The 56642-nt window shown below is 68.1% G+C and carries 50 protein-coding genes (1 of these 50 running past the window's edge); 19 read left to right on the forward strand and 31 right to left on the reverse strand.

The window, feature by feature from the left end; all coding sequences use genetic code 11:
- From ABGB08_RS28085 to ABGB08_RS28105, 5 genes are all read right to left on the reverse strand, one after another.
- Positions 1 to 857, reverse strand: an 857-nt coding sequence (locus tag ABGB08_RS28085) for a glycoside hydrolase family 15 protein (RefSeq protein WP_347595645.1), incomplete at its 3' end; no start/stop codon positions are given.
- Positions 858 to 937: 80 nt separating this feature from the next.
- The gene (locus ABGB08_RS28090; RefSeq protein WP_347595648.1) at positions 938 to 2209 is read right to left on the reverse strand and encodes a sugar ABC transporter substrate-binding protein; all 1272 of its coding nucleotides are present in this window, start codon (positions 2207 to 2209) and stop codon (positions 938 to 940) included.
- 22 nt (positions 2210 to 2231) lie between these two features.
- Entirely contained in the window at positions 2232 to 3038 is an 807-nt protein-coding gene (locus ABGB08_RS28095; protein ID WP_347595651.1) for a carbohydrate ABC transporter permease, read from the reverse strand.
- On the reverse strand, positions 3031 to 4002 hold the full coding sequence (locus ABGB08_RS28100; protein ID WP_218041256.1) for a sugar ABC transporter permease: 972 nt from the start codon (positions 4000 to 4002) through the stop codon (positions 3031 to 3033). The genes ABGB08_RS28095 and ABGB08_RS28100 overlap by 8 nt, the downstream gene beginning before the upstream one ends.
- Complete coding sequence (locus ABGB08_RS28105) at positions 3999 to 5210, reverse strand: ROK family transcriptional regulator (RefSeq protein ID WP_347595655.1); 1212 nt, start codon at positions 5208 to 5210, stop codon at positions 3999 to 4001. Before ABGB08_RS28105 ends, ABGB08_RS28100 begins: the two co-directional genes overlap by 4 nt.
- Positions 5211 to 5372: 162 nt before the next feature.
- Between ABGB08_RS28105 and ppgK the strand changes: the two genes are divergently transcribed.
- Positions 5373 to 6095, forward strand: coding sequence for a polyphosphate--glucose phosphotransferase (ppgK, locus tag ABGB08_RS28110; RefSeq protein WP_347595658.1), 723 nt, complete (start codon positions 5373 to 5375; stop codon positions 6093 to 6095).
- Between the two features lie 162 nt (positions 6096 to 6257).
- On the opposite strand, the gene ABGB08_RS28115 is transcribed toward ppgK, so the two are convergent.
- From ABGB08_RS28115 to ABGB08_RS28125, 3 genes are all read right to left on the reverse strand, one after another.
- A complete protein-coding gene (locus ABGB08_RS28115; RefSeq protein ID WP_347595661.1) occupies positions 6258 to 6872 on the reverse strand; it encodes a hypothetical protein in 615 nt (204 codons plus the stop codon).
- Positions 6869 to 7612, reverse strand: coding sequence for a MerR family transcriptional regulator (locus ABGB08_RS28120; protein ID WP_347595664.1), 744 nt, complete (start codon positions 7610 to 7612; stop codon positions 6869 to 6871). Before ABGB08_RS28120 ends, ABGB08_RS28115 begins: the two co-directional genes overlap by 4 nt.
- Before the next feature lie 331 nt (positions 7613 to 7943).
- Positions 7944 to 9269 carry a helix-turn-helix transcriptional regulator gene (locus ABGB08_RS28125; protein WP_347595667.1) on the reverse strand — a complete coding sequence of 442 codons (1326 nt, stop codon included), beginning with the start codon at positions 9267 to 9269 and terminating at the stop codon, positions 7944 to 7946.
- Between the two features lie 251 nt (positions 9270 to 9520).
- Here ABGB08_RS28125 and ABGB08_RS28130 point away from each other — a divergent pair, with 251 nt between their 5' ends.
- The 8 genes from ABGB08_RS28130 (at position 9521) to ABGB08_RS28165 (ending at position 14943) form a co-directional block, all read left to right on the forward strand.
- Positions 9521 to 9820: a hypothetical protein gene (locus tag ABGB08_RS28130; protein ID WP_347595670.1), complete on the forward strand. Its 300-nt coding sequence runs from the start codon at positions 9521 to 9523 to the stop codon at positions 9818 to 9820.
- Positions 9821 to 9825: 5 nt separating this feature from the next.
- Entirely contained in the window at positions 9826 to 10254 is a 429-nt protein-coding gene (locus ABGB08_RS28135; protein ID WP_347595903.1) for an ATP-binding protein, read from the forward strand.
- A complete protein-coding gene (locus ABGB08_RS28140) occupies positions 10251 to 10748 on the forward strand; it encodes a hypothetical protein (protein ID WP_347595673.1) in 498 nt (165 codons plus the stop codon). The genes ABGB08_RS28135 and ABGB08_RS28140 overlap by 4 nt, the downstream gene beginning before the upstream one ends.
- A complete protein-coding gene (locus tag ABGB08_RS28145) occupies positions 10745 to 11398 on the forward strand; it encodes a GntR family transcriptional regulator (RefSeq protein WP_347595676.1) in 654 nt (217 codons plus the stop codon). Before ABGB08_RS28140 ends, ABGB08_RS28145 begins: the two co-directional genes overlap by 4 nt.
- Positions 11399 to 11480: 82 nt before the next feature.
- Complete coding sequence (locus ABGB08_RS28150; protein ID WP_347595679.1) at positions 11481 to 11789, forward strand: PAS domain-containing protein; 309 nt, start codon at positions 11481 to 11483, stop codon at positions 11787 to 11789.
- 122 nt (positions 11790 to 11911) lie between these two features.
- On the forward strand, positions 11912 to 13126 hold the full coding sequence (locus ABGB08_RS28155; RefSeq protein WP_347595682.1) for an AAA family ATPase: 1215 nt from the start codon (positions 11912 to 11914) through the stop codon (positions 13124 to 13126).
- Positions 13127 to 13155: 29 nt separating this feature from the next.
- Complete coding sequence (locus tag ABGB08_RS28160; protein ID WP_347595685.1) at positions 13156 to 13458, forward strand: hypothetical protein; 303 nt, start codon at positions 13156 to 13158, stop codon at positions 13456 to 13458.
- 711 nt (positions 13459 to 14169) lie between these two features.
- A complete protein-coding gene (locus ABGB08_RS28165) occupies positions 14170 to 14943 on the forward strand; it encodes a serine hydrolase (protein ID WP_347595688.1) in 774 nt (257 codons plus the stop codon).
- A gap of 54 nt (positions 14944 to 14997) precedes the next feature.
- On the opposite strand, the gene ABGB08_RS28170 is transcribed toward ABGB08_RS28165, so the two are convergent.
- Both ABGB08_RS28170 and ABGB08_RS28175 read right to left on the reverse strand, forming a co-directional pair.
- Complete coding sequence (locus tag ABGB08_RS28170; RefSeq protein ID WP_347595691.1) at positions 14998 to 15174, reverse strand: hypothetical protein; 177 nt, start codon at positions 15172 to 15174, stop codon at positions 14998 to 15000.
- An 82-nt stretch (positions 15175 to 15256) separates the two neighbouring features.
- Positions 15257 to 15496, reverse strand: coding sequence for a hypothetical protein (locus ABGB08_RS28175; protein ID WP_347595694.1), 240 nt, complete (start codon positions 15494 to 15496; stop codon positions 15257 to 15259).
- Between the two features lie 335 nt (positions 15497 to 15831).
- Here ABGB08_RS28175 and ABGB08_RS28180 point away from each other — a divergent pair, with 335 nt between their 5' ends.
- The 3 genes from ABGB08_RS28180 (at position 15832) to ABGB08_RS28190 (ending at position 21481) form a co-directional block, all read left to right on the forward strand.
- Positions 15832 to 16302, forward strand: a complete 471-nt coding sequence (locus ABGB08_RS28180; protein WP_347595697.1) for a winged helix-turn-helix domain-containing protein — start codon at positions 15832 to 15834, stop codon at positions 16300 to 16302.
- A 60-nt stretch (positions 16303 to 16362) separates the two neighbouring features.
- Positions 16363 to 20199: an ATP-dependent RNA helicase HrpA gene (hrpA, locus tag ABGB08_RS28185; protein WP_347595700.1), complete on the forward strand. Its 3837-nt coding sequence runs from the start codon at positions 16363 to 16365 to the stop codon at positions 20197 to 20199.
- 628 nt (positions 20200 to 20827) lie between these two features.
- A complete protein-coding gene (locus ABGB08_RS28190; protein ID WP_347595702.1) occupies positions 20828 to 21481 on the forward strand; it encodes an HAD family hydrolase in 654 nt (217 codons plus the stop codon).
- A gap of 102 nt (positions 21482 to 21583) precedes the next feature.
- On the opposite strand, the gene ABGB08_RS28195 is transcribed toward ABGB08_RS28190, so the two are convergent.
- The 3 genes from ABGB08_RS28195 to ABGB08_RS28205 form a co-directional block, all read right to left on the reverse strand.
- The gene (locus tag ABGB08_RS28195; protein WP_347595704.1) at positions 21584 to 23194 is read right to left on the reverse strand and encodes a serine/threonine-protein kinase; all 1611 of its coding nucleotides are present in this window, start codon (positions 23192 to 23194) and stop codon (positions 21584 to 21586) included.
- Between the two features lie 80 nt (positions 23195 to 23274).
- Positions 23275 to 24804 carry a choice-of-anchor I family protein gene (locus ABGB08_RS28200; RefSeq protein ID WP_347595706.1) on the reverse strand — a complete coding sequence of 510 codons (1530 nt, stop codon included), beginning with the start codon at positions 24802 to 24804 and terminating at the stop codon, positions 23275 to 23277.
- 64 nt (positions 24805 to 24868) lie between these two features.
- Positions 24869 to 26029, reverse strand: coding sequence for an SGNH/GDSL hydrolase family protein (locus ABGB08_RS28205; protein ID WP_347595708.1), 1161 nt, complete (start codon positions 26027 to 26029; stop codon positions 24869 to 24871).
- 160 nt (positions 26030 to 26189) lie between these two features.
- On the opposite strand from ABGB08_RS28205, the gene ABGB08_RS28210 reads away from it, so the two are divergent.
- Positions 26190 to 28760: a tetratricopeptide repeat protein gene (locus ABGB08_RS28210; protein WP_347595710.1), complete on the forward strand. Its 2571-nt coding sequence runs from the start codon at positions 26190 to 26192 to the stop codon at positions 28758 to 28760.
- Here the strand turns inward: ABGB08_RS28210 and ABGB08_RS28215 are convergent.
- Positions 28741 to 29610, reverse strand: a complete 870-nt coding sequence (locus tag ABGB08_RS28215; RefSeq protein ID WP_347595712.1) for a hypothetical protein — start codon at positions 29608 to 29610, stop codon at positions 28741 to 28743. The genes ABGB08_RS28210 and ABGB08_RS28215 overlap by 20 nt on opposite strands.
- A 141-nt stretch (positions 29611 to 29751) precedes the next feature.
- Here ABGB08_RS28215 and ABGB08_RS28220 point away from each other — a divergent pair, with 141 nt between their 5' ends.
- Positions 29752 to 30543: a tyrosine-protein phosphatase gene (locus tag ABGB08_RS28220; RefSeq protein WP_347595715.1), complete on the forward strand. Its 792-nt coding sequence runs from the start codon at positions 29752 to 29754 to the stop codon at positions 30541 to 30543.
- Here the strand turns inward: ABGB08_RS28220 and ABGB08_RS28225 are convergent.
- From ABGB08_RS28225 to ABGB08_RS28235, 3 genes are all read right to left on the reverse strand, one after another.
- Positions 30520 to 31563, reverse strand: a complete 1044-nt coding sequence (locus tag ABGB08_RS28225) for a Gfo/Idh/MocA family oxidoreductase (RefSeq protein WP_347595718.1) — start codon at positions 31561 to 31563, stop codon at positions 30520 to 30522. The two genes, ABGB08_RS28220 and ABGB08_RS28225, sit on opposite strands and share 24 nt — an antisense overlap.
- A 12-nt stretch (positions 31564 to 31575) precedes the next feature.
- A complete protein-coding gene (locus ABGB08_RS28230; protein WP_347595721.1) occupies positions 31576 to 32481 on the reverse strand; it encodes a PAC2 family protein in 906 nt (301 codons plus the stop codon).
- 355 nt (positions 32482 to 32836) lie between these two features.
- A complete protein-coding gene (locus ABGB08_RS28235) occupies positions 32837 to 34945 on the reverse strand; it encodes an ATPase (protein ID WP_347595724.1) in 2109 nt (702 codons plus the stop codon).
- Positions 34946 to 35127: 182 nt separating this feature from the next.
- On the opposite strand from ABGB08_RS28235, the gene ABGB08_RS28240 reads away from it, so the two are divergent.
- Positions 35128 to 35301: a hypothetical protein gene (locus tag ABGB08_RS28240; RefSeq protein WP_347595727.1), complete on the forward strand. Its 174-nt coding sequence runs from the start codon at positions 35128 to 35130 to the stop codon at positions 35299 to 35301.
- 78 nt (positions 35302 to 35379) lie between these two features.
- On the opposite strand, the gene ABGB08_RS28245 is transcribed toward ABGB08_RS28240, so the two are convergent.
- The 5 genes from ABGB08_RS28245 to ABGB08_RS28265 form a co-directional block, all read right to left on the reverse strand.
- Positions 35380 to 36525: a hypothetical protein gene (locus ABGB08_RS28245; RefSeq protein WP_347595730.1), complete on the reverse strand. Its 1146-nt coding sequence runs from the start codon at positions 36523 to 36525 to the stop codon at positions 35380 to 35382.
- Positions 36526 to 36645: 120 nt separating this feature from the next.
- Entirely contained in the window at positions 36646 to 37974 is a 1329-nt protein-coding gene (locus ABGB08_RS28250) for a cytochrome P450 (RefSeq protein WP_170322624.1), read from the reverse strand.
- A 325-nt stretch (positions 37975 to 38299) separates the two neighbouring features.
- Positions 38300 to 39148 (reverse strand): ABC transporter permease subunit, encoded by an 849-nt coding sequence (locus ABGB08_RS28255; protein ID WP_347595733.1) that lies wholly within the window; start codon positions 39146 to 39148, stop codon positions 38300 to 38302.
- Entirely contained in the window at positions 39145 to 42084 is a 2940-nt protein-coding gene (locus ABGB08_RS28260; RefSeq protein WP_347595736.1) for an alpha/beta fold hydrolase, read from the reverse strand. The genes ABGB08_RS28255 and ABGB08_RS28260 overlap by 4 nt, the downstream gene beginning before the upstream one ends.
- A 209-nt stretch (positions 42085 to 42293) precedes the next feature.
- Positions 42294 to 44726, reverse strand: a complete 2433-nt coding sequence (locus tag ABGB08_RS28265; protein WP_347595739.1) for a glycoside hydrolase family 3 C-terminal domain-containing protein — start codon at positions 44724 to 44726, stop codon at positions 42294 to 42296.
- A 163-nt stretch (positions 44727 to 44889) separates the two neighbouring features.
- On the opposite strand from ABGB08_RS28265, the gene ABGB08_RS28270 reads away from it, so the two are divergent.
- From ABGB08_RS28270 to ABGB08_RS28285, 4 genes are all read left to right on the forward strand, one after another.
- Positions 44890 to 46032 carry a hypothetical protein gene (locus ABGB08_RS28270; RefSeq protein WP_347595742.1) on the forward strand — a complete coding sequence of 381 codons (1143 nt, stop codon included), beginning with the start codon at positions 44890 to 44892 and terminating at the stop codon, positions 46030 to 46032.
- A gap of 188 nt (positions 46033 to 46220) precedes the next feature.
- Entirely contained in the window at positions 46221 to 46628 is a 408-nt protein-coding gene (locus ABGB08_RS28275; protein ID WP_347595745.1) for an HIT domain-containing protein, read from the forward strand.
- A gap of 172 nt (positions 46629 to 46800) precedes the next feature.
- The gene (locus ABGB08_RS28280) at positions 46801 to 47289 is read left to right on the forward strand and encodes a nucleoside 2-deoxyribosyltransferase domain-containing protein (protein WP_155356763.1); all 489 of its coding nucleotides are present in this window, start codon (positions 46801 to 46803) and stop codon (positions 47287 to 47289) included.
- A 202-nt stretch (positions 47290 to 47491) separates the two neighbouring features.
- Positions 47492 to 48556 (forward strand): GNAT family N-acetyltransferase, encoded by a 1065-nt coding sequence (locus tag ABGB08_RS28285; RefSeq protein ID WP_347595747.1) that lies wholly within the window; start codon positions 47492 to 47494, stop codon positions 48554 to 48556.
- A 382-nt stretch (positions 48557 to 48938) separates the two neighbouring features.
- On the opposite strand, the gene ABGB08_RS28290 is transcribed toward ABGB08_RS28285, so the two are convergent.
- From ABGB08_RS28290 to ABGB08_RS28330, 9 genes are all read right to left on the reverse strand, one after another.
- The gene (locus tag ABGB08_RS28290; protein WP_347595750.1) at positions 48939 to 49958 is read right to left on the reverse strand and encodes an ABC transporter permease; all 1020 of its coding nucleotides are present in this window, start codon (positions 49956 to 49958) and stop codon (positions 48939 to 48941) included.
- The gene (locus ABGB08_RS28295) at positions 49945 to 51471 is read right to left on the reverse strand and encodes a sugar ABC transporter ATP-binding protein (RefSeq protein WP_347595753.1); all 1527 of its coding nucleotides are present in this window, start codon (positions 51469 to 51471) and stop codon (positions 49945 to 49947) included. Before ABGB08_RS28295 ends, ABGB08_RS28290 begins: the two co-directional genes overlap by 14 nt.
- Positions 51472 to 51476: 5 nt before the next feature.
- Positions 51477 to 52553: a sugar ABC transporter substrate-binding protein gene (locus tag ABGB08_RS28300; RefSeq protein WP_347595756.1), complete on the reverse strand. Its 1077-nt coding sequence runs from the start codon at positions 52551 to 52553 to the stop codon at positions 51477 to 51479.
- A 145-nt stretch (positions 52554 to 52698) separates the two neighbouring features.
- On the reverse strand, positions 52699 to 53007 hold the full coding sequence (locus tag ABGB08_RS28305; protein ID WP_347595759.1) for a hypothetical protein: 309 nt from the start codon (positions 53005 to 53007) through the stop codon (positions 52699 to 52701).
- Positions 53007 to 53453, reverse strand: a complete 447-nt coding sequence (locus ABGB08_RS28310) for a cupin domain-containing protein (protein ID WP_347595762.1) — start codon at positions 53451 to 53453, stop codon at positions 53007 to 53009. The genes ABGB08_RS28305 and ABGB08_RS28310 overlap by 1 nt, the downstream gene beginning before the upstream one ends.
- Positions 53454 to 53505: 52 nt before the next feature.
- Positions 53506 to 54429, reverse strand: coding sequence for a VOC family protein (locus ABGB08_RS28315; protein ID WP_347595765.1), 924 nt, complete (start codon positions 54427 to 54429; stop codon positions 53506 to 53508).
- Between the two features lie 12 nt (positions 54430 to 54441).
- Positions 54442 to 55230 (reverse strand): SDR family oxidoreductase, encoded by a 789-nt coding sequence (locus tag ABGB08_RS28320; RefSeq protein WP_347595768.1) that lies wholly within the window; start codon positions 55228 to 55230, stop codon positions 54442 to 54444.
- 175 nt (positions 55231 to 55405) lie between these two features.
- The gene (locus ABGB08_RS28325) at positions 55406 to 56344 is read right to left on the reverse strand and encodes a fumarylacetoacetate hydrolase family protein (RefSeq protein WP_347595771.1); all 939 of its coding nucleotides are present in this window, start codon (positions 56342 to 56344) and stop codon (positions 55406 to 55408) included.
- A gap of 56 nt (positions 56345 to 56400) precedes the next feature.
- Positions 56401 to 56642, reverse strand: the 3' portion of a protein-coding gene (locus ABGB08_RS28330; protein WP_347595774.1) for a Dabb family protein. Its footprint extends 58 nt past the window's final position; the window shows 242 of its 300 coding nt (coding positions 59-300); its start codon lies off the right edge, out of view; the stop codon is at positions 56401 to 56403.

Raw genomic sequence — 56642 nt, forward strand, 5'->3', positions numbered from 1 at the left:
CCACCCACCCACCCTTCTTTCTCTGTGGCGTGACCGGCCACGCCCTCTGGTGTCGTGGTCTGATCGGTCACGCTCTGCGGAGCTGTGGCCTGGCCGGTCACGCTCTGCGGAGCTGTGGTCTGATCGGTTCCGCCCTCCGGAGTCGTGGTCTGACCAGCCACGCTTCCTGGAGCCGTGGTCGACCCCACTACTCCCTCTTTCGCGACCAAGGTGGAGATGCCCTGGATGGCCTCTTCGGCGGCTTCGGTGAGGGGGCGGGTCAGGGCACCGAGGGCGATGGCCGCGCGGAGGCCCGCATGGATCGCGCCCAGTGTGGACACGTGGCGTTGGTCGACGTGTTCTTCCCACCAGTCGTAGCAGGGGTGGTGCCAGAAGGTGGTGAGGTAGTGAGTGGCGATGCGGATGGCCTCGCGGGTGCCGGGGATGTCGGTGGAGTGGCGGTTTAGGTGGAGATAGAGGGACCAGAGCCAGGTGCCGTAGCCGTCGAGTTGGTGGTCCCACCAGGCGTCGGTGCCGTTGGAGCCGTCGAGGGTGAAGCGGGTGGGGAGCATGTCGGCGGGGGTGACGGGGAGGCCGCGGGAGGCGCGGTTGGTGAGGTCGGTGACCTGGGCGGCCCGGGCGCCGACCACGCGGGCGCACCACGCGTGGAAGGCGCTCGGGCCCGCGGGGTCGGCGACGCGGCTCATGCCTTCGGCGATGAAGGCGCCATCGCGGAGCCAGGCGTAGCCCTGGTAGGCGGAGAAGGTGGGACTGGCTGGGTAGGCCCCCGAGGGCGACTGATGCCGGTCGATCAGGTCGACGCTGTGCTGTGCCAGACGGGCCAGATCTGCGTGCGTCAGCTCGCTTCCTACGTTCACGGTCGGATCCTCAGCGGGGCGGGCCGTCGATGGTGGCGGCGTCAGTCAACGGGTGGCTTCCTGCGTTCACGGTCGGATCCTCAGCCGAGCAGGCCGTCGATGGTGGCGGCGGCGTCGGTCAGCGCCTGCTGGACCGACTTGCGACCGGCGGCGGCGTTGCTCAACTCTTCGGTCATCGCGTCCTGCATCTCTTGCTGGCGGGCGATAACGGGCGGCAACGCTATCGATTTAAGCGAGTCGAAGACCGCCTGGCGGTTGGCGGGCTTCGCCGTGTTGTCCAGGTAGCCCGCGAGGGTCGCCTGGTCGGAGATAGGCGGAAGCTCCCAGGAGGCCTTGATCCGGGTGGTGGCCGCGGTCTGGGAGGACGTCAGGAAGCGCGACCACGCCCAGGCCTCGGCCGGATGCTTGGTGGTGGCGGACGCGGCGATGGCATTGTGGAAGACCGCGCTGGCCTTGGTCTGGTCGCCGGGCTCGACCACGACATCCCACTCGAACGGCGCGTCGGCCATCCCGGCGAACTGCCAGATGCCGTTGTGCCACATCGCGAGCTTGCCTGACTTGAACAGGTTGGTGTCGTAGTCAGCCGTGCCACCGATCTCGGCCTCGGTGGGCATGGTGTTACCCACCTTGTCCACCAGCCAGGTCGCGGCCTTCACCCCTTCAGGGCTGTTGAACGCGGTCTTCTTCCCGTCGGCGGTCAGGAACTCGCCGCCCGCCTGCTTGAGGGTCTTGTAGAACTCGAAGAACTGCACCGGCTGGAAATCTCCGTACACACCCTTCTTCTTGTCGGTCAGTTTGGCGGCGGCGGCCTTCTCCTCCGCCCAGGTCCAGTCGGCGGTGGGCGCGGGCAGCCCGGCCGCGTCGAACAGCGACTTGTTGTAGAAGAGCACGACCGTCGAGAACGAGGCGGGCAGGGCGAACTGCTTGCCACCGTGGGTGAACGCCTTCAGCGACTCAGCCGCGTACACCGAGGGCTGGTAGTCGTCGCCGGCGGCGGCGGTGCCCAGGTCGAGCAGGGAGCCCGCGCTGGCGTAAGTGACGAAGTTCTCGTAGTTGAGCTCGAAGGTGTCGGGGGCGGTGTTCCCGGCGATGCTGGTCTGGAGCTTGGTGAAGTAGTCCGCGAACGGCGCCGTCTCCACGACGACGTCGATGCGCGGGTTCTCCTTCTCGAACGCGGCCACGATCGTGTCGAGGTCGGCGACGTGGTCGGGGGCGGCGGAGAAGGTGAAGTAGCGCAACGTCACCTTGCCGTCCGGCGCGGTGCCGGTGTCCCGGGTGGCCGAGCCCTGGGCGCAGGCGGTGGCCAGCACCGCGGTGAGCAACGCCGCCGCGGCCTTCGTGGTTCTTTTCATGGGTGGTACCTCCGTGGGGGGATTACTTGAGGCCGGACTGCGCGACGCTGGCGATGACGTGTTTCTGGGCGAAGAGATAAAGGATGAGGATCGGTACGACACTGACCACCGAACCCGCCATCACCACGTTCCACTCGGTGGTGAACTGGCCGTGCAGGGAGGCCAGCCCGAGCGGGATGGTCATGAACTCCGGCGACCTGATGATCACCAGCGGCCACAGGTAGGCGTTCCAGCTGGCGATGAAGCCGAAGATGGCGAAGGTGGCGAGCGCGGGCCGGATCAGCGGCAGGATCACGAAGGCGAACACCCGCGGATGCCCCGCGCCGTCCAGCACCGCCGCCTCGTCGAACTCGCGCGGCACCTGCGCGATCGCCTGCCGCAGCAGGAAGACGCCGAACGCGGAGGCGACCGTCGGGGCGAGCACCGCGAAGTAGGTGTCCACCAGGTTGAACGCCCGCATCTCCAGGAACAGCGGCACGACCAGGACCTGCATCGGTACCATCAACGTGGCCAGGTAGACGGCGAACAGCGCGTTCCGGCCGGGAAACGGCAACCGGGCGAAGGCGTACGCGGCCATGGAGCTGGTCACCAGCTGGAGCACGGTGGAGGCGACGGCGAGCCAGGCGCTGTTGAACACGATCCGCCAGAACGGCATCGCCTCCAGCAGCCGCCGGTAGGCGTCCAGGCCCGCGCCATCCGGCGTGAAGTCGGGCGGCGAGACCAGCAGCGCGCCGTCCGGGGTGAGCGAGGTGACCACCGTCCACGCGAACGGGAACAGCATCACCAGCGCGCCGAGCAGCACCGGGATCGCGCGCAGGACCTTACCCATAGTTCACCCACCGGCGCTGGGCCCGGATCTGGATCAACGTCACGATCAGGATGACCGCGAACAGCAGCCAGGAGAGGGCGGAGGCGGCGCCCGCCCTGCCGTACCTGAAGGTGAGGTCGTAGATCTGCTCGACCACCACCGTGGTGGCGCCGGCCGGGCCGCCGCCGGTCATCACGTGCACCTGGTCGAAGACCTGGAAGCCGTTGATGAGCGAGATCACCACGACGAAGAAGGTCGAGGGGGAGAGCAGCGGGAGCGTGATGTAACGGAAGCTCTTGAAGCCGGTCGCGCCGTCGACTCGTGCGGCGTCGCGGTACTCCTGCGGGATCGCCTGCAGGCCCGCCAGCAGGATGATCATGACGAAGCCGAGGTCCTTCCAGGCCGAGGCCAGGATGATCGACGGCATCGCCCAGTTCGGATCCGTCCACCAGCCGGGCCCTTCCAGACCGACCAGGCCGATCAGCCAGTTCACCACCCCGCTGGCCGGGTTGAGCAGCCACTTCCACATCAGCGCCACCACCACCCAGCTGGTCACCACCGGCAGGAAGTAGATGGCGCGCAGCACGTTCCGGCCGCGCATCGCCCGGTTGAGCAGCAACGCCAGGCCGAACCCACCGGCGTACACGAGCGGCAGGTAACCGGCGATGAAGTAGAGCGTGTGCCCGAACGCGGCCAGGGTCCGGTCCTCGCCGAGCAGTTCGACGTAGTTGTCCAGGCCCACCCAGCGCATCGGGGTGATCAGGTTCCACTCGTGCAGGCTGGTCCACAGCGACCCCGCCATCGGGATCAGCGTGAACAGCGTCAGCGGGATGGCGCTGGGCAGCAGGAAGAGGGCCACCGTGCCCGCGTACCTCAACCGGGAACGGCGCGGACCCACGGCACGCGGCCGGGCGTGCGCCGGGGCGCTGCTCGCGGCCTTCCCCGTGGGGTTCGCGCTGACTTCTGCTGTTTTCGCGCCGGTCATGGTGTCGAGCCGATCAGCCGGGCCCGGACCAGCCGGCCCTGCTCGCCCGCCGCCCCCGCCGCGTCGAACGGCGTCGCCAGCACCAGCGCCGCCGCCCCCTGCGCCCAGCTGGTGTCATCCCAGCTCTCGACCTCGACCGAGATGTCCCGCCGCCCCGGATACAGATGCGCGCGAATCGCCGGGTCGAACCCCACCTGCCAGTACGCCCAGTCCGCGGTCCCCTCCCCGAGCACCACGACCACCTCAGGATCCACCACGTTGATCAGCCCGGCCGCGGCCCGCCCCAGCACGGCTCCCGCCTCGGCGAACACCGCCCGCGCCACCGCGTCCCCACCCGCCGCCGCCCGCCCGATGTCCGCGACGCCCGCGTCTTCGGGCAACTCCATCCGGGTACGAGCTGCGCCCACGAGCCCAGCCGCCCCCACCAGGGACTCCAGGCACCCTTGGTTCCCGCACCCGCAAACCGGCCCCGCCGCGAGCATCGGCACGTGCCCGAACTCCCCGGCGCCACCCCTGGCCCCCCGGTAGACCCGCCCGTCGGTGACGATCGCCGCGCCCACCCCGCGCCCGATGGTCAGCACCAGGAAGTCACGGTGGGTACGGCCCCTGCCGTACAGGCGTTCGGCGGCGGCCAGCGCGTTGACGTCGTTCTCGACCAGCACCGGGAGGTCCAGCCGGCGGCGTAGCCGGTCTCCCACCGGGGTCGCCTGCCAGCCCAGCGTCGGCGCGTTCACCGTGCCGATCGCCTGGTCCTCGACGCTGCCGGGCACCCCGACCCCGATGCCGAGCAGCGGGGGATCGGCCGCGATTTGCGACACCGCGTCGGCGACCGCGTCCACCAGGTCGTCCAGCGCGCGCGGCGACGTGGTGTCCACCGGGCGCTCCCAGGCGCCGAGCACCTCGCCGTCCAGCCGTACGTCGACGATCACCAGGTGGTCGGTGGTCACCTTGACCCCCAGCGCCCGCCCCGCGCTCCCGATCAGCCCCAGCTTCTGCGCCGGGCGACCGCCCCGGGACGGCTCCAGCTCCAGCTCCTCCAGCATCCCGTGCCCCATCAGCTCGCGGGTGAGCTGGGTGACGGTGGCCGGGCTGAGGTCGAGCTGGCGGGCGATCTCGGTCCGGCTCAGCGGTCCCACCGTGCCCAGCAGGGCCAGGATCGCCGTCCGGGTGAGATCGCCTCGGTCTGTGCTGTACCGCTGTACGGCCATGGGGAGGTAGACTTTCTTTGGTAGTAAATTCGGATGTGAAGATATTCCCGACCGGGAAACCCCGTCAAGAGGGTGCACAACGACATTTCCGGAAATGTGACCATCTGAGCCGTGGCGGTCCAGGGGGAGTGACCAGGCCTTCCGCGGGTAACGGTGAAGAGCATGAACGTACTCGGCATCGACATCGGCGGGTCGGGCATCAAGGGCGCCCCGGTGGACACCAAGACGGGCGAACTGGTCGAAGACCGCTACCGCATCCCGACCCCCGAGCCGTCCACGCCGGACGCGGTGGCCGACGTGGTCCAGAAGATCATCAAACATTTCTCCTGGAAGGGCCCGATCGGCATCACCTTCCCCGGAGTGATCATCAACGGAGAGATCCGTACCGCCGCCAACGTCGACCGCTCCTGGGTCGGCGTCGACGGCCGCGCCCTCTTCGGCAAGAACACCCACGTGCTCAACGACGCCGACGCCGCCGGCATCGCCGAAATGACCTTCGGCGCCGGTCAGGGCCACCAGGGCGTGGTCCTGGTCCTCACCTTCGGCACCGGCATCGGCAGCGCCCTGTTCACCGGCGGCAAACTGGTCCCCAACACCGAGTTCGGCCACATCGAGATCCGCGGCAAGGACGCCGAAGCCCGCGCCTCCGACCAGGCCCGCGCAGAGAAGGAACTCAGCTGGGGCATCTGGGCCGGCCGCGTCGAGGAGTACCTCCTCCAGATGGAACGCCTGCTCTCCCCGAATCTGATCATCATCGGCGGGGGAGTCAGCAAGAAGGCCAAGAAGTTCCTCCCGGACGTCACCATCAACACCCCGATCCTCCCGGCCATGCTCCTCAACGAGGCCGGCATCGTCGGCGCCGCCCTAGCCGCCACCGAGAAGTGACCCGCCTCCATCCAGATCGGCGTTGGCGACGAGCGGCTATGAGGCGGGTCGCTCATGGCGTCCTATCCTCTAATCAGGGCTACGAGTTTGCCTTCGGGCAGACTTGGTGCCGGTAGCCGCCGCTGGGTGAGCACTCCCCAGCCTTGGGCCTTTTGTGAGCGTTCATTTGGCCGGGGCGTCCGAATTTCTGGGGCTTAACTCGGTGAGGGCCAGGGTGGGGTTGTCGGCGAAGAAGCGGATGGTGGTGACCTGGGCCTTGCGGCCGAGGGGGCGGGTGATGGTGATCGGGTCGGTCAGGTTGACGATCACATTGGTTTGGGAGGAGACGGCCAGGCTGAGGCGGGTTCCGGTGACGGTGACCATGCTGGTCTCGTTGTAGTTGCGGGACAGGCGGATGGTGGCGAACTGCTCGCGGGGGATGCGCACGTCGAAGAAGGCGCCGTAGCGGAGCCGTAGTTCGGTGGCGGTTACCACGTGGGGGCGGGTGACGCAGGCGGCCATGACCGCAAGGCCGATGAGGATGCCGTAGAGGTCGAGAAAAAGGATGGGGAGACGCAGCGCCTCGGGGGCTTCGATGGCGCGGAGGATCACGTCGATGACGACCGTTTCCACGGCCATCAGGATCAGCAGGATGACGAATGTGGTGGTCTGCTCTTTTGCGTACGCGATCTCGACCGAGCCGGGCGGAACGCCGTTGCGGCGGCGGAGCGCCCAGAGGACCAGGCTGACCATGCCCTTCGCGTCGAATCCAGCGATTCTGCGGATGATTGCGATCATTGAGTGCGCTCCGTCAGGGTGATCACGGCCAGGCGGAAGACCTCGGCTTGGGCGGGGGTGGCCTCGTCGAACATCCAGCCCTGCCAGCCGGCGTCGGAATGGGCGATCATCGCGGCGGCCATGTCGGCGGGAATGAGGGCGATCAGGTCGGCGGCGAGGGCAGCGACACGGGGGTCGGCCGGGTCGGCGTCGGCCAGGTCGTCGAGGCAGGCGTAGAGATCGTGGCTGCGGGCGAGGGCATCGGGCTCGATGAGGGGACGGACCAGGTCCAGGACCTGGTCGCGGTCGGCGGGTGTCGCGACCGTGTCCATGAGAGCCAGGAGTTTCCGGTCGAGAGTGGCGAAACTCGACCCGCTGGCGGTCAGGTCGCGGAGCACCGCCGCCAGTTCGGGGGAGACCGCCGATTCGGGGGTGAGATCAGGCTCGGTCAGCAGCGCGGCCAGGCGAGCCCGGCGCGCGGCGATCATGTCCTGCTGTCGGGCCAGGTCGGCGTCGAGCCCGACGAGGACTTCGCGCAGTTCCTTACCCTGGTCGTCGGCCAAGACATCGTGGATCTCGTCAAGGGAGAGACCGAGCTCGGCCAGCCGCCGAATCCTGGCCAGGGTGACCGCGTCACGGAGACCGTAGTCACGGTAACCGTTGGCCAGCCGTACCGGCTCGGGGAGAAGCCCCAGGTGGTGGTAGTGGCGCACAGCGCGGGTGGAGATCCCGACCAGTGCGGCGAGCTCGCCGATCCGCATGCCCCCATTAGAAACGTTGACGCTACGACAAGGTCAAACGCTTCTCGCACGCTTCAAACGGCGTCCCCGATCTCCTCGAAGGCTGGTCGACGTCTGTGCTACCAAGGCACACGAACGAAACTTCCACCACGGCACGAGGCATAGCCGACATGAATTTCCCGGGACTGATCTCGGTACCCAGGGGCATCCGGAGACCTCAAAGTACACAGAAAGTGGTCTTGACCTGCTATATAGAGGTTATTGATCTTCATTGGACACATCGGAGAAGCACCTAGATACGTGCGCGCGAGTCTCACGCGAAGTATCACGATCAGAATCATGCGACCTGTGCTTAGGCGCTGACGGCTAGCACCTCGCGGAACTCCTCTACTACCGGGCGTCCCCGTTGCGGAAGGGGTACGGCGTCGAGGACTCGCCGCGCTGTCTCCATGATCATGATGTTGCGGTAGGCGTCCGGCAATGGGTCGATCACTGTCGCGGCCTGTTGGATTCCCTCATCGACGCCGCCGTTGACCACGGTGCACCAGGCGGTGTGCAGGCGCAGGTTGATCGGGGTGTGGTAGCCGTGAGGGTTGCTCGCGAGCGTGTGTTCCTGCGCCTGGCTGGCCTCGGTTTCGTTGCCCGCAGCCGAGAAGACCTGACTTGCCGTGAAATGGACGGGGTTAAACGAGGAGTCCCAGAATCCGAGGACGACAGGTAGCTGACTTGTCTCGACCAGATCGATAAGGGCTTGTAGGGTGCGGCGGGCTTCGTCGTGGCGGCCCAGCAGGGCCAATATTTTGGCCTGTGCGCGGAGCAGGGTTGCCTGGCCGACCGAGGGATGGGCGGGCGTGCCGTTGATCTGCTGGGCGCTGTGGATCAGGCGCAGGGCGGTGGTCGGATCGTGCAAGCCGAACTCGCTATGTCCCGCTTCGTGGGCGCGGATTCTCAAGCGCAGGTCGAGGTCGTTGGTCGCGTCGGCGGCGGTGCGGGCGGTGCGGTACCAGCGCAGCGCGGAGCCTGGTTCCCCGAGGCGGACCAGGACGCTGGCGTGGAAGGCGGCGAGCACGGCGGTGACGCGGTTCAGTTCGATACGGTCGTTGTCGCCGGCGGTGTGCAGCTGTCGCTGTATTTCCGACAGGTCGGCGAGGAGATCGTTGTGAACTTGGTCGGCGGGCCGGGTGTTGATCGCGTGCAGGTGGTCGGCACAGGCGAGTTCCCAGTCTTCGACGCTGCGATGCTGATCGCCGAAAGACAAGTCGAGTAGCTGGCGTACCGGCTCGCCTGCCGCGCCGAGCACTCCGATCCCAGCGCTTGCGGCGGCAAGCTGCAAAAGGCGTCGGCGTTCCATGTCCTCATCCTTGCTGTGAGCGGGGGAGGCTGTATTGAGGGTATTGCGCCGCAGGCGATCCAGCTCTTCTGCAGCGGTGTGCAGAGCCACTAGGTAACCATCCGCGCCGAGCCTGGCATCCAGGGTTTTGACCGCGTCGGCGTGTGGTTGTTGTTCCCCGCGTTCCCATTTGGCCAGGAGGGAGTAGCTCCAGTGGATTTCCTCGGCGAGGGGGCGCAGGTGGATGCCGCGTACCTGTTCGCGCCAGTGGCGGAGGGCGAAGCCGAACAGATGCCAGGGCGACTGATTCGGGTCGATCGGGTTGGACTTCGGGCTGGATGTGGTCATCCCTGTCATCCCTTTGTGATCGTGTCACGGCGTGTCATTGGCCCATGACACGCTATTTGTCTTTCCCGTTCTTTGTGGCAGGCCAATTATGGCATTGCAATAGGCGAATTCCCGGAGAACGTAAGCGGCTCGGCTGTCGCTGGCACGATCAGCCGAGCCCTGATCGCAAGCGAGGTGCGATCGTGAGGAAGTTTAGAGCTGCGGTCGATCGCAAATACCGTCGAGCAGTCCGCCAGGAGGAGCGGCGCCCGGTGACGGATGCGGTGCGGCTGCGGGAGGAACCACGGCGTGAGCGGTTCGCCCATCTGGCGCGGCCGGCGTTCGCGCTTAATGGGCAGGGGGTGTCCTGCATGCTGCGGCTGCCGGGACGGCGCGGGGAGTACGCGGTCCTGGAGATGCCGGGCGGTGCCAGCGGAGTCGTACGGGTGGCGATACGCAAGGAGACCGCTGGCTGGCGATACACCGTGGGTGCTCGCACTGTGGATGCCCACACCGTATGGGCAGCAGATGCCGACCCGGTGAATCGCACCCTGCGGGCGGTGTCGCGGTGACGGTCATGCGGGTGATGGGGTCGTTTGTCCTGCCGGGTGAGGCGTTCTCGGTCACGTTCGGGCGTGCACTCGTGCGGGCGCTGCTGAAGCGGGAGGGCGTCGGCGAGCCGGCGGATGCGCTGCTGCTGGTATCGGAGCTGCTGGGAAACGCGCTCAAGCACTCCAGGTCCGGAATGCCGGGCGGCCGGGTGGAGGTCGCGGTGATCGACTGCGGTGACGGGGCCGTGCGGCTGGAGGTGACCGACGAGGGGTCGGAGGCGAGCACGCCGCAGGTCCGGGACGTGCCCCGAGTCCACGGAATAGGTGACGGGCTCGACGGCGGAGTGCCGGCCGCCGATGGGCATGGTCTGCGGCTGGTGGAGCAGATCGCTCGCCGGTGGGGCTGGCAGGACGACGGGTCCGGCCGGATGGTGTGGTGTGAGGTGGCCCGGTGACCGCGTGGGCGTGGATTTTGGTCCAGCGGGTCACCGATGAGCTGGCCGGGCGGATCACCAGTGGTGAGCTTGCGCCGGGTGCGCCGGTGCCCACGGAGGCCGAACTACGGGACACGCACAGCATTCAGCCCGCGCAGGCGTCCTGGATCTGGCGTCAGCTCCAGAAGCGGCGGCTGGCCCACATGACCCGCCGCCGGGTCCTGGTCGTCGGGCCGCCGGATGCGCAGTGGCCGTCGAAGTGGACACCGCCCATTGAGCGGCGGATCGCGGAGGTCGTCGGCGTGCTGGTCAGGCGGATCCGGGCCGGTGAGATCGCCGTGCATGAGCGGGTGGCCACCCAGGAACAGCTGCGGAGCGGGTTCGGGATCTCCCGCGAGGTGGCAACCGAGGTCAGGTACCGCCTGGAGGATCTGGGCTGGGCCTACAGCATTCCCCACTACGGCATCTTCGCGGCTCCGGCCGATGAGTGGCCCGCCCAGGGTGGCGGCGAATGACGGAGGTCCACGGCGCGGGGACGCCACAGCTGGACAGAGACGGTCCGGTTCCGCTGTATGTGCAGATCGCCGATCTGGTGGCGGACCAGATCGAACGCGGGGAGCTGGGGTTGGGGGAGTTGGTTCCCACCGAGACCGAGTTGCTGCGGGCCTATCGGATTTGCCGGGGGACCGCGCGGCGTGTGCATCGGGAGCTGCGCGAGCGCGGTCTGGTGTACACGGTGCCGGGGACGGGAACCTTCGTCGGGCACTGGGGCGTCCCACCCTTGCCGTATTCGATGCCCGCGTACGTGCTGATCGCCCGCGACCTGGTCACGCAGATCCAAAACAGCGTGTACCCGCCCAATCGGGCGATCCCCACTCATGGCGCGCTGAGCAAGCAGCATGAGGTCTGTATGGGTACGGCCCGGCGCGCGGTGAAGATGCTGCGGGAAGCGGGCTGGGCGTTCTCCTGTGGGCCGCGCGGGACCTTCGTGGCACCGCCTGATCAGTGGCCCGATCCCGGATTGTGGCACAAGATGATCACGGTCGCTTGCGGTGCGGACCGGGCTGAGGACGTGCCCGGGGAAGAACCGCCGGATCTACGCCGGTGGGATGAAGTGTCCGCGCCGGTCGGCGGGGAGCTGGTCGTAGGCGGGTGGATTTGCTAGCCCGTGGTAAGGCTGCTCTCGGGCGGTGCCTGTGCTTCCCCGTGTTGGGCTTCTCCCGGGGGAAGATCCGTAGGAGGGCGACATGAACTCTCCCACCGAGCTGGCTAGCACGGTCCAGGAGATCAGCGCAGGCGTCGAGGAGACCTACGGCTACGACTCGGTCGAGCTGACCTGCAAGTCGATCTTCGACTACCTGCACCCGGAGGACGTGACCGGCATCCAGGCCCAGCTTCGCCGCATGATCGAGGACGAGAGCACGACCGATGCGATCGAAGCGTCTGGGAAGCAGACCTGGTCACGGACCCGTCGGTGCCGCACAGGATTGCCAGCTGATCGAACGCCCATGAGGGCCCGATCGTCAGCGACGTTCCCTGGCGTGGAGCGGGCATGACCCACAGTAACGACTACGCTTTGGTCATCCCCGCGCCTGTGGGGATGAGCCCCTTGCCATATCGCTTCGAGCCTGGGAACTCCGGCAGGATGATCGTGTGACTCGCGGAGAGGTGGGACGTTGTGGACGATCGGTTGCTGGAATTGCGGGTGCGGAACTTCCGAAGCCTGCGAGATATCACGCTGCCGCTCGGGCCCGTGAACGTGATGGTCGGGCCGAACGGCGCCGGAAAAACGAATGTGCTCGAAGTCTTCCGATTCCTCGCCGACATCGTGAGAACGGACTTGGAGCCAGCACTCGAACGTCGGGGCGGTCTCGAGTCGCTTCTGTTCCGTGGCGACCGGACTGATGACTTTCTTCAGATAGACCTTAGCGGCACCTGGGACGCACAGGCTGTGGCAGGCCATTACACGCTCAAACTTACTGGACCCACCCTGGCCCGTGAAGAGCGGTTCGTTTTCGATTTTGCGGACGGAACCCGAAGATTGACTCGGGTGGAAGGGGCGAGTGCATCGATGGAGACGCTCGCACCGGATGGTTCGGTGCGCGAAATACACGCGCCTCCTCCTTTCCGGCTTGATGAGAGGCCGCTCGGTGAAGCCGCCCTGGGTATCCGCCCCCTCAGCAGTGGCCTTTCCACTCTCTCTCGGCTGGCTCCCGTGATGGGCGGTGCGCAGGTGCGTTCACTTGCCGACTTCTTGGATTCTTTCAAAATAGTGCAGATTGACGTAGAAGCAGCGGCCAAGCCTTCGCGTGTGCGGGGTACCATGTTCTCCGCGATTGATTCGGACGCCTCCAACTTGGCTGTCTCTCTCTTTTCGCTGGCCGCCACGGAGGCCTGGGAATTTCTTGTGGCAGACGCCGTCGCGGTGCTGCCACAGTTGGAGGACATCGACTTCGAGCACCCGTCTGGCCCGGCCCGTGAAGTGGTAGTCGTCCTACGCGAAAGGGGCTTGCGTGACCCCACCCAACTCGCGGACGCCTCATACGGAACGATCCGCCTGCTGAGCCTGCTGGCGCTTCTCTACGACCCGAGGCCTCCCGCGCTGACGTGCATCGAGGAAATCGACCACGGGCTTCACCCACAGGCCCTGGAGCTACTGGTTGATCGTATACGCGAACAAAGCAGGCGCACTCAGTTCCTCATTGCGACGCATTCTCCGGCATTCGCCAACCGCCTGACGCCGGATGAACTCATCGTGTGCGAGCGATCAGCCGACGGATCCTCGATCATACCCGCGATCTCAAATGAGAAAGTAAAAGAGATCGTCGCGGCCAGTGAAGGGCTGCCGCTTGGTGAACTCTGGTTCTCCGGCGCGCTCGGGGGTGACCTGTGAGCCGGAACGGCGGCACCCGGACTCGTGCCGTGAAACGCCCTGTCGTCGTCCTGGTCGGAGAGGACAGCAATGATCGCCGCTGCCTGCGAACCTTGCTCGAAGAGCACTGCCCGGATATGCGTGGACGACTGGTCGAGATCAATCCCAGCATGAAATTCTGGGCGGTAGGAAACGAACGACTGGACGAACGGGTCGACCGATTGCGCAAGCTGGTCAACGCTCGTGCCGCACGGGAGGGCGCGGAGGTCGCCTGTGTTTTTGTGCACGAGGATCTCGACCGGGCGGATAGCAGCGAATATCCCGCACTACGCGAGCGCGTGGAAAGGCGATGAACAAGGCGCTGGGCTCCGCGCATTATGTATTGGCAGTGTGGGAAACGGAGGCGTGGCTGTTACTTTTTCCTGACGCGCTCGCCGCATTTGTTGCGAACTGGCAGTTGCCGGCGAGATACCGGGGCAGAGATACAGGTCGGCTCTCCGACCCGAAGCGGATCCTCGTGAACGAGGTCAGTCGCTCGGGTCGCAGATATCGAGAGTCCGATGCGCCGGAGATCTTCGAGAAGGCCAGGGAAATGAGACTCCTGGCGCATCCTGTCGGGTCGAACCGATCGTGGAGCCAATTGTGCGGTGATGCGACCCGATGCTGCTCGGAACACCTGCGTCAACCCGCACACCCCTGAACACGACACGCCCCGCTGGGCGCCGGTCATGGTCTGCGATGATCGCGCGCCTGCCGGAAGCGTCAGCTTGAAGCCATCGAGGCCGTTCAGCGGTCCTGAAGAGCTCGATCAGCGTGGCGAGTTCACTGATCCGCATGCCCTCATGAGAAACGTTGTCGTTACGACTAGGTCAAAGGGCATCGGAAACGTACAGTGTGGTCGCTAGCCTCCCCGCATGTCAGGGTTTGTCCGCTATGTTCTGGTTGGTCTGTTGGCTGGGTCGGGGGCGACGTATCTTGCGCCGGGGAGTGCGGTGGTGGCCGCCCCCTGCACCACGCGGTATAGGGATGAGAGGGCAGCGGAAGAAGCTCGGCGTGAGCTGGTTGTGGAGTTAGGTGACCTGGTCGCCCATCGGCCCGGACAGGTCGCGGTCATGGTCATGGTCAAGGACCTGATTACCGGGGCGACCGTTGGTTATCAGTCCACCCGAAAGGATCAGATCACTGCTAGCGGGAGCAAGGTGGACATCCTGCTCACGCTGTTGCGCCAGGCTCGGGCGGAGCACCGGGAACTCACCGCTGCGGAGCAGGCCACTGCCGAGGACATGATCCGCCACAGCGACAACCTTGCCGCAGATGACCTTTACCGTCGGATTGGCGGGGCCGCCGGGCTGGAAAGCACTTACCGGCAACTCGGCCTGACCGATACCGCGCCTGGCCCTAGCCACTTCTGGGGCGGCACCACCACCAGCCCAGCCGATCGGGTACGCCTGCTCACCGCCCTGGTCAAGGGCAGCCAGGGGCTCGCCCCGGAGGACCGGGCCTATGTGCTGGCTCTAATGGAGCAAGTCGAGCCCGCGCAGAAGTGGGGAATCAGCGCGGGAGCTCGGCCGGGGGACCGGGTCGCGCTCAAGAACGGCTGGACGTCCCGCGCGTTCGTGGACAACACCTGGGCGGTGACCAGCTACGGCCGGGTCTTCGGGCCGGGCCGGGATTTCCTGATCTCCGTGCAATCCGACATCCAGCCCACCATGGAAACCGGCATAGCCACGATCGAACAGGTCAGCGCCCTCGTGTCCCGGCGGCTTCCCGGCCTGGTCCGGCTCTACCCGTGCGTGCCGCTGCCCTTCGGCCCCGATACCCGGCTTGCGACCGGATGACGGCCTCCCGCTGGGGTTGGGCGGGGGGATCCTGCGTCCCTACCGTTCGTTCGACTACAGCATGGTCGCCCGGAGGACTTGAATCATGATGTGTGCGTCGGAGACGACGTAGTAGATGGTGATGATGCCCTCAGGGCTGGTCACATCCAGTTCGTACGCGTCGGGGACTGGTTCGCCATCTACGTAGAAGGAGCGCGCATCGGGTGGGATCGGATCGTCCAGGAGAGCCATGATGGCCAGTTGCGTGGAGCTTCGGTATGACCACGGCAAGTCCCGGAGGATCTTCTTTGCGCTATCCGGTAGCCAGATGTGATCAGGCAAACAGGTCGCCCCGCTCGATGTCGCCACGGGTCATCTGGGTGTACTCAGACAGCTCACCGGTCTCGAGCGCCCGCTTGGCATCCCGCAATTGCCGGGCGATCTCCCGCCGCTGCTCGGCGTCTCTGAGTCGCCGGAGGTCTTCCAGATCAGACTTGGGAATCAACGCCATGCCGAGGCTGTCAGCCGCCGCAGCCAGCGCCTTGTCATCGACCTGAATGCTGGTAGTCGCCACGTGATTCCTCCCTTAGCTTCCCCATAGTATCTCTGCGGGTTACGGCGAAGACGAGCGAAATCGTGTTCGACCAGGTTGCGTGGGTCGCGTCTCCGGCTAGCAGGCCAAGATCTCTTTGGTCGAGAGATGGTAGGTGTCCACCATGGGATCCCGGGGCCGAAGAGCTTCCCCTTAATTCCTACCTGGACAATATGAATTATTCATGCCAGGATTCACCCATGGATGCCCTGACCGAGCGTCGCTACATCGATCTGCTCCGCGTCTGCAGCGCCGCCTGTTGATATGCCGCGCACCCCCGTCGGCCACATCACCCAGGCACCTAAAGGAGAATCCCGATGTCCCAGGCGAACGTCATCGACTTCGTCCCGCGTCCCGCTCACGAACCGATCGTGGACGACGGCACCGTGCTCGGTGTCATCCCGGTCCCCGGCACCGATTCGGCGCTTGTCATCGTCAGCCATCTGGTCTCCGCACCGCGTACAGAATCGCGAGCGGAACCCGAGCTGGCGCCGCGCCGCCGGGACGACCTGGAGATCGACCGTGACACCCGCACCGTCCGCCTGGACGGCGCCGCGGTCGAACTGACCTACCGCGAGTTCGAGCTGCTCGACTATCTGGCCGCCGCGCCCGGCCGTGTCTACAACCGCAAACAGCTCATGGCCGCCGTCTGGGACCGGTACGGCGATGACAGCGCCCGCACGATTGACGTGCACATTCTTCGCCTGCGCCGCAAACTCGGACGGCACGCGGAGCGGATCATCACCGTGCGCAACGTAGGTTACAAGTACCAAGTTCCGCCCCGCTGACGCGCCCGGAGAAAACGATTGGCGGTGCCCAGGGGCGGGTTGCCTATCCTTGAGGACGGAATGAATACGCTCTCCGACCTCCAGGGCCGCCTGCCCCACCTGATGTTGCGCGATCAGCGCAGGCTGGGCCGCCGCCTCGACGGCATGCGCAAAGTCCGCGACCCGAAGGCCCGGCAGGCCATCGCCGCGCAGATCTCCGGCGAACTCGACGTCGCGGAACAGCGGGTCGCGGTCCGGCGCGCCGCCGTTCCCCTGCTCACCTATCCCGACCAGCTGCCGGTCAGCCAGCGCAAGGACGACATCCTGGCGGCGATCAGGGACCACCAGGTCGTGATCGTCGCGGGCGAGACCGGTTCCGGCAAGACCACGCAGCTGCCGAAGATCTGCCTGGAGCTGGGCCGGGGTGTGCACGGCCTGATCGGGCACACCCAGCCGCGCCGGATCGCGGCCAGGACCGTCGCCGAGCGCATCGCCGAGGAGCTGGACATCCCGCTCGGGGAGGCGGTCGGCTACAAGGTCAGGTTCACCGACCATTCGAGCGACGGCACCCTGGTCAAACTGATGACGGACGGCATCCTGCTGGCCGAGATGCAAACCGACCGGTTCCTCTCCCAGTACGACACACTGATCATCGACGAGGCCCACGAACGCAGCCTCAACATCGACTTCATTCTTGGGTACGTCAAGCAGCTACTGCCCCAACGCCCCGACCTCAAGGTCGTCATCACCTCGGCCACGATCGACCCCGAACGGTTCTCGCAACATTTCGGCGGCGCGCCGATCGTGGAGGTGAGCGGACGGACGTACCCAGTAGAGGTGCGGTATCGCCCGATCGACGAGGATCAGGACGACCAGACGCAGGCGATCGTGGACGCGGTCGACGAGCTGAACCGGGAAGGCGCAGGGGACATTCTCGTCTTTCTCAGCGGGGAACGGGAGATCCGCGACACCGCCGACGCGTTGAAGGGCCGCCGCGAGGAGATCCTCCCGTTGTACGCGCGACTGTCGGCGGGCGAGCAGCATCGGGTGTTCCAGCGGCACACGGGGCGGCGGATCGTGCTGGCCACCAACGTGGCTGAGACGTCGCTGACGGTGCCGGGCATCAAGTATGTGATCGACCCTGGGAATGCCCGTATTTCGCGGTATAGCCACCGGCTGAAGGTGCAGCGGCTGCCCATCGAGCCGATCTCGCAGGCGTCGGCCAACCAGCGGAAGGGGCGATGCGGGCGTACGTCCGACGGAGTGTGCATCCGGCTTTACGCCGAAGAGGATTTCGTTGGGCGGCCGGAGTTCACGGATCCGGAGATTCTCCGTACCAACCTGGCGAGTGTCATTCTGCAGATGACCTCGCTCGGGCTGGGGGATATCGCGGCGTTTCCGTTCGTGGAGCCGCCGGACAGCCGGCAGGTGAAGGACGGTGTCAACCTGCTGCACGAGCTGGGGGCGCTGGACGCGAAGGGCGGGCTGACGCCGCTGGGGCGGAAGCTGGCGCAGCTGCCGGTGGACCCGCGGCTGGCCAGGATGGTGCTGGAGGCCGACCAGAACGGCTGCGTGCGCGAAGTGATGATCATCACGGCGGCGTTGTCGATCCAGGATCCGCGCGAACGTCCGGCCGACAAGCAGCAGGCCGCCGACGAGAAGCACCGCAGGTTCGCGGACAAGGAATCCGACTTCCTCACCTATCTGAACCTGTGGCGGTATCTGCGGGAGAAGCAGCAGGAGCTGTCCTCCAGCGCGTTCCGGCGGCTGTGCAAGGCCGAGTTCCTCAACTACCTGCGGGTTCGCGAGTGGCAGGACATCGACAGCCAGCTGCGGCAGGTCGCCAAGACCCTCGGCGTCACGCTCAACAGCGCCGACGCCGACCCGCAGCGGGTGCATCTGTCGCTGCTGGCCGGGCTGCTGTCGCATATCGGCGTCAAGGACGTGGCCAAGAAGGAGCAACCGGGGCAACGGCGGCCGCTCACCGAGTATGTCGGCGCCCGCAACGCCCGCTTCGCGATCTTCCCTGGGTCGGCGCTGGCCCGGAAGCAGCCGCAGTGGGTGATGTCGGCAGAGTTGGTGGAGACGTCCCGGCTGTGGGCGCGGGTCAATGCCAAGATCGAGCCGGAGTGGGTCGAACCGCTCGCGCAGCATCTGGTCAAACGCGCCTACAGCGAGCCGCACTGGGAGAAGGACCAGGCCGCGGTGATGGCCCTGGAGAAGGTGACCCTTTACGGCGTTCCCATTGTCACCGAGCGCAAGGTGAACTACGGCCGGATCGATCCCGAACTGTCGCGCGAGCTGTTCATCCGGCGCGCGCTGGTGGACGGCGACTGGCGGACGCATCATCCGTTCTTCCACGAGAACCGGAAGCTCCTGCAGGAGGTCGAGGAGCTGGAGGAGAAGGCTCGCCGCCGCGACATCCTGGTCGACGACGAGACCCTCTTCGACTTCTACGACCAGCGCATTCCGGCCGAGGTGGTGTCCGGGCGGCATTTCGACAGCTGGTGGAAGAAAGCGCCCGACAAGACGATCCTCACGTTCTCGCCGGACATGCTGGTCAACGAGAACGCCGATGTCAGCGCCCGCGACTATCCGGACGTGATCCGGCAGAGCGGCCAGCGCATGAAGCTGAGCTACCAGTTCGAGCCTGGCACCGAAGCCGACGGCGTCACCGTGCACGTGCCGTTGCAGGTGCTCAACCAGGTCAACGGCGCGGGCTTCGACTGGCAGATTCCCGGCCTGCGGGAAGATCTGATCACCGCGCTGATCCGGTCATTGCCCAAGCATCTGCGGCGTAACTTCGTGCCCGCGCCCAACTTCGCCAAAGCCGTGCTGGAACGGGTGACGCCGGGCAGCGAGCCGATCCTGGATGCGCTGGAGCGCGAGTTGCACCGAATGACCGGGGTGGTGATACCCCGGGAGGCGTGGAGCATGGAGCAGGTGCCCGACCACCTGCGCGTGACCTACCGGGTGGTGGACGAGCGCAAACGGCCGGTCGCCGAGGACAAGGATCTCGACGCGCTGAAACGGCGGCTCGCGCCCAAACTCCGAGCCACCCTCTCCGAGGCCGCCACCGGCCTGGAACGCGAGGGCCTGACCTCCTGGACGATCGGGACGCTGCCGAAGGTGTTCGAACAAGGCCGATTGCGGGCTTATCCGGCGCTGGTCGATCGCGGCGACACGGTCGCGGTCCGGATGTTCGAGACGCCGGCCGAGCAGGAGCGCGCCATGTGGGCGGGCACCCGGCGGCTAATCCTGCTCGGCACCCTCAACCCCGCCAAATCCATCCTTCGCGGCCTCACCACCACCCAGAAACTTGCTCTCAGCCGCAGCCCGCACGGCAGCGCCACCGCCCTCTTCGACGACTGCGCGGCCTGCGCCGCCGACAAACTCATCAAGGACGCCGGCGGCCCCGCCTGGGACGAGCAGTCGTTCACCCGCCTCCACGACCACCTCAGATCCGACCTGTACGCGACGACCCACGACGTCGTCACGAAAGTCGAACGCGTGCTCGCCCTCTGGCACACCGTCCAGAACGCCACCAAAGGCCCCGCCGACGCCGTGGCCGACATCAAGGACCAGCTAGGCAACCTCGTCTTCCCCGGCTTCGTCACCGCCACCGGCCACGCCCGCCTCCCCGACCTCCAGCGCTACCTCAAAGCCATCGAACGCCGCCTCGAAAAACTCCCCGACGACCCCCACCGCGACCGCGAATGGATGTTCAAGGTCCACGACATCGAAGACGATTACCGCGACCTGGTGGACAAACTTTCCCCCGTCCGCCGCGACGCCCCCGCCGTCAAGGACATCCGCTGGATGATCGAAGAACTCCGCGTCAGCTTCTTCGCCCAACAACTCGGCACGCCCGTCCCCGTCTCGGAGAAACGCATCAGAAGGGCGATGGAGCAGCTGTAGGGAGCCGTTCCAGGTTGCCCGCCGTTATCAGGCGCCGTTCACGCCCGCGCTGGTCCTCGCCGTCCCGGCGCCAAGAGGGGCTGGCGCCCGTGTAGGCGCCAGCCCTAATCAGGGCTATCGGGTTTGCCTTCGGGCAGACTTGGTGCCGGTTGCCGCCGGTGGGTGGGCCCTTTGTGGAATGGCGTCAGCTGCGGTTCGTGGTCCGTGCGCAGAGCTGAGTGCTGTGACCACGAACCTCGGCTGGGTCACTATGGCTCACCGGCCTCGGCGATTTGCAGCTTCCACCTCGGTGAACGTCGGGACACCGCACTAGCCTCTTTGTGGAATGGCGCTGGCCGTCGTTCGTGGTCGGCGCGGCGATCGGGGCGCCAGGCCTGGCGGCGGACTGGGCGGTGGCGCTGAGTGAACGCCCCGACAAGGAGGCCGCGCCGGGCCTCGATCCCGGAGATGATGGCGGCCGTGGAGCAGGTCGTCTCGCGTGCGGACCTGGCAGCTGCGGTGGCGGCAGCCCCTTTGGAGTCAGTGTCTTGGCAGGTTGTGGACGAGGGTTTGAGGGGGTGGTGGGGTCGGTGTCGTTGTGGGAGGTCTGATTAGGGTGGGTCCGGGATGTTCTGAGGGGGAGGGCGCTGTGATTCGGGCGGTTGTGTTTGATGTTGGGGAGACGTTGATTGATGAGACGCGGATCTGGTCGCGGTGGGCGGATCGGCTGGGGGTGACGCGGTTGACGTTCATGGGGGTGCTTGGGGGGATGGCGGCTCTTGATCGGTCCCATCGGGATGCTTTTGAGGTTGTTCGGCCGGGGTTGGATGTGCGGGCTGAGATGGAGGCGTGGCGGCGGGAGGAGCCGGAGGGGCTTCGGGAGAACTTTGATGTTGAGGATCTTTATCCGGATGTCAGGGGGAGTCTTGCCGAGCTCAGGATGTTGGGCTTTCAGGTGATCGTTGCTGGGAATCAGCCGGTGCAGGCGTATGACGCGCTGGTGGCGATGGAGTTGCCGGTGGATGCGATCTACACCTCGGCGGGGTGGGGGTTGTCGAAGCCGCAGCCGGGGTTCTTCGCGAAGGTGGCGGAGGTGGCGGGGCGGGCGCCGGAGGAGATCCTCTATGTCGGGGATCGGTTGGACAACGATGTGCTTCCGGCCGCGCGGGCGGGAATGCGCACGGCGTTGTTGCGGAGAGGGCCGTGGGGTTACCTGCACGCCGATCGTCCGGAGTCCGCCGCCTGTGATTTCGTCATCGACGGGTTGGGCGACCTGGCTGGACTCTTGGACCCTCCCTCGTAAGGTCGCGACCGCGAGGACACCCGCGCAGGGCGGCCGGATTGTTGGACCGTCCCTTGTCGGTTGCGACCGGAGGAAGCGCTGGTGATCGAGTGAGTCGCGCGGTCAGCCCTCCTTTGTGAGGTCGCCCTTGTAGGTGACGAGTCCGGCGTCGTCGTCCCATTGGTAGCCGAGCTTGTCGTTCTTGGGGGTGAGGATGACGGTGCCGGGGATACATCCGGCGTTGTTGTCGAGGCGGAGGACCATGGAGTCGGACTCGATCTTGTCCACGGTCAGAGTGCCGGTGTCGCAGCCGTCTTCGTACCATTTGCCGGTGGATTCGCCGGCGGGGAGTTCGATCCGGATGTCGTGTTCGCTCATGATGCCCTGAGGTTCGGGCACGATGCGGCCTGCCCAGATTCCGGCGTATGCGTCAGGGATGACAGTGGCGCCCTCAGTGGTGTCCTCTGTGGTGTCCTCTGAGGGTGTGGGTTCTTCGGTGGGGGTCTCGGCGGTTTCGGTCTCGTCGGTTGGGGTCTCCGACGGGTCCACGGCCTCTTCGCTGGTGGTGGAGGATGAGCTCGTGTTGTTGTCGCCGGGTCCGGAGACGATGCGGGGGACCACGATGGCGGTGGTGCCGATGACCGCGACCAGCGCCACCAGCAGGGCGATCATCAGTCCTCGATTGCCGCCCGTTCTAGTCGGCGCGGTGGCATGCTGCTCCCAGTTCTGACCTGGTCCGGTACCCAACGGCTGGCCGGGCCAGGACTGAGGCGCGGGTGATTGGCCGGGCCAGGACTGGGGGGCCTGTCCGGGCCAAGACGAGTGTCCGGCTGCGGGCGGATAGCCCGGCTGCGGGGGAGTCGGGTGGGCGGCGGCAGGAGGATAGCCCGGCGGCGGAGATTGTGGGTGGGCTGCGGCGGCGCCGGATGAGAGGGGGTCGGGGGTGGAGCCGACCAGGGTGAGGAGGAGGTCGCGGGAGGTGGGGCGGCGGGTGGGGTCCTTGTCGATGCAGCGTTGCACGGTGCTGCGGAGAGGTTCGGGGACGCCGCTGGTGTCGGGGGTGATGGTCATGATCCGGTGCAGTACCGAGGCCACGCTGTCGGCGCCGAACGCCGGGCGGCCGGTCGCCGCGTACACCATGGTCGCCCCCCACGCGAACACGTCCGACGCCGGGCTGGCCGGATGCCCGGCGATCTGCTCGGGGGACAGGTAGGCGGGGGTGCCGATCGGCCCGGCCGTCATGGTGGCGCTCTCGCTCTGCCGGGCGATGCCGAAGTCCACCACCCGGGGCCCGTCGGGGCCGAGCAGGACGTTGCCCGGCTTGAAGTCCCGGTGCACGATGCCCGCGCCGTGGATGGCGGTGAGCGCGGTAGCCGTACCGACCGCGAGGCGTTCGAGTTCGCCGCCGCGTAACGGGCCGTCGGCGCTGACCCGGTCGTGGAGGGAGGGGCCGTCGATGAACTCGCTCACCACGTAGGGTTCGCGGCCGTCCACCTCGGCGGTGATGACCCGCGCCGTGCAGAACGAGGCCACGCCGCGCAGCGCGTCGAGTTCGCGGGCCAGCCGCTGCCGCACGCTCGGGTCGAAACCGCTTTTCAGCACCTTGATGGCGACCGGTCCCCCGCCAGGGGATTCCCCGAGATAGACGACCCCCTGCCCGCCTTCGCCGAGCCGGCCGGACAGGGTGAACTCGCCCAGCGCGCGGGGGTCCTCAGGGGTCAGGGGTGCGACCATGCGTCATACCGTATTGGGATCCGTACAGATAAGTGAACCTGCCCGCAGTGACGGGCAGGTTCACGGACTTCCAGCGGAGGTTAGCGCAGCTCGTAGATGGCCGTCGTTCCGCTGATCTCATGACCGACCACCAGCAGCGGCCGGAAGGTCGGGCTCTGCGCGGCCGGGATGAACAGCACGCCCTCGGGGCCGACGTCCCCGGCGGTGCCCGCCGCCACGTTGCCGGTGAAGTCGCGGCTGTTGACGTAGCCGGCCAGGCTCGGCCTGCTCGGGTTGCTCACGTCGTACGCGACGATCCCGCCGACCCGCTCAAGCCCGGCGAACGCGTACGTCCTGCCCCTGATCTCGCCGATCGCGACACCCTCCGGCTCGGGGCCCTTGTTGTCGCTGCGGCTGTCGAAGCTGGCGTTCTCCTGGTCGGCGTTGAACTCGGCCGGCAGCTTCTCCGCGATCAGCTTCTCCAGCTGGTCGCCCGAGTCCCACACCAGCGCGCCCGAGGACGACCTGATCGAGATCGACCGGGCGCCGAAGGAGTGCAGGTCGGTGGTGGCCCCGGCGGCGTTCTTGGGCGAGGTCGTGGTCACGTTGAGGCGGCCGAGCTCAGCGTCCTTCTTGAGCGCGTCCCCGTCCGGCCGGGCCAGCGTGAGGTCCTTGACCCTGACCTCCTCGGCGAAGCAGTCGTAGTCGCGGGCGTCGCCCTCGTTGGCGGCCACCAGGTAGGTGCGGCCGCGCTGCTCGAAGGAGGCCAGCGCGTCCGGCTGGTACATGCCCAGCACCGGCCGTGGCCTGATGTCGATCTTGGTGTCCCGATCCGAGGCGTCGATGCCCGCGCCCGGCTTGGAGTGGTCCTTGAAGCCCAGCGGGACGATCTCCTCAACCCGGGCGTGCTTCAGGTCCACGATCGCGATCGCGTTGTTCTCCTGCAGCGACACCCAGGCGGTCCGGCCGTGCTTGTCGGTGGCGATGTACTCCGGCTCGAAGTCCTGCGCGGCGGTCGCGTTCGGACCGTAGATCCGCACGCCCTTGGCCCGCAGGACGTTCTCCTTGCCGTTGTACGCCCGGAAGCTCGCGGTCTTCACGCTGCCGCGCTTCACGTCCACGACGCTGACCGAACCCTCGGGGTCGACCCCGTCGGCGCAGTACGAGGACGGCTCGCCCTCATTGGCCACCACGACTTTGTCCCCATCCGGGGTGAACGTCACCATGTCGGGCAGCGCGCCCACCCGCACCTCGCGCAGCTTGCGCCCGTTCTTCGCCGAGAAGAAGCTGACCGTGCCGGGGTCGGTCTTGACCGCCGCCTGCTGGGCCACGGCCACCAGACCCTTCTTCACGGCCACGCTGTTGGCCCCCGGAGTGACCAGCGTGGCCACCTTCTTCGGGTTACGGGGGTCCTTGATGTCCAGCACGTCCACCGTGCCGTCCTGGGCGTTCACCACGAAGACGCGGCGGGTCGCGGGGTCGTACGCGGTGATCTCGGACGCGCCGACGCCGACCGCGCCGGTGGCGAAACGCCCGAGGAACGTGAGTTCGATACCGCCCGTGGCCTGTGCGGGCACGGACAATAACGTGGAGGTGAGAATCAGCCCAGTGGTGGCGGCGAAGATGCGCATGACCTGCATCGTCGCGAAATTTCGTGACTTGTCCCTGACGTGCAGATGACCATGAGGTGAACCGTCAGAGGACCTGCTTGAGCGGCACGGTGTACGCCAGCTTACGTCGCCCGGAGTCGCTGAGGTGCAGGTGGTCGCCGTGATCGTAGGAGGCGCGCAGCTGGTCGGGCGTGATGGGGTCGCGCAGCGCCTTGTCGAAGTCGAGCACGCCGTCGAACGCCCGGCTCGTCCTGATCCAGCGGTTCACCTGCTGCCGGATCGCCTCCCGCTCCGGCGTCCAGCTCTGGTACCCGGCGAACGGCGTCAGCGTGCCGCCCAGGATCCGCAGCTTCCTGGCGTGCGCCAGCCTGATCATCTTCTTGTACGCCTCGATCAGCGGCTTGGCCGAGGTGAGCTCCCCCTTGGAGATGTCGTTGATCCCGCAGAACAGCACGATCGTCTTCACCCCCGGCTGGGACAGCACGTCCCGGTGGAACCGGCTGAGCACGCTCGGCCCGACCCCCGTCTGCAGCACCCGGTTCCCGGCGATCCCCGCGTTGAGCACCGCCACCCGCTTGGCGGCCGGCAACGCCCCGATCCGATGGTTGAGATAGTCGGTCCACCGCCGGTTGGCGTCGAGCTCCTGCCCCGCGCCGTCAGTCAGCGAATCCCCCACCGCCACCACCGAGCGCACCGACTTCGCGGTGGTCACCGCCACCCGATCGAGGAAGTACCACTGCGTGCTGGTGTAGGTGAACTTGTCCGCCGACTCGGCCCGCGCGTGGTTCCCGGGATCGGACAGGAACGTCGTCGCGTACGCCCGATCGTGTCCCGTCACCTGCGGCAGGTATCCGGGCACGTACATGCTGACCACCACGCTCTGCCGCGGCGAGATCTTCTTGACCACGGGATCGCTCCACACCGCCTGCCCCGGCTTGATCCTGATCGACTTCTTGCCGTTGAAGGTGACCGGCCGGTTGGTCTTGACCATCAGCTCCGCGCCGTACGCCTGGAGCCCTAAATAGACGCTCTGGAACGTGACCGAGGTGCGCCCGAAGACGTTGGACAGGCGGATGCGCAGGCCGCTGCCGCCGATGCTGGTGCGCACCACCATCCGGACCGTCTGGTCGCCGATCGCGGTCGGCAGCCGGTCGCTGGCCGCGGTCCAGGTTCCGACCTGATGCCCTGACGCCGCCCGCGCGGGCGACATCGGCACCAGGGCCGCTGCCAGGATCAACGCCGTCATGACGAACCGGTGGGCCGGTCGCACCATCGCCTCCGAAAGCCAGGTGAGATTGATTCGCGAGGGGATACATTACGGCCATTCGCCCCCTGGAACGCTGTCATTCGGTCAGACGTGCTTGAATCCACATTGCCCCGGCTTCCTGACACCCCCGAGGACACGGATGTCCGAACCGTCCCCGCCTGACGAGCAAGCAACCGGCCGGCGGGCGCTGGCCGCGCCCGCCGCTATCGGGGTGGTGGCCGCGGTGGGCAGCGCGCTGGCCGCCGCCACCAACATCTGGGACCTGCCGGTCGCGGTGAGCCTCGGCGTCACCGGCACCGCCGCGGCGCTGGCCGGAGTGCTGGCCTGGGCCACCGCGGTCCCGGCCAAACGCCGCCCGGCGGCCCTGCCGGGCGGCGGCCCGGTCGCGGCCGAACTGCCCCCGGTCATCGCCCACTTCACCGGCCGCGGCGAGGCCCTCGCCGACCTGCGCGAGCGCTTCAACGACAGGACCGGCGACTCGCCGTTCGTGGTGTCCATCTACGGCCAGGGCGGGGTCGGCAAATCGGCCCTGGCCGGGCGGTTCGGGCACGACATCCTGGACAACTTCCCCGACGGCCAGCTCTACTTCGACCTGCGCGGCGGCGACGACGTGGTCCGCCCCGAGGAGGTGCTGGTCGGGTTCCTGCGCTCGCTCGGCGTGCGCCTCACCACCGACCCCGGCGGCCTGCGCGAGTTGCAGAAGCTCTGGTGGACCTGGACCAAGGACCGCCGTCTGCTGATATTTCTGGACAACGCCAGGGACGGGGATCAGGTCAAGGATCTCATCCCGAACGAACCGCGGTGCGCGGTGATCGTCACCTCCCGCAAGCCGCTGCTGCTCCGCAACACCTACGACACCCAGCTGCACGTCTTCACCGAAGCCCAGGGCGTGGAGCTGCTGGCCCGGCTGGCGGGCGGGGACAGGGTCGTCACCGACCTGGAGTCCGCCCAGGACATCGTCCGCCTCTGCGACCGGCTGCCGCTGGCCATCAGCATCTGCGGCGGCCGCCTCGCCACCCGCGCCCACTGGTCGCTGGGCGACCTGGCCCTCCGCCTGGCCGACGAGCGGCGCCGCCTGGACCAGCTGGAGATCGGCCGCCAGCTCGACAGCAGCGTCCGCGCCAGCCTGCACCTCAGCTACGAGGAGTGCACCGACCTGCAGCGCCGCCTGCTCCGGCTGCTGGCCCAGCTGACCGCCCCCGACGTGCAGGAGTGGGTGGCCGGCGACCTGCTGGACACCTCCGAGACCGACGGCGCCGACCAGCTGGAGATGCTGGTCACCAGCCAGCTCGCCGACTGCACCGGCCGCGACTCCACCGGCAGCATGCGCTACCGCCTGCACGACCTGGTCCGCCTGTTCGCCCGCGAACAGCGCCTCGACACCGACCAGCGCCGCGCCGCCATCGAACGCGTCCTGTACGGCTTCCGCCGCCGCGCCGAAGCCGCCGCCACCGCCCGCTGGCCCCAGGACTGGACCTCCAGGATCCCGCGCCGCAGCACCCCCGACACGATCACCCCCATCGAGATCACCTGGCCCCGCGTGGACCACACCCGCCGCGAGATCACCTCCGCCGCCTGGTTCACCTCCGAGCGCCTGGCCCTGCTGGCCGCCATCCACCAGGCCAGGAACGAGGAGATGTGGGACCTGGCCTGGGGCATGGGCCGGGCCTTCTGCTCGTTGTGCCACTCGCTCCGGGCGTACTGGTCGGACTGGGAGGAGGTGGCCGACATCGTCTGCGAGGCGGCCGAGCGCATGGACGACCCGCGCGCGATCGGCATCGCCCTGCTGGAACGCGCGGCCGTGGCGGGTGGCCTGGGCCGCCCGGACGGCGCGCTCGATGACGCGCGCCGGGCCTTGAACCTGCTGGCCCTGCAGGGCGAGGGCTGGTGGGCGGCGCGGGCCAGGCGCACGATCGGCATGACCCTGTTCAGCAGCGGCAACCTGGACCGCGGCCAGGACCACCTGGTCGAGGCGATCACCGCCTTCAAGGCCGAAGGCGATCGCTGGTGGACCGCCCGCACCCAGCGCAACCTGGCCGAACTCCGCCTCGCCCAGGGCGGCTACGGCGAAGCCGCCGTCCTCCTGGAGGAATCCCTGGCCACCTTCGAGGCGGACGGCAACCGCTACTCCGAGGCGCAGACCCAGCGCGCCCTCGGCGAGGTCCTGGCCGCCAAGGCCCGCGCGCTCCTGGCCGAGGGCAAGGACCTGGCCGCCGAACGGCAGTACATCCTCGCCGGGAACGCCCTCCGCTTCGCGATCAAGGCGTTCAAGGACCGCCACGAGGAGTGGGAAGAAGCCCGCAGCCTGCGCGCGGCCGGGGAGATCGGCGACCCGAACAACCTGCTCACCGAGCACGCCAACGTCAGGGACGCCAAGGAGATGCTGGCCCGGCTCGGCGATTCGTGGGGCGTGGCCCGGGCCGAGATCTCCGAAGGGTGGGCGCTGGAACGGCTTGGCCGGGTGCCCGAGGCGCTGGCGTCGCTCCGCCAGGCCTTACGGGACTTCGAGGAGCTGGGAGACCGGTGGTGGCAGGCGCGCAGCCTGCGCGGCATGGCGGAGATCCTGCTGCGCGCCGACCGCAGGGAGGAGGCGCGCGAACCGGCCAGGCAGGCGCTGGACATCTACCTGAGCCTGGGCAACGAGACCGGCGCGCGGCGCGCCCGCGAGGTACTCGAACGCGCCGAAGCGCCTAGGCCGCCGACACGCTGAGCAGGTGGGTGCCCGCCTGCCTGGCCTCCGCGATGCTGGCGCGGAAGACCTGCTCGATGGCCACCGCCTGGGTGGACATCTGGGCGATCTCCGCCGTGGCCATCGCGTCCGGGGCCGTTTCGGCCAGGAGCCGTTGGAACTCGGGGGTGAGGTCGTGCAGTTCTGTCACCTTCCGGAACGCGTCGAAGAGGCGGTCGGCGTCCCTGGCCCGGGCCGCGTACGCCTCCAGAGCCACCACCCGGGACGTCAGCGACGCGGTGATCTCCTTGATCGTCGTGCTGAACGGCGCGTCCGCCTCGGCGATCAGCGGATCCGGGTTCCGGCCCACGATCTTGCGGTGCTTGTCCCGGAGCGCGGACAGGTCGGAAAGGCGCTTGGCGATCACCCATGCTTCCCCGGGCAGGGCGACGTTGTTGTGGTCCGTGTCGAGCAGGCCCTGGCGGTGCACCTTCGAGTGCAGCACGGCCTTGACCGCCTTCTGCGCCCGGGCGAGCAGGCTCCCGCACTGCTCGTCCAGGTCGCTCGGCAGCACGATCCGGTCGGCGTGGTCGTACACGATCTGGAGTTTTCGCCGGGCCTCGCGCTGGTCGGCCGTGAGCAACCGGTTGAGCAGCGTCACGAAGCCGGTCATGCCGGCCAGGATCAGGAAGGTGGAGAAACCGCCGAGGGCGCCGCCGAACATCAGGACCACGGCACATGCGATCACTATCGGCCGCGGCGACTTGGGGGTCTCCGGGACGAGTCCCTGCCGTACTCGCCGGAGTAACTCCTCGTTGGTCTCCAGCAGCTGACGGATCGCGAACGGCAGGCTGGGATCTAGGACTATTGCGGGTCTTGCGCGGTCGGCCACGTGACCTCCTGGGGGGATGATGCTGTCTGCTGCCACCGCCAGCGCGAAATATGAGTTGATCGCAATGATTGCGAAAGAACTAGGAGACATTCATTCTGCCGCCACTCCGCCGTCTTATCCCGACAGATAGGCTCATAAGCGATGAACGAACATGAGCGATGGATAGTTCTGGAAGGCGCGGTCAATGTCCGTGATCTCGGCGGTCTGCCGACCACCGACGGCGGCACCACCCGATTCGGCCGCATCCTGCGATCCGACAACCTGCAGGGTCTGACCCCGGCCGACATCGAGTTCCTGGTCGGCACCCTCAAACTCCGGCACGTGGTGGACCTGAGGTCCAATACCGAGGTGCGCCTGGAAGGCCCCGGCCCGTTAGCCGAAATGCCGGAGATCGGGTTCCATCACCACACCCTTTTCGCCGAGGGCGGCCGCTTCACCGACGCCGCCGCCGACGCGATCGACGACCGGGCGCTTCCCTGGGGGAACTCGCCGCGGCTGGATGAGGAACTCCAGGTCACCGGCTACTACTACGGCTACCTGCGGGACCGGCCGGACTCGGTGGTCGCGGCGCTGCGCGCGCTGGCCCACGACGACGGCCTCGCCGTGGTGCACTGCGCCGCCGGGAAGGACCGCACCGGCGTGGTCTGTGCGCTGGCCCAGGCGGTCGGCGGCGTCACCCGGGAGGCCATCGTCGCCGACTACGCCGTCACCGGCGAGCGCATCGGGGCGATCCTGGCCCGGCTGCGCGCCAGCGACACCTACCGGGACGACCTGGACTCCAAGTCCGACGACCACCACGTGCCGCGGGCCGAATACATGGAGCGTTTCCTGACCACCCTGGAGGACCGTTTCGACGGGCCGATGGGCTGGTTGGACCGCAACGGCTGGACCGCCGCCGACACCACCGCGCTACGCGCCCGGCTGCGGGACTGACACGACGCGCCGCTCGGAGGCCGCCACTTTGGCGGCCTCCAGCACTGCCAGCGCCGCCACCACTCCTTCGGGATCCACCGGCGGAGCCGCTTTCTCCCGGATCATGGCCACCACACCCCGGTAGAAATCCAGGTACGCCCCCGGCTCCGAGGCCACCGCCCGCACGTCACCCTCGACACCGAGCCTGCCCCACGCCTCCTCGGGTTCGACCCCGAACCCGGGCGCGTCCGGCCGCTCCCCGGCGCGCAGCCGGTCCTCCTGCCCGTCCAGGCCCCACTTCACATAGGTACGCTCCGAGCCCACCACCCGGAACCGCGGCCCCAGCTGACCGGCCACCGCGCTCATCCACAGCTGCGACCGGGCCCCGCTCACGTGATCGAGCGCGAGGAACACGTCGTCCTCCGCCTCCACTCCGGCCCGCCGGACGTCGCTCTCCGCGTAGACGGCCGCCACCGGGCCGAGCAGGTGCAGGGCCTGGTCGACCAGGTGGCTGCCCAGGTCGTACAGCAGGCCGCCGAGCTCGCCCGGGCCGCCGCGCTCCCGCCAGCCGCCCTTCGGCACCGGCCGCCATCGTTCGAACCGCGACTCGAACCTGCGGATCTCGCCGAGCTCGGCGCGCAGGCGCTGGATCGTCAGGAAGTCGCCGTCCCAGCGCCGGTTCTGGAACACCGTCAGCGGCAGCTCCCGCTCCCGGGCCAGCCGGATCAGCCCGGCCGCCTCGGCGGCGGTGCCCGCCAGCGGCTTGTCCACCACCACCGGCAGGCCCGCGCGCAGGGCCGCCGTGGCCAGCGGGACGTGGGTGCGGTTCGGGGAGGCGATCACGATCAGGTCGGCGCGATCCCACAGCTCCTCGGCGGAGTCGACCACGTCCGCGCCGGTGGCCCGGACCCGCTCGGCTTTGGCGGGGTCGCGGGTGACCACGGCGGCCAGCCGCAGCCCGGGTGTGGCCGCGATCAGCGGCGCGTGGAAGAAACTCCCCGCCGGTCCAAAACCGACCAGACCAACCTTGATCTCATTCATGCCTCAAGGAAATCAGATCTCGCGGTCGTCGCGCTCCGCCAGGAAGGCCTCGAACTGGGCGGCCAGCTCGTCGCCGGTGGGCATCGGGGTGGACTCGGCCAGCAGGTTCTCCTTCGAGGTGCCCGACTGGAACGCGTCGTACTGCTGCTCCAGGCCCTCGATCGCGCCGGACAGCTCGGCCGAGGCCTGGATCTGCTCCTCGATCTCGGCCGTGGTCTTCCCGGCCGCCTCGCGGAGCGACTCCATCGGGAACACCAGGCCGGTGCCCCGGGTGATCGCCTCCAGCGCGGCCACCGCCGCCTGCGGGTATTCGGCCTGGGCCAGGTAGTGCGGCACGTGCACCGCGTAACCCACCGCGTCGTGGCCCTTGCCGCCGAGCCGGAACTCCAGCAGCGCGGCCGCGCTCCCAGGCACCTGCACCCGGCCGAACGGGCTGGCCTGGCCGTTGATCAGCTCGGGGCGGCTGCCGTGCGCCGTCAGGCCGAGCGGGCGGGTGTGCGGCACCCCCATCGGGATGCCGTGCGCCGTGACCAGTTTGCCGATCTTCAATCGGGTCGCCAGCATGCCCACCGCCTCGGTGAACAGCTCCCACTCCCGGTCCGGCTCCGGGCCCGTCATGATCAGGAACGGGGTCCCGGTCACGTCGTGCACCAGGTAGACCGCCAGTTCCGGCATGTCCACCTCGGTCCAGCGGTCGGTGTCGAACACCATCACCGGCCGCCGGGACCGGTAGTCCAGCAGCCGATCGATGTCAAAGGTCGCGACGACCCGGTGCTCCAGTTCGGCGAGCAGATGCCCCAGGGCGAGCCGTCCCGCCGCCCCGGCGTCCACGAAGCCCTCGAAATGGTAGAGCAGCACCGGATCGGTCAGCTCGGGGACGTCTCCGTCGAGCCGGTAGAGATCCGTCGGGTCGAACACGATGTCAGCCTTTCTTCAGGTCCTTCCACAAAGAACCTACGACCCGCCCAATCGATTCCGGGCGGTTTCGGGGACCCTATCGTTGGACAATGGGGTTCATGCAGCCGGATCTGGAACTGGAGGCGTTCGCCACCCAGCTGTTCGATCTCGCCAGGGCCGGTGAGACAACCGCTCTGGCCGCATAGGTGGACGCCCGAGTCCCGGTCGATCCGACCAACGACAGGGGCGACACGTTGCTCATTCTCGCGTCCTACCACGGTCATGCTGTAACGGTCCAGGCTTTGCCGGAGCCGGGTACCGAACCTGACCGGATGAACGACCGGGGGCAGCCGCCCCCGGCGGGCGCGGTCCGCACCTAGCCGGGCTCGGGTGAGTCCATCTCGCCCAGCGCGGTGGCGATGGTGTCCTCCAAGGTCAGCCGGGCGCCCTGGCGGAACAGCTCGTTGAAACGCTCCAGGCCCAGGCTCTCCTCGCACTCCTTGCGGCTCTTCTCGTACTCCTGGGAGAGGAACGGCGAGCCCATCTGCGCCAGGCCGAACGTCTGCCAGTTCGTCACCGACGCGCCCAGCAGGTAGGTCGCGTGCACCACCCGGCCCTCCGCCACCGCGATCCGGGCGACCGTCTCCAGGACCAGCAGCACGCCCGGCACGTCGTGGAAATGCCGCTTGATCCGCAGCGCCTCCTTGGCGCTCACCACCGCGTCGGCCAGCCGGTCGGTGTTCAGCTCCACGATCGACAGGATCCAGCGCGCGTAGGACCGCAGCCACAGTTCGCCGCGCTCGTGGCAGACCTTCAGGCAGTCCTGCAGCAGCGTCTCCGCCTCGAACAGGTCGTTCTGCGCGGTCAGCACCAGCGCCAGCTCGCCGATCGCGGGGAGCAGGCCCGGGTTCAGCTCCCGGCCGCCCCGGTGGAACTCGATCGCCACCCCGAGCAGCGCCGTCGCCTTCTTCAGGTCGCCCTGCAGGAACGCCGCCGTGCCCTGCATCTTGGTGGCCAGGATCACCGAGGTGGAGTCGCCCACCTGGACGGCGTCGGTGCTGCACTGCTCGGCCGCCTCGATCGCCCCGCTGACGTCGCCCTGCGCGCTGCGGATGTAGGACAGCACCCACAGCGCCTTGCAGCGTTCCTTGCTCGGCTGGGTGGACTCCTTGACCGCGCGTTCCAGATAGTGGCGGCCCTCCCGGACGAAACCGCAGGCCACCCACATGAACCAGAGCGAGGCCAGCAGTTCCAGGCCGATCCGGACTCGCGCGGGGTTCTTCAGGCAGTAGTCGACCGCGACCCGGATGTTGTCGTGCTCCTGGCGCATCCGGACGAACCAGTGCACCTGCCGCGGACCCGACCAGGCGTGCTCGCCGCGCTCGGCCAGCTGCAGGTAGTAGTCCCGGTGCCGCGCCTTGAGGGTGTCGGTCTCGCCGAGCTTGTCCAGCCACTCCTCGCCGTACTGGCGGAGCGTGTCGATCAGGCGGTAGCGCTGGCCGGAGACCGTGCTGTAGCTGAGTAGCACCGACTTGTCCACCAGACCGGTGATCACTTCCAGGATGCGGTCGGCCGCCAGGCTCTCGCCCGCGCAGACGTAACGGGCCGCGTCCAGCTCGAAGTCGCCCGCGAACACCGCCAGCCGCGCCCACATCAGCCGCTCGGCCGGTTCGCACAGCTCATGGCTCCAGCCGATGGCGGCCCGCAGCGTCTGGTGCCGGGGCAGCGCGGTCCTGCTCGCGCCCGCCAGCAGGCTGAACCGGTCGGTGAGCAGGCCGAGGATCTGGTCCACCGACAGCGCGCGTAACCGGACCGCCGCGAGCTCGATCGCCAGCGGGATGCCGTCCAGGCGCACGCACAGCTGGGCCACGCTGTTCACGTTGGTCTCGTCCACCGCGAAGTCCGGCACCACGGCCGAGGCCCGCTGCCGGAACAGCTCCACGGCCTCGTTGTGGTACGGGCTCTCCGCCGGGTCGTCGCCGGGCACGATCAGCGGCGGGATGGCCACCACGGACTCGCCCTGGGTGTTGAGCGAGCGCCTGCTGGTCGCGATGACGCGCAGCTTGGGCGCCCGGGCCAGCAGATCCTGGACCAGCTCGGCGCAGGTCTCGACCAGGTGCTCGCAGGTGTCCAGCACCAGCAGCAGCTCGCGCTCCGACAGCCAGTCGCCGAGCGTGTCCGCGCCGGCCCGAGCCGACTGGTCGGCGATGCCGAAGGCGGTGCTGATCGTGTGGTGCACCATGCCGGGATCCTGCAGGCGGGCGAGATCGACATACCAGATCCCGTCCTTGAACTGCTGGCGGACCAGGTGGGCGATCCGCAGCGCGGTGCGCGACTTGCCGACGCCGCCGATACCGGTCACCGTGACCAGGCGGGAGTTCTGCAAACGTTGTCTGATGGTGGTGAGGAGTCGATTACGACCCACGAAACTGGTGAGTTCCGCGGGGAGATTGCCCTCTCGCCGCCATCCTGCTGGCGTTGCCATGCCGCCTCACGGGGGTTGTTGCGTCCGGCCTGCACCTGAACCAATGCAATTGCGCGCCACTACGGGCTCTTTGCTGTTCTGGCATCGTACCCTCGCATGCCGACAGATGTTTGGCCGAGAGGGGCCGACGTTTCTCCCCCGGGGGGAATTCACCCCCGGGGGGAGTCGATATTATTGGCCGCATGACAGAGCCGCAGCCGGATGACCTGCGTCCGGTGGACCTCTTCGATGACGGTCTGCCGGTGCTGCCCGACCAGACCGTGGATGACACCGACCACGGCTGGGGCGAGTGGCGGGGCGATGACGACGACGCCCGGTTGATCGAGGATCGACCGCCGCACTGGGGTTTTAACTAGAAAGTCGTGATCTGGACAGCCGCCACGGCGAGTTGCCTGGTCGGCGGCTATGCGGCTGGCTATGGGACGGGTTTCTGGTTAATCGCTCGTCTGCCAGCGGTCCGGCTGGGGTGGGTGGGGGTAGTTCGCCTCGCTCAGCTGGTCCCACCACCAGTTGATGGCGGTGACCGGGAGCGGGTCGGGGCTGTCGTCCATGGGCTCGTCCTTCCAGGTGCGGGGCATGGCGATGCGGTCCGCCGTCAGGTCGTCGTCGGGGTTGCGCGGGTCGCCGTACCGGTCGGTGATCATGCTCCACTCCAGGTAGCCGCGGACCCATTCGCCCAGGCCGTGGACGTAGCGGGTGAGTTCGGAGCCCGCGTCCGTCTTGACCTCGTCGCTGAGGCGCAGGAACAGCGACATCACCCGGTCCCGCATGGCCACGGCCGTGGCCAGCGCGTCCGGGATCGAGCAGTCGTTCTGGTGGGCCAGCACGCTGACCAGGTTCTGCAGCTCGGCGTAGCCGTACCGCTCCTTGCGGAAGGCCTCCTTGTTGAAGGAGATGATGTCGTTGTCCCAGCCGACCAGGGCGTTGGCCATCTCGGTGAGGGCGCGCACCCGCGGGGTGGACATCTCGGCCGCCGAGACCTCGTAGCCGGCGCTGATGTCGATGAACATCAGGCTGGGGGCGGTGGCGGTGACGTTCAGCCACATGGCCACGTAGTCGTTGACCCGGGGGATGCGCTTGGCGGAGCGGTTGACGGCCTCCCAGATCAGGCCGAACAGGTATTTGCGCAGCTCCTCCACCCAGCGGGCGGTCTGCACCGGGGTGGCGTAGAGGTCCAGGCGGCGGCGGATGTCGCGCAGGCCCTCCGCCCACGGGTTGCCCGGCAGCATCCGGGCCGTGGGGGCCTCCAGGATGCGGGCCAGCTTGCCCAGCAGCTGGACCAGCTCGTCCAGTGACGAGTCGTCCTCGCGCTCGTCGCAGTACATATCGTCGAACGTGAACAGCCAGAACAGCTGGTCGCTGGCGACCTGCAGGCCCTCGCCCGAGCCGTGCGGCATGGTGAGCGAGGCGAAGTAGCCGACCTTCTGGGTGGCCAGGTAGTCACGCTGGGTACGGTTTCTGTGCAGGCCGAAATCGTCCATCCACTGCACGGTGCGCCGGTCGATCTCGGCCGCCTCGGGGGAGATCGCGTACGGGAACGGGCAGTAGAACGAGGGCACATCCATCTGGGAGATTTCCACGACAGGATCCTTTGCGATGAGGGGGAAAGTGCAGCGCCGCGAGGCAATACGAAAGACGCACCGCGCGCGGAGTATGTGTTATTACGACTTATCCCGATTTATCGGTTTATTTCTGGGTGGTTATCGGGATTCCAGCGTCATGGGGATCTTGTCGGCGGACATCGTCCCCAGAGCCATCTCCCGGACGCGATGACCCGGCACCGGGCGCAGCCGGAACCTGGTCGGCAGGGTCGCGAGCACCAGCGCCATCGAGATCCGGGCCAGCGGCTCGCCCGCGCACTTCCTGGTGCCCGCCCCGAACGGCAGGAACAGGTCGCGGGGCAGGCTCTTGGCGCGGTCGGGCGCCCAGCGATCGGGGTCGAAGCGCATCGGATCCGCGTACACGGCCGGGTCCCTGAGCAGGGCGGACACGCTCACCAGCAGCTCGGTGCCCGCGGGGATGGGCACGCCGCCGAGCTCCAGCGCCCGGGTGGTGCGGCGCATGACCAGCCAGCCGGGGTTGCGCAGCCGTAGCGTCTCGTTGACGATCTGCTCGACGTAGCCGAGCTTGGGCAGGTCGTCGGCGGTCACCGTGCGGCCGGCCAGGACCTGGTCCAGCTCGTCGTGCAGCCGCCGCTCGGCCTCCGGATGCTGCCCCAGCTCGTGGAAGATCCAGCCGAGCACGTGGCCGGTGGTGTCCCCACCGGCGACCACCAGCGAGAGCACCTCGTCGCGCAGCTCCTGGTCCGACATCGGCAGGCCCTCGGGGTCCCGGGCCTCGATCAGCATGGACAGGATGTCGTGGTGGTCGCGCTCGTCGGCGTGGTAGTCGGCGATCACCTTGGTGATGGCGTGCTCCAGCCGGTCCCTGGCCGCGTTGAACCGCCGGTTGGCCGGGATCGGCAGGCGCTCCAGCAGGTCGCTGGGGACCACCGTGCGGATGCCGACGCCCACCATGAAGTCGGCGATGGACTCCTGCACGTCGCGGACCTCGCCCGCGGCCGTGTCGGAGGAGAACAGGGTCTTGGTGATCAGCGCCACCCCGAGCCGGTCCATCTCCCTGGCGATGTCCAGCGTCATCCCCGCCCGCCAGGAGCCGATCCGCGATTCGATCACGCCGCGCATGGTCTCGATGTCGTACCCGGGGCGGGAGTGGTGGAAGGCGGGCTGCACCATGCGCCGCTGGCGCATGTGGAACGGCCCGTCGGAGGTGCCGAGGCCGTCGCCCAGCAGCGGGCGCAGCTTGCGGAAGAACCGGCCCCGGGCGAACGTGGTCCCGCCGTCGCTGAGCACCTCGCGGGCGATCCGGGCGTCGCTGATCACGAACGCGGGCGTGCGCCCGAGCCGGATGCGGACGACCCCGCCGTGGTCGCGCATCTCCTCAAGGAAGCTGAGGCGGCGTCCCACCAGGGACGGTATGTGCCCGAGCAGCGGGAGGCCGCCGGGCGCGGCAGGCGTTAGCTGAGGCATTGGCGCGATCCCTCGTCTCGCTCGGCAGGGTCGTCCGTCTGGACGACCAATGGCCATGCCAAAGCGCGCCCCCGATTAGCGAGCGCATGCGATTGGCATGCCCGCTGGTGCCCCTACAGGAAATAAGTCCCATTCATTCCGACATGAAACGGTTGCTCTGTCAATGAGACATGACTGCCGAAGTTGGGGAGATGCTACGCATCTGAAAGCACATGGGAGTTGCCATGCCCATTCAGTCTCTATTGTCATTGTTCATCACTGACACGGCGTGATAATTTGATTGTGTATTCATTTGTCACGGTCTAATTCGGCATGACCGGAAATATCAGGAGACGACGTCCTTTCGGCGGAATCGCCGAAATGCGAAGGCGATTAGGATCACCGCGTAGGTGAGGGCGACCGCGACGCCTTTGATCATGCCGCTGTAGTCGGGCACCGGGGCGAGCGCGTCCAGCCAGGCGGTGTTCCAGAACGTGGGCAGGAACTCGCGGAGGCCGCCCAGCGCCTCCACCGCCTGCAGGATGGAGCTCACGATCACCAGCCCGACCGCGCCGCCCACCGCGCCCAGCGGGGAGTCGGTGCTCACCGACAGCAGGAACGCCACGGCGGCCACGACCAGGTTGCTGACCATCGCGTACCCGATGACGATGGCGAACTTGGGCAGCACGTCGCCGGCCGGGATGCTCTCGCCGGTGCCGGGCACGGTGATGTCGTTCCAGCCGAACACGATCGTCCCGGCGAGCAGCGCCATCAGCGGGACCACGGTGACGGCCGCCGCCGAGTAGCCGAGCGCGACGATCAGCTTCTGCCGCAGCAGCCGGTCGCGGGGGATCGGCGCGGCCAGCAGGTAGCGCAGCGACGACCAGTTGGCCTCGCTCGCCACCGTGTCGCCGCAGAACAGCGCCACCGCGACCACCAGCAGGAAGCTCGCCGACACCGACAGCGCGAACGCGGCGAAGTTCAGCCCGCCCGCCGTCGCCAGGTCGGACAGGCGCAGGCTGTTCTGGTTGTTGTTGTTGCCCGGCCCGAACTGGAAGGCGATCACCAGGATCCAGGGCAGCGCCATCAGCAGGCCGAACATGACCAGGGTGCGGCGCCGCTTGAACTGCCGGATGATCTCCACCCGGAGCGGCAGCGTGTGCCCCGGGGCGTAGCCGATCGCGCCGGTGCTCATACCTGCTCTCCGATCAGGTCGAGGAACACGTCCTCCAGGCGAGTGCTGCCGTTGAGGTGACCCCGGCTGAGCAGCTCCGCCACCGGGCCGTCCGAGATCAGCCTGCCCCGGTGCATGACGACGACGTGGCTGCAGGTCTGCTCGACCTCGCCGAGCAGGTGGCTGGAGACGATCACGGTCCGGTCCTTCGCCGCGTACGACCGCAGGACCTTGCGCATCTCGGCGATCTGGGGCGGGTCGAGACCGTTCGTGGGCTCGTCCAGGACCAGCAGGTCCGGCAGGCCGAGCATGGCCTGCGCGATCGCGAGCCGCTGCCGCATGCCCTGCGAGTACGTGCGGACCGCGCGGTCCACCGCGTTGCCGAGACCGGCGATCTCCAGGGCCTCGTCGAGGTGCGCGTCGGCGGCCGGGCGGCCGGTGGCGCGCCAGTAGAGCTCCAGGTTGTCCCGGCCGGACAGGTGCGGCAGGAAGCCGGGGCCTTCGACGAAGGAGCCCAGCCGGGACAGCACGGGTGCGCCTGGCACGACCTTGCTGCCGAAGATCTTGATCTCGCCCGCGTCGGGGTGGATGAGTCCCATGAGCATGCGCATGGTGGTCGTCTTGCCCGCGCCGTTCGGGCCCAGCAGGCCGAGCACCTGGCCGCGTTCCACCCGGAACGACAGATCGTCCACGGCCTTCTCGCCGTTGCGGTAGCGCTTGGTCAGGCCGGTGATCTGGAGGGGGACGTCGGCCAGTTCGGGGTCCTGGGTGGTGTCGGCTCGGCGTACCCGGCCGACGAGCACCAGGACGACGGCGACGACGAGCGCGGAGAGGGGCATCGCCCAGGTCCACCAGGCCGGTCCCGTCGCCGGAGCCGACAGCTCGCCGTCGGTGGGGATCACCAGGTCGGGCGAGGCCAGTTCGACCTGGTAGACGGCCGGCGTGGCGGGCGTCGCATACGCCATGTCCGTGGTGGCCAGGACGAGGCGCAGCGTGCGGCCGGTGTCGAACCGGCGGTCCACCGCGGGGAGGGCGATCGTGGCCGTGGTTCCTGACGGGGTCGCGTTCACGCGGAGCGGGGCGGTCAGGTTTCCGGGGAGTACGGCGAGCTGGCCTGTGGTGGCGTCGTAGAGCTTGGCGAAGAGGGTGACCTGGCCGGTGCCGTACACGCGGATCGTGGCGGTGGGGGAGCCGGTGAGGTGGAGCGGGGACCTTAGGGGAGCGGACTCGAAGGTGGCGGATTGGCCGGGGAGGTCGAGTGCGGCGCTCACACCGGTGGAGGAGTTGCCGAGCAGGCTGCCGAAGCCGGGGATCGAGGAGATCGCCGCCGGGGAGCCGCCTGGTGGGTTGGCTACCACTTGAGTGGGTCCGGTGAGCGTGACTGCGGTCTGCGCGGTGCCGGAAAGGCCGGAATAGCGGGTGCCTTCCGCGTGCACGATCGTGTTACGCCGGGTGCCGGGGTCACGCCCGCCGTCCCGGGAAACGGTGAACGCCGCGCCACCTGGCACGGCTGTGGCCGCGCTTTTGTCAGCGGCTTGGTCGGCGCTCTGGCTTGTGGGATCTGCGCCGGTTTGTCCGGCCGTGTTTTGGCCCGCGGCTCCTAGACCTGTGGCCTTCTGGAAGGCCGCTGCGGCGGGGTTGCCCGGAGCGGCCGAGTTTTTGAGCCAGGTGTCGAACCAGGCGGCGGTGCGGTCGAAGACCCAGTCGCCTTCGCCGTCGCCGCCGTCGTGGCCGCCGTTGATCCAGGCGACTTCGACGGGAGCGCCGGTGGCCGCGATCGCGCGGGCGTTGGCGTCGGCGTGCGAGAGCGGGAAGAGGGAGTCTCGCTGGCCTTGAATGATCAGGGAGGGAATCCGGATTTTTCCGGGCACGGAGACGGGGCTTGAGCGTCGAAGCAAGTCGATGGCCTGCGGGGTGGCCTGGCCCTTCTCGGCGATCTCCTGGTAGATGTCGCAGATCGTCGGCATGAACCGTCCGCACTGCACTTGTTGCGGTGTCATTCCCGTCGCGGTCGGACGCTCAGAGCCGGAGGTTTCCGGAGTTCCGGAAATGTCGGGCGCGTTGGTGGGTGCTGGGCTCGCACCCGTGCTGCCCGCGCCTGTGCCCGTTTCGCCAGCTCCTGCTCCGCTTGTGCCCGCTCCAGGCGTGCTCGCTCCGCTTGTGCTCGCTCCGCTTGGGCCTGTTCCGGGCGTGCCTGTTCCGCCTGTGCTCGTTCCGCCAAGGCCGCCGGCTCCGCCAGAGCCGCCGGTTCCCGTACCTCCGGTCAGGCCCGCGAGGCCGCCCGATGCGCCGCCGCTGAGGCCTGCCAGGCGGTTGCCGCCTGCGCTGAAGAAGATTCCGGCCCACATCTTCTTGAAGACGCCGGTCGCCGGGCCTTGGCCGGTGGCGTTGGGGAACAGGGCGTCGGCCAGGTCGTGCCAGGTGATCTGGGGGGCGATGGCGTCGATTCTGGTGTCGTAGGCGGCGGTCATCAGGGCGATCGCGCCGCCGTACGAGCCGCCGGCCATGCCGACGCGGGGGTCGCCGGCGGCGTCGAGCCGTACCTCGGGGCGGGTGGCGAGCCAGTCGACCAGTTGCTGGACGTCCTTGACCTCGTAGTCGGGGGAGTTGAGGGCGATCTCGCCGGTGGAGCGGCCGAAGCCGCGGGCGGACCAGGTCAGGACCGCGTAGCCGTGCTGGGCCAAACGCTGGGCCTGGTCGCGGACGCTCGACTTGCTGCCGCCGAAGCCGTGGCCGAGCAGGATGGCGGGGGCCTTGCCGCCGGATGCGGGGGCGAAGAACGTGGCGTCGATCGTGACGCGCTGGTCGTTGGCGGGGCCGTCGAGCACGTCGATCGTCAGGTCCTGGCCGCGCGGCGGTGGCTCAGAGGGCCAGACCGTCCATGTGATCGCGGCCACCGCAAGGACCGCAAGCGCGATCACGGCGGTCATGGCCCGCCGCCCACCAGGGAACGTCATATCGAGAGCTTACTTAGAGTCGCTGAGAGTCGGCTGAGATCACCCGGCGGTAGCCGTATCCGCCGGGCGGTTGGGTTGGACGTGATTGGGGGTGAGATGAGGTTTGTCCGGCGGGTGGCGTACCTGCTGGGCGGTTTGCGTTAGAAGGTCGATTGGGGTGGTGGGATGAGGTTTGTCGAGCGGGTGGCGTACCTGCTGGGCGGTTTGAGTTAGAAGGTGATTGGGGTGCTGAGGCGAGGTTCGGTCAAGGAGTGTGCGGCGGTGAGAACGTAGTCGCCTTCGACTAGCTGCCAGCCCTTGTCTGTCCAGATTTCTGCGGTTCTCCGAGGGATCTCGATTGTCACGTCGACGATCGTTCCGGGTTCGGCGTCGGCGACCGCGAAACCGGCCAGCCATCGCGCCGGGCGATTCTCGTCCGGTTCGACTGGAGAAAGGTACGCCTGAACGACTTCCCGTCCAGGACGTGTGCCCGTGTTGCGCAGTCGCACGGTGAGCGTGTCGTTCGCGTACCCGATCGACTCGTAGTCCCAGGTCGTGTAGCCGAGGCCGTGGCCGAAGGGGTAGGCGGGTTCGGTGCCCGTCCGGTCCCAGGCGCGGTAGCCGATGAACACGCCCTCGTCGTAGTGGATCTCCCCGTCCCGCGGGGTCACGTCGAGGACCGGGCAGTCGGCCATCGCCACCGGCCAGGTCGTCGGCAGCCGCCCGCCCGGTTCGGCCGCGCCGGTCAGCACGTCGGCCAGCGCGTGCCCGCCCTCCTGGCCGGGGAACCAGGTCAGCAACGTCGCCGCGACCTCCTCCCGCCACGGCATCTCCACCGGGGAGCCCGCGTTCACGACCACGATCGTGTTCGGATTGACCGCCGCCACCCGCGCCACGAGCTCATCCTGGCGCTCCGGGATGCGCAGCGAGCGCCGGTCGAAGCCCTCGCTCTCGATCTCCTTCGAGGTGCCCACCACGACCACGGCCACATCGGCCTCCCGGGCGGCGGCCTCGGCCTGCGCCAGCAGCGTGTCCGCGTCCGGCCGCGGCTCCCGGTGGGCCAGGCCGAACCCGACGAACGCCAGCGGCATCTCGCCGACCTGGCCCTTGTAGACGGTGTGGACGAGCAGCACGTCCACCGGCCGACCGGCGGTCAGCTCGACCGTGAAGACTTTCTGCGTCGGTACGAAGATCGCGTCGGCGGCCCGATCCGGGGGCGGTTTGATCACTCCCTCGTGCAGGGTCGAGCCGTCGATCTCCAGCCGGAAGGCGCCGAGCCCGTCGATCGCGAACTCGTGCACGCCGTCCACGTCGGGGGTGAAGGTGCCGCCGATCTCGACCGTGTGCAGCTCGTCGTACGGCACGGGGGTCTGGCCTATCCACGTCAGCATGCCGTCGACCTGCGGGAACGTCCCCAGGACACGGCCGTCCGCGGCCCTGGCTGTGGAGGTGATGGTGAAGCCGTCGCGGGCTGGGTTGAGGTTGGGGCTGGGGTCGGCGCCTCTGGCGTACGTGACGTCGAGACCGGCGGCGCGCAGGCCTTCCAGCGGTGAGACGACATGTTCTGGGTAGACCTGCGCGCTTCCGCCGCCCATCACCCGGGCGTCCTTCGCCAGGCCACCGATCAGTGCGATCCGGGTTCCCGTCGGGAGGGGAAGAATCCCCTGCGCGGCTTGGGCCTGGGGCCATGGCCCGCCGGATCGCGCTGCCGCCGGTTCGTTTCGCAGCAGCGTGACGGAGCGCGCGGCGACTTCCCGGGCGAGAGCCTCGCCGTCCACGTGTGCGAACTCGGGGCGTGGCCCGCTGGTTCGCAGCGCGCCCGTCCTGGCGGCCACCGTGAGGACCCGCAGGACATGCTCGTCCAGGACGGCCTCGCTGACCTCGCCCGCCTTCACCGCATCGGCCAGCGCAGGCCCGTACACCGTTCGCGGACCGGGCATGGCCACGTCAAGCCCGCCGTTCGCGGCCCGCACCGTGTCCCTGGCCGCCGTCCAGTCCGACACGATGAACCCGTCGAAACCCCATTCCTCCCGCAGTACCCGGTTCTGCAGCTCGTCGTGTTCGGTCATCGTTGGGCCGTTGACCCGGTTGTAGGCCGCCATCACCCCGTACGGACCGGCTTTGAGGTTCACGATCTCGAAGGGCGTGAGATACAGCTCGCGTAGTGCCCGCTCGCCGACGAGGACATTCGCCGTGAACCGCTCGGTTTCGAAGTCGTTGGCCACGAAGTGCTTGACCGTGACCGCGACGCCGCGTTCCTGAACGCCGATCACGTATCCGGCCGCGATCTCGCCGGTGAGCAGGGGATCCTCGGAGGAGCACTCGAAGTGGCGTCCGCCCAGCGGTGACCGGTGCAGGTTGACGGTCGGCGCGAGCAGCACGTGCACCCCTTTTCGCCGGGCCTCCTGCGCCAGCAGTCCGCCCACGCGCCGGGCCAGGGCGACATCCCAGGTGGCCGCCAGCGCTGTCGGGCTGGGGAGCGCGATCGACGGGTCCACCGCCGTCCACTCCATTCCCCGGACCCCGATCGGCCCGTCCGACATGACCAGGGAATCCAGGCCGATCTCGGGTATGGCGGGCAACGTCCACATGTCCTGCCCCGCGAGCAGCGCCGCTTTCGTGTCAAGATCGAGTTTCCTGAGCGCCTGAGTCGCTTCGTCCATCGTCAGCCTCCGATCGCGATCTCCTCGGCTTCACCATCGCATCGGTGGCCACGTGTTGATAGATGGGCCGTACAGACCCGAAGTCCCTCCTTAGTACGCGATACGGCCACGAATCCGGAGGCATGATTGCGCCGCAGGTAAAGACAGCGGCATCATTTCGCGCGTGAACTCTGGAATGTCGCTCAAGCAGGCCCCCGCCCGGATCATCGGGTGGGCTCTCCCATACTGGACACGAGGGACGGCAGGGCGGGAAACCCCCGCGGAGTTGTTCCGTGTCCTCTACCTCGGCTGGCTGGTGGCGTTCGTTTTCAAGGTGCTCGGCTCGTCCTGGGATGTCTCCTGGCATTTCCGGTGGATCCGCGATGACCTTGCCCCGCCGCACCTGCTCAACACGGTCGGCACCGTCATCGCCGTCGGGCTCACGATCGTGCACTGGTACACGGGCTACGGCGTCGACCGCACCGCCTCCCGGCTGATCCAGTGGGGGACCGGGATCTTCCTGATCGCCGTGCCGCTCGACCTGATCAACCACCGGATCTACGGCCTGGACATCACCGCCTGGAGCCCTTCCCACGCGCTCCTGTTCATCGGCACCGCCTTCATGATCGCGGGCGTCATCCGGGGCTGGTTCGTCGGCGCGCCCGCCGGGCGCCTGCGCACCACGGTTCTCACCGTCCTGTTCGGCTTCTTCCTGGAAAACGCGATCTTCCCCAGCCAGCACCAGGAGTACGGCGTGCTCGGCCTGGCCGCCTGGATCCGCGGCGAACCCGAGGCCGAACCCGCACTGCTCGACTTCGCCGCCGAGACGCTCAAGCGCCCCGTCGACCTGGTGGCCATCCAGAACTTCTCCCTGCCCGTCCCGGACGCCGTCTACTCGGTGTACGCGGGCGTGGTCGGCATGATCATCCTCGTGATGGCCCGCATCATGGTCGGCCGCACCGGCACCGCCACCATGATCGCCTTGGGGTACATCGCGTACCGCATGCTGATCTGGCCCCTGCTGGTCGTCGGCGGCTTCCCCGGCTCCGCCATCCCGTTCTTCCTCATCCTCGCGGCCATCGCCGTCGACCTGGCCTTCCTCGTCCCCCTTCCCACGTACATCCGCCCTCTCCTCGGCACCGCCCTCATCACTGCGGGCGTCTATGGCGGCCTCTACCTCCAGGACCTCCTCCTGGAAGCCCCCCCGTACGCCCCCGGCTCCTGGCCCCTGGCCGCCGGCCTCCTGCTCGCCACCTGGCTCCTCACCGAACTCGTCACCCGCCGCTACCATCTCCGCGCCGAGGATGCCGTGGCCGAACTCCACTGAAGGGCTTGAGCCATCTGGCTCCTCACCCGCTGCTGCTTCCGGGCCGAGGATGCCGTGGCCCGAAGTTCATTGAACGGCGTGCGCCACTTGGCTCCTCGCCTGCGGGCGTCGTGGCCGAGCGCCACTGAACGGTTTTCGCCTCAATTCCGGATGCACCCTGGAGTTGAGGCTTTGGCGGGCATCTCGTGATGGCGTTGAATCTTCAGCAGGGCCGCCAACTCCAGGCGGAGCGTTTGGCGACTGAGGGGGTCAAGATCGACACAGCCTGCGTCTTCTGCGACATCATCGCTGAACGCGCGTCCGCCACCATCGTCCGCGCCTGGCCGGAAACGATCGCGATCACGCCCATCGACCCGGTCACACCCGGACACGTCCTCGTCATCCCGCACACCCACGTCACCGACGTCGCCGAGAGCCCCGAAGTCTCAGCCCGCACCATGGCCAGGGCCGCCGAACTGGCCGCCGAACACCCGGCCGTCAACATCATCACCTCCCGCGGCAAGGCCGCCACCCAGTCGGTGTTCCATCTCCACCTCCACGTCGTCCCCCGCGTACCAGGCGACGGCCTCTTCCTCCCGTGGACCTCACGACCATGACCCACGGTGGCGCCGCATTTCCCGCGTCTCCGGACCTTCTTCCTTGGATCCCTCCTGCCATGACCCACGGTGGTGTCGCGTCTCCGGACGACCTCCCAATGGAGCCTGCGATCGTGACCTATGGTGGCGCTGCATCTCCCGCGTCTCCGGACCACCTCCCTTGGAGCCTCCGATGACACTCACCGTTGTCTGGGCCCGCGAGCCAATCCCCGCCGATCCGTCGATCTTCCTGGCCGGGCCGATGCCGCGAGCGAGCATTCCCGTTCCCTCCTGGCACTCTGCGGCGATCTCGCTCCTTGGCGAACTGCGCACCCGCCCGCTGACCGTCCTCACCCCGGAATCACGCGACGGCATTCGTGCGGAGCACTACGACGACCAGTTCGCCTGGGAGAACGCCGCCCGGGAAGCGGCAACGGCGATTCTCTTCTGGATCCCCCGGGACTTGGCCACACTTCCCGGTTTCACCACGAACGTCGAGTTCGGTCATGACGTGCGTACCGGCAAGGTGGTCCTCGGCTGCCCGCCGGACTGCCCGAATCCGGAACGTAACCGGTACCTGATCCGGCTGGCGGAGCACTACGCGGTGCCGGTTCGCCAGACCCTCGCCGACACCGTCGTGGCGGCACTCGCGATCGTGGAGGCACGACGCCCAACCGCCTGAAGGCTTGCCTCTAGGTAGCCCTCTGCAGGCCCTGAACTGCCAGCCCGGCGACCTCGTCAGCTACCTGAACGAGTGATCGTCTGTAATGCCCGGCTGCCTGGGGCGGATTTGCAGGCATGGAACGTCCGCCGTTGAGCATGGATGACCTGGTCGAGCACTCGGCCGCGCTCGCCGTACCCGATGGAGACGGGCGGGCCGCGCCATGAGCTTCGCTACCTACGCCCGGCGCGTCCGCAATCGTGACCTGCCCTACAACCACCGGCACACGGCCCTGCGCTGCGCCGTCGGACGGCACATGCCCCTCGGGTTCACCGCCACTTGGCAGTACATCACCGGCGCAGCCGGACCTGTCCGCCGCGATGAGGCCGCGCTCCTGCGGGCACTCGACATCCTGGAGACCAGCCGCGCCGCCCGACTGCGTGAGTTAGCCGCGTTCGCCGCACGACGCCGGGCGGAGAAGCAGCGCGGGTACGGCGTGCGCTACGACGAGCAACGGTACCGATTCGGGCCCCGCTGGTACGGGCCGGACGCCCACGAGGCGATGTATCAGACCATCCAGACCTTGTGGGCCGAACACACCGCCCTCCCATCTCCCGAGATGCCCAACGACGACGCACTCATAGTGGACACCAACACGGCAGCCTGCGTCCGGAGCTATCTCCGTTCGGGCGGCCAGGTGACCGGTGACAATCGGGTGGCCCTCCGCCGATGCGTCGCCAGCCTGCACCGGCGCCTTTTCGGCGATCTCGGGGATATGGAGACCTTCCGGTACTTCCTACGGCTGGCGAAGATGGCCGACCTCGTCCTGCACGACGCCCTACCGCTGATCCGGCGGGGGTCGATCGACGACGCCGCCGCAGTCCGCGAGGTCTTCCTATCCGCCACAGCCGACAAGCCGTACCTGCGGGACACCGAACCCGACGCCGGGAGCCCAGGATGGATCAACGGTTTCCTGTCGTGCGGCTACAGCCACGAACTTTGGGTCGCCGAGCTGCGCGGCCGGATCGTGGCCTTCGCCACGCTCAGCATCGACCAACTCGGCCATCTCTTCGTGACGCCCAGCCTCCAACGTCGTGGCATCGGCACTGATCTGATCGCCCATGCCAAGCGCGCCAGGCCCGAGGGGCTGCGCCTGCACACCTTCCAGCGCAACACGGACGCGTGTCGCTTCTATGAACGGCACGGCTTCACCGTGTCCGGGTTCGACGACGAGCCAGGCGAACCAGACGTGACCTGCTCTTGGCAGCGCCGACCTCCAGCACGATGAGCCGCAACGGCCCGGGTCGTCCAGCCGAGATGTCAACGGCCGGTTGGCTCTGGCTCTCCCCGTAGACGGCCTTGAGATCGCCCCACTGGCAGCCACCCAGTTCTGGTTCTGGCACAAAGATCGATCTTTGTGCCAGAACCAGCCTTCCATGGCCGCGCGTTCCGGGATGAGCAGGAACGATTCGGGCGACCAGCCGTCGAACCGCTGTGACCACCTGCGAACCGCCGCGTCGCCGTGGTCGCGTACATCGGCGATGATCGACGCAATGTGCTCGGTCACCTCCTCGGAGTCCTGGCGAGCCGTTCCCCGGTCACCGGGCTTTTGAGTACCTCTGTCATGAATGCCTCGCATTCGAGTCGTGCGCCTGCGAAGCCCGCGGGTGTCAGGGTTCTTCGCTCGTCTCCCCGGTCGCCCGCTGGATGAGCAGCGCGCCGAGGATGATCGCGCCGTTGGCGGCATCGATCCAGAAGGTCGAGATCTGGGACAGTGTCAGGATGTTCGAGATGACCCCCAGCAGCAGCACGCCGGTGAGCGCGCCGAGAATCGACCCCCTGCCTCCGTTGAGGCTGATGCCGCCGATGACCGCCGCCGCGAACACCGAAAAGATCATGTTCTGGCCCTGACCCGCCGTCACCGCGGCCAGCCGTCCGGCCAGGAGCAGGCCCGCGAGGGCGGCCAGCAGACCAGCGACGACATAGACGGCGAGTATCACCGATGGAACGCGGATCCCCGCGGCCCGCGCGGCGGTCGAGTTACCGCCGACGGCGTATAGCGCCCGCCCGTGCCGGTGGTGGCGGAGGAACCAGTGAACGCCCGCGAACAACGCGGCGGCGATCCATACCGTGAAGGGCAGGCCGAGGAAGGCCGTGCTGCCGAGATAGGTGAACGGAGCGGGCAGGTCGGCCAGGGTGCGGCCGTTCGCGACACCCAGGGTCGCGCCGCGCAGCAGGATGAGCATGGCGAGGGTCACGATGAAGGCGTTCAGCCGCAGCCGGGTGACCATGAGGCCGTTGAACAGCCCGGTCAGCGCCCCCACCGCGAACAGGACGACCAGGCCGACCGTCGCGGGCAGCGCGCCCACCCCGCCTACCGCGGCGGGCAGGACCAGCCAGGCGGCGAGCATTGGGGCGAAGCCGACGACCGATTCCAGGGAGAGGTCGAATCTCCCGGTCAGCAGGATGAGGGTCTCCGCGACCACCAGGATCGCCAGCTCCGAGCTCTGCTGCAGCACGTTGGCCAGGTTGCCGAGGGTGAGGAAGGCGTCATTGACGAGGGAGCCGATGACGAGTGCGATCACCACTGCCGGAATCATGCCGAGTTGAACGGTGAGCGCCCTTCTGCGGCCCTCTCCTGGGCGGCGCCGCACCCCCTCGGGCGCGGGCATCGTCTCAGTCTTCGACATCGTTGGTCCCTTCGATCGCGCCGACGAGTTGCCGGTCGCTCCAGCCCGCGTTCAGTTCTGTCACGAGACGCCCGGCGCGCATGACCAGCACGCGGTGGCAGATGCGCAGGTCGTCAAGGTCGTCGGAGCAGACGATCACGGTGGTGCCCTCCGCCGCGGCCTGGTTGAGCACGTTGAGCAGAGTGGTTTTACTGGCGATGTCGACACCGGCGGTCGGCTCGACCGCGATCAGCACCCGAGGACGCGTCGCCAGTGCGCGCCCGAAGACGACCTTCTGCTGGTTGCCGCCGCTGAGTGCGCCGACGGGCACGTCGCGGCGCGCGGGCCGGACGTCGAGTTTCGCGATGAGCGAGTCGGCGAGGTGCCGTCGGCGACGTGCGCTGACCACGCCGAGCCTGCCTGTGGACATGCGCTCGTCGGCGAGGGTGAGGTTGTCGTCCACCCGCATCCCCGCGACCATGCCCGTCTGGTGCCGGTCGCGCGGGATCAGCGCGATCCCGGTGGCGAGCGCCGCGTCGACCCGCCCGAGGGGCACTTGTCCGCCGTCGAGGATCACTCGCCCCGAGGCCTCACCCAGCCCACCCAGGGCCTCGCCGACCTGCGAGCGGCCCGAGCCGACCAGCCCGGCGAGCCCCACGATCTCCCCGGCGGCCGCGGTCAGGTTGAGATCGTGGAACCGTGCCCCGGAGAACCCCGAGACCGTCAGGCGCGGTTGCCCGGAAACCATCGCGGACGCCGTCGCCGGTGGTGGCGGGACATCGCCGACCATCTGCTCGACGAGGTCGGACGCGGTGACCTCGGCGGTGGGGTGTGTGCCGACGCGGCGGCCGTCGCGGAGCACGGTCACCTCGTCGCACACGTCGAAGACCTCGTGCAGGTAATGCGAGATCAACAAGAACGTGGCACCGGCGCGTTGCAACCGCCGGACGGTCGCGAACAGCCGGGCCGCGGCGCCGGAGTCGAGCCTGGCCGTGGGTTCGTCGAGCACGATCAGGTCGCTGCCATGGGACAGCGCCTTGGCGATCTCCAGCAGCTGGGCCTGCTCGACGTCGAGGTCCCCGGCGCGCGCGGTCGGCGCGACGCGCAGGTCCCATTCCTCGAGGATCTGCGCGGCCTGGAGCCGGGTGCGCCGCCAGTCGATTCCCAGTCGATGCCGGGGAAGCCTGTCGAGCAGCAGGTTCTCGGCAACCGACAGGTTCGGGATCAGCATCGGGTGCTGGTAGACGCAGGCTACGTGCCGGCGCCACCGCCGGGGCGCGCCGAACGGCGCGGGTTGGCCGCCGAAGGTCAGTACACCGCTGTCCGGACGGTGCAGGCCGGTGAGCACTCCCACCACCGTGGACTTTCCCGCACCGTTTCTCCCTATGAGCCCGTGAGTCCGCCCCACATGGACGGTGAGGTCGATTTCGTCGAGGGCGAGCGTCGCGCCGAACCGCTTGGTGATGGATCTCAGCTCGGCGACCTGGTGGCCCCGCGCGCCGTCGGGCGTCTGCCGTAGCGTTTCGGCTGTCATCGCGGTCAGCTTTTCCGGTTGGCCCACAGCGTGGGGTCGTCGACGTTGCGACTGTCCACGAGCAGAGGCAGATAGGTGTCGGCCGGATACCCGTCGCCGGTGAGCGCGACCGTGCTCTCGTGGTCCGTCGGACCGGACAGGATCTCCTTGCCGTCGGCCAGTGCCTGGAGGTGTTCAAGGCCTCGGGAGACGAAGGCGGTGATGGGCTGGCTGATGCTGGCGTCGAGCCGATCAGCGCGGATCGCGTCGAGCGCCGCGGGTGTGCCGTCCACGCTCACCGTCCATACGTGATCGGCGTCGGCCCGGCTCCTCGCCGCCCCGGCGCGCTGGAGCACCTGGTGGATGCTTGGGACGTAGCCGTCGGTGTGCATGAATATTCCGCGGATCTCCGGATCGGTGCTCATCGCCCCGGCCGCCGACTGCGCGGCCTTCACCGGGTCCCACTGGCCTCCGGGCTTCGTGATCACGGTGATGCCGGGGTGGTCCCGTTTCATGCAGGCGTCGAAGCCCGCTTCGCGCTCCTGCGCGGTCGTCGAGCGCATGTCGCCCTCGAGCTGAAGGACCGTGCCACGCTCGCCGACCTTCTCGGCAAGGAGGCGGCACGCCTGCTCACCGATCTGCTTGTTGTCGACCTGCAGGCTGATGGTCGTCTTCCCTCCGGACGGGCCCTGCATGAGGGTCACCACGCGGACCCCCCGGTCCATCGCGTATTTGATGGACGGCACGATGGCCTTGGTGTCGGCAGGGATCACGAACAGGCTTTTGGCGCCCGCGTTGACCAGGTTGCGCAGGTCGGAGTCCTGTTTGGCCGCGTCGCCGTTGGCCGAGGCGGGAGAGAGCGCCTTCAGCCCGCGCTGTTCCGCCTCGTCCTGAAAGATCCGCACCATGGCGGACTGGGCGGGATCCTGCAGGAACAGCGCGCTGTAGCCGACCGGGCCGACGGCGTCACCCGCCTGGGCGACGGTGCCCTTGTCGGTGGAGGCGGACGAGGTGAGGCCGCATCCCGTCAGTGCTCCGGCGAGGAGCAACGCGGCGGCGATATGAGATGTACGGGATGTGGGAGATGTGGGGATGATGTGCATGTCCTACTCCAAGCGAGGACGATGATGGGTACTTGGCAGAGGGAGCCGAGGGCGCGGCGGACCCGCCGCCGCGCTCGACTGCGGACTCTCCGCGGCCGCCGCTCCCCGTAAACGGCGGCTCGTCTCGTCGACCGGGACCGGTCCGTTATCCGAGGTCGACGTTGAGTGTGGTGATGAACAGTTCCGCGCCGTCCGCACGGGCCACCAGGTCCACCCGGCTGCCCAGCCCGACGGCCAGCGCGCCGCCTTCCTCAAGCGGTGTGTCGGTGTCGCCGACGCGTACCGAGACGGCGCCGGACATCACGAAGATCGCGGCCTCGACCGTGTCGCCGACCACGGTCTCGGACGCGCCCGGCTCGATCCGAACGCGTCGGAAGTCCCTCCAGGGACCGGCGAAGTGGCCGGCGGCCGAGAGTGTGTCCCCCGTCTGGAGCACCGTGACGAAACCAGCCATCACGCACCTGCCTTCTTGGTCGTGTCCTCACCGAGCAGGATCTGGTCCGGTTCCTCGGTCGGTCGTCGGGGCGGCAGAGCACCGCTGATCGCGGGCGGGAAGACCTCGATGACCATGAAATCCAACCGCTCCTCGCCGGTGTTGTGCACCGAATGGCTGCTGTGGTGCGGGGTCAGTACGAGCGAGCCGGGGCCGACGTCGTGCCTGACGCCATCGAGTTCCACCACGCCCGTACCGCGGAGGAAGAACCAGATCTCCTCCGTGTGGCTGTGAACGTGGCGCCCCGCCCTGGCCCCTGGCTCGAATCCCACCCACTCGAAGCCGTCCCACTCCCCGTAGAGGTGGGAACCTGTGGCGATCCGCAGCCAGTGCATGCCCCCGGCTCCGCCGTGCACGCCGAGCACACGACCGGGTGACCGGGTGTCGCCAACGATGACGCTGGACATCCTTTTCTCCTTTCGAAGGTGGTGCTTGGTGACACGGGCCGACGCGGGAATGTCACGCGGAACCGTGCGCGCCGACCATCAGGCCGGCCAGATCCTCCGGGTGGAGGAAAGAGGGCGGTGGCGGCGGCCCCCACAGGTAGAGCCCCTTGTGTCCCTCCCAGACCTGGGGAGACCACAGTGCGTCGTCGACGATGGTGTCCATGTCGCTGTAGTACTCGGCGAAGTTGCCCGCCGGATCGCGCAGGTACCAGAAGAAGTTCGCGCCGATGCAGTGCCTGCCGAACCCCCAGACGTGACGGCTGGGATCGGCCTCCAGCATCCGCATCGCGCCACGTCCGACCTCGTCGGCGTCGTCGACCTGCCATGAGGTGTGATGCAGGAAGTTCACCGGCGCCTGATGGATGAGCAGGTTGTGGTGGTCGACGGAGCACCGCAGGAACACCGCGGCGTCCTTGACCTCGTCGCTGACCTTGAACCCGAGGCCTTCGACGAAGAAGCGCCGGACGGCCTCGGGCTCGGGGGTGCCGATCACGCAGTGGCCGAGCTTACGGGGGATCACCGGTCCGGCGCGGTTCACCACGGCGGCGCGCTCGTTGATCCGTTCCACCCGGCCGGGACCGTTGTAGGCGGTCGGCGAGATTCCCCGCTGAACGAGCCGGGGCAGGACCCGCACCTCGACTCGTGTCCCCGTGACGGGTTCGACGCAGTGGAGGGACGAGCCGAGAAGACGTGCCGCCACACCCCGCGCGTCCAGCGATCGCCGGACGCGCTCCAGGTCATCGGGATCATCGGCGGCGATCGCCATCTCCAGCAGCCGCCGGTACGGCGAATGCTCGATCCTGAGCTGCTCACCGGCGTCGGCGGCGGCGAAGACGTGTCTGGTGCCCGAGCCGAGGCCGAAGTCGGCGTAGAAGGCCGCGGTACGGACAGGGTCGGGGACGCCGATGGTCAAGGATTGCAAGGCGTGCAGGGCCATGACGACCACCTCTCAAATCAGAGAACGTACGGTTCCGCCGATGTCGAAGGCCGAGCCGTTGACCCGCCGGGCCAGCGGGGAGACGAGATAGGCGACCATGCTCGCCACGTCGTCGGGGTCGGCGATGCCGAACGTGAGCTGCCGGTCGGCGAGATAGCGGGACAGCGCGGTGTCCCGGTCGGTGCCGTAGTCCGCCGCCAGCATGTCCACCAGTCCACCCGGCCTGGACCACAGGCCGGTCCACACCGGCCCCGGCAGCACGGCGTTCGTCCGCACGGCGGGCGCGAACTCCAAGGCGAGCACCTTGGTCAGGTGGAGCACCGCCGCCTTCATCGCTCCGTAGTCCGCCGGCACGACCTCGGGCTGCTTGGCCAGGTCCGAGGCGATGTTGACGACCGCCCCCGTCTTCATCCTGGGCAGCAGCGCCCGGGTGACCCGCACGTAACTCATGAAGTTGAGGTCGAACGTGCGCTGCCATCCCGCGTCGTCGATGTCGGCGAAGGCCCGGGGCAGCGCCACCCCGACGTTGTTGACCACGATGTCCGGCGGGCCGGAGAACGCCTCCAGTGTGGCGTCGATCGCACGGGCGACGCCCTCGGCGCTCGACAGGTCGGCCTCGATCAGTGCCGGAGGGCGGCCGTCGGCAGTCCACCGGTCCTCATGCTTGAGCAGGTGCTCACGATCGATGTCCGCGACGGCCAGGCGCACGCCCTCGTCGTGGAGCCGATCGGCGATCGCGAGGCCGATGCCCTGTGCGCCGCCGGTCACAAGCGCGGTCTTGCCGCGGAGTTGAAGGTCCATCACATACCGGTCCTAGGTAGTGGTGCGGATTGATGTTCTCGCCCTCGGCCCAGACCCCTCAGTGGGCCGGCCGGGTCATGAGGGCCGGCGCGTGGCCGGCCTCGGGTTCAGCGGATTCGACGGGGTGATCAGGTGCGTCGTACGCTGCTCGGCCGCTCGGGACGAACCGACCCGCTCAGCGGGAACCCGCCCCTACGGCGGATTCACGGGAGGGCTCCGATCCGGCCCTGACGGCGTTGACGACGCGGTTGGACAACCGTCCGATCGAGTCGATCTCGACTTCCACCAGATCGCCGTGATGCAGCAGGATCGGGGGCGTCCGCTTGAATCCGACACCCGCGGGCGTTCCGGTGGCGATGATGTCGCCGGGTTCGAGCGTCATCGCCTGGCTGACATAGGCGACGAGCTGGGGGACGGTGAACACCATCTGCGAGGTGGAGCCGTCCTGCACGACCCTGCCGTTGACCAGAGTGCGCAGCCGCAGGTCGGACAGATCCGGGATCTCGTCGAGGGTGACCAGATACGGACCGCAGGGGCCGAACGTGTCGACGGACTTGCCCAGCGTCCACTGGCTGGTGGCGAGCTGCAGATTCCTGGCGGTGACGTCGTTGAATACCGTCACACCGGCGATGTGGTCGAGGGCACGCTCCTCGGTGATCGCCCTACCCCTGCGCCCGATCACTACGGCGAGCTCGGCCTCGTAGTCGACCCGCTCGCTCTCGTCGGGCAGCACGACCTCGTCCTCGGCGCCGATCAGGCAGTTCCTGAACTTGGCGAAGACCATCGGCTCGCTCGGCAGGGCGAGTCCCGCCTCCTCGGCGTGGTCGCGGTAGTTGAGCCCGATGCAGAGGATCTTGTCGGGGTCGGGTACGGGCGGCGCGAGACGCAGCTCGCTCAGCGGGCGGACACGGCCCTGCTTGACGAGCTGGACCGCGGCCGCCAGCACCGCGTCCCGGTCGTAGTCGAGGCCGAGGAAGACCCGGACGGACAGCGGCCCGCCGTCGGGGATCGCGAAACCGGCGTACGCGACCGCCGAGCCGAGCTCGACGACATGCTCACCGAGCGCGACACCGCCTTGCGTCCGGCCGTTCTCGGTATAGCTGATGATCCGCATGGCAGGAATGCCTTCCTCATGAGGTTGGTGGAAACGTGGCGGGAACGCCGGGGCCGTCAGTCCTTTACGGCGAACTGGACGGTGATCCGCTGTGCGGCCATCACCTTGGTGAACCTCTCGACGACCTTGAGATGCGCGGGGTGATCGAGATACCCCGGGACATCCGCCTCGTCTGCGACGACGGCCATGACGCCGAAGTCGCCGGTGCCCTCGCGCAGCGCCAGATCCTCGCCGAACCGGTAGGTCATCAGCGCGGGGATGAGGTCGGGCAGCTCGGCGAGCGCCTCGCGGAGGCCGG

The sequence above is a fragment of the Acrocarpospora sp. B8E8 genome (assembly GCF_039871605.1).
Lineage (GTDB): Bacteria > Actinomycetota > Actinomycetes > Streptosporangiales > Streptosporangiaceae > Acrocarpospora > Acrocarpospora macrocephala.

Excerpts from the sequence above, each read along its gene's own strand:
- ABGB08_RS28265 (WP_347595739.1), bottom strand. The coding sequence starts at position 44,726 with ATGGACGAAGCGACTCAGGCGCTCAGGAAACTCGATCTTGACACGAAA.
- ABGB08_RS28125 (WP_347595667.1), bottom strand. The coding sequence starts at position 9,269 with ATGACCACATCCAGCCCGAAGTCCAACCCGATCGACCCGAATCAGTCG.
- ABGB08_RS28235 (WP_347595724.1), bottom strand. The coding sequence starts at position 34,945 with ATGGCAACGCCAGCAGGATGGCGGCGAGAGGGCAATCTCCCCGCGGAA.
- ABGB08_RS28275 (WP_347595745.1), top strand. The coding sequence starts at position 46,221 with ATGGCGTTGAATCTTCAGCAGGGCCGCCAACTCCAGGCGGAGCGTTTG.
- hrpA (WP_347595700.1), top strand. The coding sequence starts at position 16,363 with ATGAATACGCTCTCCGACCTCCAGGGCCGCCTGCCCCACCTGATGTTG.
- ABGB08_RS28220 (WP_347595715.1), top strand. The coding sequence starts at position 29,752 with ATGAACGAACATGAGCGATGGATAGTTCTGGAAGGCGCGGTCAATGTC.
- ABGB08_RS28320 (WP_347595768.1), bottom strand. The coding sequence starts at position 55,230 with ATGGACCTTCAACTCCGCGGCAAGACCGCGCTTGTGACCGGCGGCGCA.
- ABGB08_RS28145 (WP_347595676.1), top strand. The coding sequence starts at position 10,745 with ATGACGGAGGTCCACGGCGCGGGGACGCCACAGCTGGACAGAGACGGT.
- ABGB08_RS28290 (WP_347595750.1), bottom strand. The coding sequence starts at position 49,958 with ATGTCGAAGACTGAGACGATGCCCGCGCCCGAGGGGGTGCGGCGCCGC.
- ABGB08_RS28295 (WP_347595753.1), bottom strand. The coding sequence starts at position 51,471 with ATGACAGCCGAAACGCTACGGCAGACGCCCGACGGCGCGCGGGGCCAC.
- ABGB08_RS28100 (WP_218041256.1), bottom strand. The coding sequence starts at position 4,002 with ATGACCGGCGCGAAAACAGCAGAAGTCAGCGCGAACCCCACGGGGAAG.
- ABGB08_RS28225 (WP_347595718.1), bottom strand. The coding sequence starts at position 31,563 with ATGAATGAGATCAAGGTTGGTCTGGTCGGTTTTGGACCGGCGGGGAGT.
- ABGB08_RS28150 (WP_347595679.1), top strand. The coding sequence starts at position 11,481 with ATGAACTCTCCCACCGAGCTGGCTAGCACGGTCCAGGAGATCAGCGCA.
- ABGB08_RS28090 (WP_347595648.1), bottom strand. The coding sequence starts at position 2,209 with ATGAAAAGAACCACGAAGGCCGCGGCGGCGTTGCTCACCGCGGTGCTG.
- ABGB08_RS28195 (WP_347595704.1), bottom strand. The coding sequence starts at position 23,194 with ATGGTCGCACCCCTGACCCCTGAGGACCCCCGCGCGCTGGGCGAGTTC.
- ABGB08_RS28120 (WP_347595664.1), bottom strand. The coding sequence starts at position 7,612 with ATGCGGATCGGCGAGCTCGCCGCACTGGTCGGGATCTCCACCCGCGCT.
- ABGB08_RS28180 (WP_347595697.1), top strand. The coding sequence starts at position 15,832 with ATGTCCCAGGCGAACGTCATCGACTTCGTCCCGCGTCCCGCTCACGAA.
- ABGB08_RS28255 (WP_347595733.1), bottom strand. The coding sequence starts at position 39,148 with ATGAGCACCGGCGCGATCGGCTACGCCCCGGGGCACACGCTGCCGCTC.
- ABGB08_RS28250 (WP_170322624.1), bottom strand. The coding sequence starts at position 37,974 with ATGCCTCAGCTAACGCCTGCCGCGCCCGGCGGCCTCCCGCTGCTCGGG.
- ABGB08_RS28285 (WP_347595747.1), top strand. The coding sequence starts at position 47,492 with ATGAGCTTCGCTACCTACGCCCGGCGCGTCCGCAATCGTGACCTGCCC.
- ABGB08_RS28205 (WP_347595708.1), bottom strand. The coding sequence starts at position 26,029 with ATGACGGCGTTGATCCTGGCAGCGGCCCTGGTGCCGATGTCGCCCGCG.
- ABGB08_RS28210 (WP_347595710.1), top strand. The coding sequence starts at position 26,190 with ATGTCCGAACCGTCCCCGCCTGACGAGCAAGCAACCGGCCGGCGGGCG.
- ABGB08_RS28305 (WP_347595759.1), bottom strand. The coding sequence starts at position 53,007 with ATGGCTGGTTTCGTCACGGTGCTCCAGACGGGGGACACACTCTCGGCC.
- ABGB08_RS28280 (WP_155356763.1), top strand. The coding sequence starts at position 46,801 with ATGACACTCACCGTTGTCTGGGCCCGCGAGCCAATCCCCGCCGATCCG.
- ABGB08_RS28170 (WP_347595691.1), bottom strand. The coding sequence starts at position 15,174 with ATGGCTCTCCTGGACGATCCGATCCCACCCGATGCGCGCTCCTTCTAC.
- ABGB08_RS28260 (WP_347595736.1), bottom strand. The coding sequence starts at position 42,084 with ATGACGTTCCCTGGTGGGCGGCGGGCCATGACCGCCGTGATCGCGCTT.
- ABGB08_RS28240 (WP_347595727.1), top strand. The coding sequence starts at position 35,128 with ATGACAGAGCCGCAGCCGGATGACCTGCGTCCGGTGGACCTCTTCGAT.
- ABGB08_RS28200 (WP_347595706.1), bottom strand. The coding sequence starts at position 24,804 with ATGCGCATCTTCGCCGCCACCACTGGGCTGATTCTCACCTCCACGTTA.
- ABGB08_RS28310 (WP_347595762.1), bottom strand. The coding sequence starts at position 53,453 with ATGTCCAGCGTCATCGTTGGCGACACCCGGTCACCCGGTCGTGTGCTC.
- ABGB08_RS28300 (WP_347595756.1), bottom strand. The coding sequence starts at position 52,553 with ATGCACATCATCCCCACATCTCCCACATCCCGTACATCTCATATCGCC.
- ABGB08_RS28105 (WP_347595655.1), bottom strand. The coding sequence starts at position 5,210 with ATGGCCGTACAGCGGTACAGCACAGACCGAGGCGATCTCACCCGGACG.
- ppgK (WP_347595658.1), top strand. The coding sequence starts at position 5,373 with ATGAACGTACTCGGCATCGACATCGGCGGGTCGGGCATCAAGGGCGCC.
- ABGB08_RS28135 (WP_347595903.1), top strand. The coding sequence starts at position 9,826 with ATGCGGGTGATGGGGTCGTTTGTCCTGCCGGGTGAGGCGTTCTCGGTC.
- ABGB08_RS28315 (WP_347595765.1), bottom strand. The coding sequence starts at position 54,429 with ATGGCCCTGCACGCCTTGCAATCCTTGACCATCGGCGTCCCCGACCCT.
- ABGB08_RS28325 (WP_347595771.1), bottom strand. The coding sequence starts at position 56,344 with ATGCGGATCATCAGCTATACCGAGAACGGCCGGACGCAAGGCGGTGTC.
- ABGB08_RS28095 (WP_347595651.1), bottom strand. The coding sequence starts at position 3,038 with ATGGGTAAGGTCCTGCGCGCGATCCCGGTGCTGCTCGGCGCGCTGGTG.
- ABGB08_RS28115 (WP_347595661.1), bottom strand. The coding sequence starts at position 6,872 with ATGATCGCAATCATCCGCAGAATCGCTGGATTCGACGCGAAGGGCATG.